This is a genomic window from Microcoleus sp. K5-D4 (assembly GCF_036704575.1).
Lineage (GTDB): Bacteria > Cyanobacteriota > Cyanobacteriia > Cyanobacteriales > Microcoleaceae > Microcoleus.
Window position 1 is genome coordinate 1 of record NZ_JAUBSD010000009.1, and the last position, 57,671, is coordinate 57,671.

Sequence of the window (57,671 nt, forward strand, 5' to 3'; positions counted from 1 at the left end):
TTTGACCCTTTATGTCCTAGTTTGATTCCGGCGATGCCTTTGGTTTTAAATTGTTTTTTCCAATAACCAATAAAAAATTTACTTACACCTAAAATCTTGCTGATTTCATGGTAGATATTACCTGAAAGCGCCATCCTTACAGCTATTGCTCGTTTTAGTTCCCTTGCATCGATATCGCTTTTAATGAAATCTTCTAATTGGGCTATTTCTTTTTCCATATCTTTTTCTGGGAGTTGTAAGTTATTCATCTTTTTATTCACGATCGAGTATTGCATATAATTGTATCATAGTCTTGATAATGATTTAGGATTGCTATAGGTTTCGATAAGTTCTTGGTTTTTTTTTAATGGTGACTGAATGTGAGTGTGCAAAGCATCTATGATTGTTTCGGTTTGTTCCCTGGCTTGATTCAATATTCCTAAGTCGTTAGGATATTTAATGTCGGCTGGCGCGCAGGTTGCGTCTAATATTAATTTTCCTTGATTTTTCGGCTCGCTGATGTCCGATGACTTTTTATCGACTACTTTGCCTGGTGCTTCGGTCTGCTCTTTGACCATTTTTTCATTGATTTTATTGACTAGGTTGACACCTATTCTCTGTCTAAAATGAACCAACATTGATGAGTCGAATGGTGCTTGACTGCTATAGCTGGTCATGCCTAGAAAGTATTGTAAGTATGGGTTTTCTCGGATTTTTTCTATTGTTTCGCGATCGCTGGTTCCTAACCTTTCTTTAATAATTAATGCTCCCAATGCCATCCGAAAAGATTTCGCTGGAGCTCCCATATCTACGGAAAAGTTTTGAGCATATTCTGCTTCAAATGCTGACCACGGAATTAGTTTCGCCATGATTACCCAACGATTATCTTCTAACAATTGCCCCTCAAAAGGCAAGTCAAAGTTGGATGGCGGGTTTGGGGTTGGGTCAACTTTTCGGTACATTACGAAAGTGATGTTGTACTAGGCTTTGGACAGATTTTAGCTCATAAGCTTGCACACGCGGAGCGTTAAAACCAGTCAAAGTCTTTCTCTGTAAAGGTTTTAGGCTTTTTCAGCAAACCCTATTTAATCAAAGGCAAAAATCCGTTTCAGGGTTCTTCTTTCCAGATGCTGCCGCTGTTGAATCAAAGAGTAGAAATTATCACTGACAATCCCAAACAATTGTATTTGAATGGCCAAACAGGCGAACTCACGCATATTGACCGTTATGAGGTGACTGTGAAACTAGATTCTGAAGAAGACGAGAGATTGATGTGGCCCTATGTCAATGTTTGGTGGCAGGATATCAAGGCTGCTAGCGCACATAAATCGCAGTAATTTATATCGTTTCCGGTTGCATAGAAATAATAAAATCGAGTTGACTGTTCACTGTCAACCGTCAACCGTCAACAATCATGAGGAGTGTAACCGGCATTTATCTCATTCACTCTTTAAAGCTGGTTCAGTTCCTTCTAGAGGTCGCACAATTGCGGGTTTATTGGTAGATTGTTGCTGAAAAAGTGCCTTGAGTGCCAAGTCAAGATTTTCTGCCATGACGATGCGGTTTTCGTAGGCAGCAATAACTCGGACTAAAGTTGGCAAACTATTGCGTTCTGCTTCTAAGTAAAGAGGTTCCACATACAGTAAAGATTGTTCAATGGGAATTACTAATAAGTTTCCTTGAAGTGCTTTGGAACCCTGGCGATTCCAGAGAGATATTTGTTCGGAAATCACTGGATCTTGGTTAATTAAAGCTTCTATTTGTTCCGGGCCGTAAACTAATCGCTGTTTGGGGAACAGATACAGCAGCAATTTTCCGTAATCCCCACCATCCGAGCGTCCTGCAATCCAAGCAATTAAATTGTTGCGACTTACTGGTGTAAACGGAAGCAGCAAAATAAATTCTTCGGCTTTTTCAGTTGGCAGTTTCATAATCAAATAATACGGTGCTACGGCCTGCTGTTCGCTGCCATAAATTTCATTGGGAACTCGCCACAAATCCTCCCGATTGTAAAATACTTGCGGGTCTTCCATATGATAAGTTAGCAAGCGTTCTGATTGAATGCTCAACAGATCTACTGGATATCTGATATGCTTGCGGAGAGCCGGAGGCATTTTGTCAAGGGGTTTGAAGAGTCCGGGAAAGATAGCCATCCAACTGTTAATAATCGGATCGGAGGGATAGCCAACGTAGAAGTCAACAGACCCGTTGTAAGCATCAATCACTACTTTAACGGAGTTGCGGATGTAGTTAAACTCATGATTTCCAGGGTCAGAATACGGATAGCGATCGCTCGCTGTATAGGCATCGATAATCCAGTAAAGATAGTTGGGAGATTTATCAGTGGCAGAGGGGGAAGGTTTAATCTCGTTGCCATTTTCATCTTTTTCTTTTTCTATATCATCATTGCTAAGATTGGCGTTCGCTACTACTAAATACGGGTCGGAATCGTAGCGCAAAAAAGGAGCGATCGCCCGGACTCTTTTGTTGATATTTCGGCGGTACATCAATTTAGTTTCGGGCGTAAAATTGCGCGTCAGCGCCATTTGCCAATTTTTGAGATAATTAGCAAACACCAAGCGCCGCCACCTAGAACCGATCGCAATTCCGCCCCTACCCCTATAAGTATTGTAAACATTGTCTTCGCCGCTGGGATAGTCGAATTCTTCGACTTTTGTGGGCGCCATCGCGTCTGTATCGGTTATTTCGCCGTAGTAAATTCGCGGGTAGCCGATCGGAATACTGGCCCGAATTCGATCGCTAGTTACTCCCAAAGCAGTCTCTCCTGTCTGGGCTGCAACTCCAATATCTTTGACAAAATAATCAGGTAAACCGCCGACACCGACTGTATTTACCGGAGAAAGAGTAAAGCCGTAACCGTGAGTGTAAACCAGGTGCTTGTTCACCCAAGTTTGAGCTTCGGGGGCAACTGCTGTATAATCTAATTCCCGCGCTGCCAGAAACACTTGTTGGCTTTCAGAATCTCCCTTTTTGGCTTTTTCATTTTTGATTGTGTAGCGCTCGATATCGGCATCAGGAAATGTATAATAGGGTCTGATTTGCTGTAACTGTCGGTTGGTTTGCAGCAGCGGCAGCTTGTCCCACAGCCGGATGTTGCTAATAGTAAGTTTATTTTTTTCTAAGTCGGCATAACTAAGTTTTCCGGCGGGATCGAAAGTTTTTATTTCTATATTGTTGAGGTCAAAGGCTTCTTGAGTAAAGGCAATACTGCGCTTAATGTATGGCTTTTCTCGTGCTAATTCGTTAGGTTTAACTAGGAGTTGCTGCACAAGTGTTGGCAGCAGCCAAGTTCCCAAAAAACTTAAAGTTAGCCACGCTAAAATAATCTTTTTTATGAGTTCATTTTTTATTTTGAATGAGTAAACCTGGCACAGCATCAAAAGTGCGATCGCCCCCGCCAAAATACTCAAAAATCCATAGCAGGGCAGTCGCACCGTCACGTCAGCATAATTCGCCCCGTAAGTAACGTCTCCCCGCGCATACAGCAAGGCGTAGCGCCCCAGCCAGTAGCGGAATGCAACGGCTAGCATTAAAGCTGCACCCAACCCGTACAAGTGCCGGTGCTGCGATCGAGAAAACCCCAAAAATCTCCCTTGACTCAGGCTATTTCCCGACAGCAAGTATGTTAAAGCACAAGATACTAAACTGTACAAAAATACAACTGTCAGCCACAAGTCTAGCAGTTCTAAGATTGGCAAAATAAATACATAAAAGCTAATATTTTGATGGAAAAGAGGGTCGGTTGTGTTAAAATTAGTAGGGTGAAAATATTGCAAAACATTTGTCCAGCGACTGGTGGCAATTAGCCCGATCGCCAAACTGAGAAAAAGGGCGATCGCCCGCAGCAAAAAATCAGGCTTAATTGCCACAGCTAACATTGCTCCCAGCAGCAAGCCCAACTGCCACCAGTGAGAAAATAGGTGCACCGCTATTTGCTGGATTGACTCAATTCCCAACTGCACGGGCGGTGCAGGCAAATTGCTAGCTATACCGAAATAGGTGAGGCTGTTTGCAGCTAACAGCCCGCAGTGAATTACTGTCAAAGTTGCGATCGAACTCAATCCGAATACCGTCAACAGCAGCCAGGAAAAAGTAATTTGGGATTTAGCAACAGATAACTCGTAATTCTTCCCAGTTTTGTTAGCCCTGAGTGAAGCGAATAGCGCCCCCGCAATCGGCGATTTCATTTCCTCTGCGGGATGTTGCAGGCGGCGGGCTAAAGCCAAATTTCCGAGCAAAAAGACAGAAGAAACAGCAATTGCGATCGTCCCCAGCAACCCTTGAGTTTTCAGCTTTAATAGAAAAACCTGAAGATATCCAACTTCCTGAAACCAGAGAATTTCTGCCGCAATGCGGGAGGCAAACTCCAAAACCAGCCACAACCCTACAATCGATAAAATTAATGGATAAATTCGCCTTCTTAAAGTCATAACAATCAGCTAGAAGTAGGGACATTGCATTGCCCATATCTGTCAACTTAACCCAAAACCTCACTCTTAGACGTAAGTCCAATGCTAATAGATCGAGTCCTCGGAATGAAGAGTAATTAACTAATCACTTCTTCAATCCTATGCAATAGGACTTGAGCTTTGAGCCAGCGCTTGAAACCCTGTCTGACTGATAGTTGAGTGCTAAGCTGATAGCAACGGACAAATGCGTAAGTCCCTACACATATAACGTGCAATTAACCGAATGTGAATCGAAAATTGAATCGACTAAACTCCAGCTAGCTATACTGCTGATTGACATCCACATCCAAATTAAACAGTGTTTGCAAAGTTTGCATCGCTTGCCGCCGCGCTTCAATATCCTGCTGAGCGCGCAACTGTACCATCGGATCGTGCAAAATCTTATTCACAATCCCCCTTGTTAAAGATTCAATCACGTCTTGATGTTTCTCCGAAAATTCCGAACCCAGACGCGATAAAGCTTTTTCTAACTCTTGTTCCCGAATCAATTCTATCTTATCCCGCAAACAGCTAATAGTAGGAACCGTTTCCAGACTGCGCCACCAGAGATCAAAAGCCTCTACTTCCTGTTCCAGCAAGCCCTGAGCTTCCATTGCCATTTTGCGGCGGCTTTCGTGATTTTGGGCTACCACTGCTTTCAAGTCGTCCACATTAAACGATCGCACATTAGCGAGTTCATTCGCATCTGAGTCAATGTTGCGTGGCACAGAAATATCCACCAACATCAAAGGGCGATTCGGGTCTAAAACCGATTCCAATTTAGCTTTATTTAACAGTGGCTCAGTAGCTGCCGTACTGGTAAAAACCAAGTCAGAATTGGCAATTATCTGCATCATTTCCGAGAGTTGATACAGGTGCAATTCAGCATCTTTAAACTGACCGGCTAACTCCAGGGCGCCCCGCACAGAGCGGTTAACGATCGAAATATGGCTAGCTCCTTTTGAGAGCAAATGCTGCACCAAAAGCCGCGACATTTTGCCAGCACCGATAATTGCAATTTTGCTGCTTGCTAAATGCTGACCCTTCATTTGAGCCAATTCTGCCGCCGCCGAACTAATCGAAACTGCACCGGTACCGATGCTAGTTTCCGTGCGAACTCGCTTCCCTGCTGTGAGAGCTTGCTTGAACAAGCGCTCTAAAATTCTGCCTACACCTTTGTACTGCTGGGCGAGTTTGTGAGTTTGTTTTACCTGAGCCAAAATTTGTCCTTCTCCGAGCACCAAACTGTCGAGACCAGAAGCCACTCGCATCAAGTGCATCACCGCATCTTCGTGCAGCAAAATAAACAGGTGAGGGCGCAAAGACGGCAAAGGAACTTTACTGCATTCCGAAAGGAACTGAATAACCTCTCGGACACCCGGTTCCGACTCGCTGGTAACAATATAAATCTCTAAGCGGTTGCAAGTGCTGAGGATGGCAACCTCTTGAATGTGCGGGTAGCCGCGCAATTGGGCGATCGCCGCTTCAACTTTGTGTTCTGGAATGCTTAGTTTTTCGCGAACTTCTACCGGCGCTGTTTTGTGGCTGAGACCTACGACTGCAATATTCATATCTGTGATTTGTCACTATTTCTTTCTTAGTTGTTAACAGTCACCTGTTATTAGTTCTTAGTTTATCGCTAATTGCTAATCATCGGTGACTGTTAACCGTTAACTGTTAATTGTTAACATTTAACTGTTAACCACTAACTAATCACTAATTCAATTGCAAAGATTTCGGCTGGTCAAACATATGGATTGTATCCACAAACCGAGCAGTTTTCGACTGAGAAGAAATTACCAAACTTTCAGTGCGAGCGCCACCGCCAAAGAAGCGAACTCCATCCATCAGCGTTCCGGGAGTAATCCCGCAAGCTGCAAACAGAACTGTTTCTCCAGATGCCAACTCTTCAGCATTGTAAATCTTGTCTGGGTCTGTGATGCCCATGTCTTTAAGTCGAGCGATATTGCTCTCTTTGCTTTCACCGATCAAACCAGTTTTTACAACAGCCGGATCGTAAATTAACTGTCCTTGGAAGTGACCGCCCAAGCAGCGCATTGCTGCTGCGGAAATCACACCTTCGGGTGCAGCGCCAATACCCATAAGTGCGTGGATGTTGGAACCAGAAAACGCGCAAGAAATCGCTGCCGAAACGTCGCCGTCGCTGATCAACCGAACTCTTGCACCCGCTTGCCGAATTTCATTAATTAAATCTTTGTGTCGGGGGCGATCCATGACCACCACCACCAAATCTTCAATACTGCGGCCGAGACAATCAGAGATAATTTTGAGGTTTTGAGTCGGCGTTTTGCGAATATCTACATGATTCTTAGCAGCCGCAGGAGCAGCCAATTTGTTCATGTAGAAATCCGGTGCCGCAAACAAACCACCTTTTTCAGAGATTGCCAAAACTGCCATCGAACCGTTTTGACCGTAAGCGACCAGGTTAGTACCTTCGCAGGGGTCAACAGCGATGTCAATTTCGATCAATTCATCTATGTTGCAGACATCTTTGGCATCTTCGCGGGTACAAATACCTACTTGTTCACCGATGTAAAGCATTGGTGCGTCATCGCGTTCGCCTTCGCCGATCACGATGCGGCCGCGCATATGAATTTTGTTCATGCGCTCCCGCATGGCTTCTACAGCCACTCTGTCGGCTTCATCTTTCTCGCCTTTGCCCATCAAGCGAGCGGAGGCGATGGCTGCCTGCTCAACTACTTCGATAATCTCTAAACCGATTACATTGTCCACGAACTAGATCCTCCCAACTGCTGATGCGTGCCTTGTGCTCTTTTGCACTCCCAGCCATCAAGTTTATCAGAGGCGGGGATCTGTGCGAGCGCAAGCAGTTGCTTAGTTTGTGTTAACTTTTGCTTCTTTGAGACTGGGGCTGGAAAATCTGATCCCAACAAGCTCAAAGATCTGATCCCCCCAATACTTGACTCTTGCTTGGAGGATCGCACGCTAGCCCCGTCTGAGCGCTAAATCGCGGAGTCCAGAGGTTCCGGGGAAGCGAGGGGCTGTTTCAGGCAACTTGTCATCCCGAGTGCCGTTAAAGGTTTTATGATTAGTTTGCGATCGCACGATTTCTCAGAAACCTGGTGGCTAGACCGGATTTATCGTTACTAAACCCAATCTTTTGGTAGAAACCGGGTTTCGGAGGGTAAGTCCTAATGATGATCACAAATCAAATGGACAGCCCCAAATCGGGACGCAGTAGACTTTATCAGCGGGAAACAATAAAAAATGATGATGAAAGCCCAAGATATTATGACAACAGAAGTTGTTACCATTCGCGGTTCAGCAACGGTAGCTGAAGCGGTGGCGATGATGAACGATTTGTGTTTGCGCGCTTTAATTGTCGAACGTCGCCACGAACAAGACGCATACGGCATTGTCACGGAAACGGATATTGTCTATAAAGTAGCAGCCTACGGAGTAGACCCCAAAAAAGTCCGCGTCTTCGAGATTATGACCAAACCGTGCATTACGGTGAATCCAGACTTGGGCGTGGAATACGTGGCTAGGTTGTTCGCGAATACCCGCATCCGCCGGGCGCCGGTGATTAAGGACGAGCTAGTGGGCATTATTTCGGTCACGGATATATTGACAAAAAGCGATTTTGTCGAGAAGCCGAAGAGTATTTTATTTGACGAAGAAATCGAACAGGCGATCGCGGATGCCAGAACTATCTGTGCCGAGAAAGGCGCTACTTCTAGAGAGTGCGCGGTAGCGTGGGATATTGTAGAGGAAATGCAGGCTGAGGCTTCTCACCAGCGATCGATGAAGCTTGAGAAAACGGCTTTTGACCAGTATTGCGAGGAAAATCCCGAGGCGGCTGAAGCGCGGATGTACGACAGTTAATTTAGTCATTAGTTATTAGTTATTAGTTATCAACTCTTATTTATGGATTGATAACTAATAGCTAATTATCGGAAAGAGCTTTTTTTCTGAGAGCCTCACGAAAAATAAAAATCTTAAGTGTTTGGCTCAGTCATACAAAACACGTTCAGCTTATTCCCATCAAGATCGCGAAAATATCCCGCATAAAACCCCGGCAACACGCCTCTTGGCCCCGCCGCTCCTTCATCCTTAGCCCCAAGTTCGATCGCTTTGTTATAAACTAAGTTAACTTTTTCGGGACTGTCAACTTGAAGAGCTATCATTACTCCATTCCCAACAGTTGCTCTGTTACCATCAAAGGGTTTTGTAATAGCAAGTGCTGGTTGCTCTGGAGAAACGCTCCATGCGATAAATCCGTCGAATTCCATGAATCGTCGAGCGCCAATTTCAGCAAGCAAAGCATCATAAAACTTTGCTGCCGTTTCAATATCGTTGGTACCGAGTGTAACGTATCCGATCATATTTTTGGTCTTCTAACTGATGTTAAGATTAAAAAAATGTTTGAGCAAATAACAACTGAGTTAAACTGATTCTTATAAAACCAAAGCTACAACTCAAACATCATTTTAGATCATAACTCAAACTATCTCGGTTTTCTCCGATCCAATAATTTATTGCCGATCGCTAATACATTCGGGAGTATCTCTACTTGGACTGTTGACGATCGCACTTACGGCCTTTGCTTTCATAGCTTCGGAAGCATAGGGCTTTAACAGGGGCAAAACTTCCTGAGCATTTTTAACAGCAGGATCTAGCCACTGTTCCCAATCGCTGTCGGGGAGAATCACCGGCATTCGATCGTGCATCGGCTGCACGGTTTCGTTAGCCTCGGTAGTAATTATACTGCAAGATACAATGTTTTCTTTTTCTGGAGATTCCCAATTTTCCCACAAACCGGCAAACGCAAAAGGTTCGCCGTCTGCCTTTTGAAAATAGTAAGGCTGTTTGTTCTTTCCCTGCTGTTGCCATTCGTAGAAGCCGTCAGCGACTATCAAACATCGCCTGTGCTTGATAGCGCTGCGAAAAGCAGGTTTTTCGGCTACTGTTTCCGATCGCGCATTGATCATCTTGCTGCCCGTTTTCATGTCTTTTGCCCAACTTGGAATCAAACCCCAGCGCATAAATTGAAACTGTCGCTGCATTTTTTCTTTTTCAACTGTTACTGTGGCAACTGATTGAGTTGGGGCGATATTGTATCGCGGTTTGATGTCGGGAACTTCCGACAGTTTGAAGAACTCGGCGATGATTTGACCTGAAGTAGTTAAAGTGTATCGTCCACACATAATTTATAATTGGTATTAACAAAAAGGTAGATTGCGATTTACCGTTGGGCGGGGCGGGTTTTCGAGATTATTGGTGTTAGGCAAAGATGGTTTCTAAAACCCGCCCCTACGAGACACTGCTAAATTGTGGAATATTCGCCGACAACCATTCGACGCGCAACTTTTCAATAGCTAATTCTTTGAATTTAGCTTCTACTTCAATCCAAGGAGCCTGATAATAACAATTAGGCATTTCTGTAATTACATCGCTGTGGCGCGGGTCGGCAAAAAATTCTCTGCCATTTGATATGTGTACTAATTGCCATTCAGGAACAGACCAAGTTGTGCGGGCTGCTGCGAGCATTTCGGCAACGCTGGGGTCGTCATAACTTTCTAAATGTTCGTGAATGACGTGGTGGTGGGCGTCAAAAACCATTGGTACGCCGGTATCGAGACAAACTTCTAAAATTTCCGAGGAACTGTAAGCGTATTCGTCGTTTTCAAAGGTTAAGCGCGATCGAATTGATTCGGGTAAATCGCGGATGACTGACTTGAGTTGTGAAGTGCGATCGCTCTTGCCGCCGTGAATGTTCATCAGTGCCTGGGGCGATCGGGGCTGTCCCAACATATCTAAAATTAAAGCATGAGTGGCGAGAATTTTAATGCTGTTTTCAACGACATCAGGCTTGTCGGAACTGAGCACGACAAATTGATCGGGGTGGAGTACCAAACGGATGTTGAGGGAAATTGCGCGATCGCCCGTATTCCGCAATTCCTCAGCCATCGAGTTTAGCACTGCTTCCCCCAAATCTGTATCTGCAAAAGGGAACAGTGCAGAAGTCATACGGTAGAGCTTAATCTGATTAACGGAACAGAAGTCGATCGCTTTGTCAAGTCGTTTTAAGTTGTCTGCATACAATTCGCGCAACACTTTTTCTTGTTCAGTTTCCGAAAGCTGTAAAAGTCGCTTCCGGGTGACAGTGCGAAAGCGCACTGCATCGGATGTTGTAATGCAGACCAATCCCAATTCCGGCAATTTTTCCTGTTCCACTACTTGGTTAATCCCGCTCATTTAGCAATAATCCCTAACTTTAATTTTATGTTAAATAGGTTTTTCGTAAGGACTTTAGTTTTTAGTCTTGAAGTTTTTAGGTACTACTGAACCTGCCTAAAGAGTCCGGCAGAGATTGAAATCGCTGGCGGACTCTGGAAGTGCAAGATGTAATTAGTACAACCCTAATTTTTATCAAACCTCTAATCAACCGCGTTGCAGATAGCATATCGATGCCAATTTAATCGATATAACTATTGCTGTTCTTGGCGAGAATCAGCCTCTTCGTCGGGCCGCGCGGTGGCAACAGGATTTTCCATTGCTTCGTTATGGAACGGATAACCGGATGTTTCTTGATTTAGCGGATCAGCGGGTTGGTCTTCAGGTGATGTAATTTGACCGTTAGTGTTGGTATTGGGTTTTGTGGAAGAGCCTTTATGGCTGGCGTGACCGCTGCTCATTTTTTTTTCCTCAATTAGGTTTATGGAACAATTTCTAGCTTAGACTTAGCTGCTGCGGGCGATCGCCTATCTTAAGTCAGAGATGTTGCTTAACAGTTGAGGATGCTATAGCCTTTCTTGGCAACAGTGCGGTAGATAGGGAAACCGCAGATTAAGGCAGATAAACACAGATTAACGCCGATAATTTCAAGATATCTCTGCGAATGGCAATCCGAGCGGGAATTGGTCGCCTGTGTACCTCACGAAAATTGAGAAAGGCTATATATCTCATGATTTTCCCCATTTCTCCTTGACAATTAACTCCGCAAACGGCCGGATCGCATAATGCTAATAACTAACCACAAGCCCAAAAAACTCGCTGCCCCAAACAAACCAGTGCTCAGAAAAGATAGCTGAGGAGTTTGTGCGTTAGAAGAAATAATTGCTGCCCCTACAATCAGCGAACCCACGACAATACTAAAAGAAAGTCGGTTCGCAGAATCCCCCAGAGTGCGACGCAGCGGGTCGAGTTCTTTTAGGGTCAAGTTCCACTTCAAAGTTTCCGAAGTAACTCGGTCTAAAAGCACTTCCACCTGTCGCGGAGATTGCAAAGATAAGCTTTTGAGATCCAGGGCAGTTCTCAGCAGAGCTTGGATCGGATCGTCTCCTAATAACTGACGCCGAAACATATCGGTCATCAGCGGTTTGACCTGCTCTACAATATTAAACCGGGGATTAAAAGAGCGCGCCAGTCCTTCCAAATTAGCTAGAGTTTTTGCATACAAACCGAGATTGCTGGGCAGTCGAATTTTATTTTTGCGGGTGATTTCCAGCACCTCATAAAAAATTTCCGACAAGTTCATTTGCGACAAGCTCACATTGTAATACTTGCGTAGCATTCGAGCCAAATCGTTTTCGAGATTTGCTAAACTTTTCGGCTGAGCAAATTCTGCCATTTCCAAAGTTAATTGAGCGCAGCGCTGAGCATCTAAATCCACAATTGCCAGCAACATTTCGGTCAAATTCTGCTGAGTGCGCGGGTCTAATCTGCCGACCATGCCGCAGTCTAGCAGGGCTATCCGGCCATCTTTGAGATAAAATAAATTGCCGGGATGCGGGTCGGCGTGAAAGAATCCGTCGATGTACAACTGCTGGAAGAAAACGCGGCAAAGCAGCGTTGTAATTTCTTCGCGTTCGGCATTTATATCTCCTTGGTGGCGAATTCCTTGCAAATCGCCTAACAAAATCGGGACTCCGTTCAGCCACTCCATTACTAAGAGTTTTTTTGTAGTTAACTCCCAGTTAATTTCTGGTAGGACAACTTGTGTGGGGTCAAACCATTTACTTTTAGATAAATTGCGGCGCAGTTCGTCTGTGTAGCTGGCTTCTTGAATGAAGTCTAATTCTGCACGCAGGGCGATCGCAAATTCTTCTGCTAAGGCGACAATATCGTATTGTTGACCGAAGTCTGTGAGCATGACAAGTTCTGCCAAACCTCGGAGCACGGCGATGTCTTGTTCGATGACAATCTCAATACCGGGGCGCTGAACTTTGAGGGCGACTTCGCGGCCGTCTTTTAAAGTAGCTTTGTGGGTTTGCGCGATCGAACCTGCGGCTACGGCTTCGGTGTTAAATTTGGCGAAGGTATTTTCGAGAGATTGTGTGAGTTCCTGGCGGACGATTGCTTCTACTTGTGACCACGGTACGGGCGGCACTTCCGCTTGTAGCGTGGAGAGGATTTCGATGTAGCTGGCCGGTAAAAGGTCGGGACGGGTGCTCAGCAATTGTCCCAATTTGACAAATACTGGGCCTAATTCGACGAGGATGTTGCGGAGAACTGCTGGAGTTGGGAGACTGGGTGCGTCGGTTTTGCGGCCGGTTAGGAGGCTTTTCATGTAGTCCCAACCGTTGCGGAAGACGACCTCTAGAATTTCTCCTTTGCGAGAAGTGTTTTGAACTAGGCTAAACAAGGGGCCTCCGGGTCGATCGGGTTTAAGGGCTATATAACTACTAGGATAGCGCTGTTGACCGGGCTGACCAGTGTCTTGGGGAATAACTTGGGGGAAAAAGTGCGATCGAATTTTGGGGTGTGGGGGCGATCGGTTTTTGGCTTCGGCATTACTCCTCATAGTAATATACATTTAAAGCATACATAATATTTTTATAATTAAAAAATTATACGTCAATAAATTTTATTATATAAGTAAAGTAAATATTCAGATTTAGGAAGGGTCAAAAATATGAGTGCAGTTGATGTAATATTTACAATTTTTGAGTCGAGTAATCAAGGTTTAAAATAGTGGGAAGTATCTACGAGTTGGCGGTGTGATGCGGGATGCACAGAAGCAGCCGCCTGAAATAGTTGCTATGTTGCGTGAAGTAAACTCTAATCTTTCTCCAGTATCAACCCTACTATCTCAGTGTGGTTAAGTGGTCAGTATTCTCACTTTTACTGTCTCATTTATAGCATTTATTGTCGTACTACAGCGGTTAGAAGAAATTGAACAACGCTTGAAGCGAATTGAGCCTAAAATAGACCTGAGTTTTTATGCTCCAATCAAGTGGGAACAATTGTGATATCCCATTTAGGCAGGATTTCGGAGCGATGCCAGAACCGGAGGTACTGTTCTAGTTCCTGAGATGAAGCCTTAATCCCCTTTTCATAGGTCGTTTCTAGCAAATGTACAATTGGTTTGAGTTTCTTCCACGTCATATTTGCAGCCGAGTTGACCGAGTAAGGCAAACGAGAACTGTCTGCCACTGAGTATCACAGTCATCTGCTGGGATTGGTTCTAAACTTCTAGCTTTGCCGCCTCTGGATAAATTACCAATCTTGACTTTGGCTTTACTATTTCCCAACCAGTCTATAAATTGAAGTGATTGATTTGATAAAAAAGAACATTTGCTCTTATGAGTGGAGCTTGACTAAAGTAAAGGCATCAAAGAAAAACGCCAGCGAACATTAAGCAGTCAGTTTCAACTAGACATTCACCCGTGAGGTTTGCCATGAAATCCACTTTATCCAACAGCGTTAACGCAAAAATGAAAACCCCCAGCCATCAAAGACCTTTACAGCTTACGCCTCAAAAACCAGAGGAAAAAACCTTAACTCGCGGACAGCAGTTAGCAGATACCCTAGCAGCGAAAGTGGGTTCGTGGCCCTTTTTGATTGGACAGACAGTAATCCTCGCCGGGTGGGTGGGCGCGAACCTGACACCGGGCATTCCTCACTGGGATCAGCAGCCCTTCATCCTCCTCAACTTAGTATTCTCCTTTGCCTCTGCTTACACTGCACCGATTGTGTTAATGAGTCAAAACCGCCAGTCGGATGCCGAACGCGAACAAAACCTCTACAATCATCAAGTTAATCTCAAAGCTGCTCACGATGTGGTACTGCTGCACGAAAAGCTCGATCGATTAAGCCACCACATTCCTGACTTAATGGAAAAGCTCAATCAGCAACAGCAATCTGTCAGTCCCATCAAAGAGATGGTGATGCCAGCCCCCGTTAAGGCAATTACCGAAGGTAATGAAGCAGCTAAGCCGTCTGTTTCGGATCAGAAGCAGAAGGCTGAGGTTCCCATACTACTTCCCCAAGTATTTAAATCGAACTTTTACTCATCAAAATATGCAGAAGTGATGCCAATTTCACTTCCAACTCAAAAGCCATCAACACATTCGGTATCCGCGTTAAGCTATTTCAAGCTGTGACAAGCGACGTTACTAACCAGTGAATGAGAGCATCAGTCTCGCCAATCTGTTAAGTAACAGTTTTAACCTAAAAAACCTATAAATCAATTAATCTCAGGCACTCTTCCAGCCATACTAGCATCACAATCTAGGCAGTTAGATATGAACCCCTTCATTACCGCTATTTCCACAGGTATTACAGCTTTCGTCGCCACAAATTTAGATGATATTGTCATCTTGCTGCTGTTTTTTTCCCAAGTCAATGCTGTTTTTCGACGGCAACACATTGTTACAGGACAATATCTTGGGTTCGCAGCACTGGTGCTGCTTAGTCTTCCTAGCTTCTTTGGCTGTATGATGGTGCCGCGCCCTTGGGTGGGGATGTTGGGGTTAGTACCAATTGCCATTGGAGTCAGCCGCCTGCTAAATAGAGATACAGAGGCTGATGATGAAAATACTGCTACAGATTCGCCTCAATTGACTATCTTTGCTAGTCTTTTATCGCCACAAACTTATAGCGTAGCTGCGGTGACATTTGCTAATGGAGGTGATAATGTGGGGATTTATGTCCCGTTGTTTGCCAACTGCACTTGGGATAGCCTGCTAGTGATTCTGAGCGTCTTTTTCTTGCTAGTGGGTGTCTGGTGTTATGTGGCGTATCAACTAACTCGCATGAGCGCGATCGCGACCCTACTTGTCCGCTACGGTAATTCCCTTGTTCCCTTCGTTTTAATGGGTCTGGGTACGCTGATCCTGCTCGATAGCCATACTCTAGAGAATCGCGGTTTAACGGTAGTTACTTTAGCTATCAGTTGCTTGTGGCTGCTGATATTGCTTAAAGACAGTTATCAATCGTTAGAGACTGCACCTAAAGTCGAAAAAATTTAGGCAAGCTAGAGTTCAAGTTTCCGCCACTTTGCTGAAGTTAAAAAATAATTTATAACTTCAGCAAAGTGGAGGGGTTTTCTAAGAACAAACTCTGATTTCTTACACAAAGGACAACAAAAATGAGCAAGTTTTTCAAACTAATTCTGGTGGCTTTAGTGCTTTTCGTAAACTTAGCTGTAGCTCAGCCTTCTTCGGCCGGCAAGGATTTCACAAAAGGAGCTGACTATGCGGAAGTGACACAGGAATTGAATCAACTTTTGTCAGCCCAGAGCGACCCTTCGACTGCGGGTTATACGCCTGAACAGTACCAACAGCGGTTGTCCGAATTGCAAATGCAGAAGTACGTGATTGAAACTGCTAAAAAGCGGGCTCAGTGCCGTAATGCAACCGGGCAAACGCTGGCAGTTTATGCTAATAAGCCGAAAAAATTGCCGACGCAACTTTATTTCCTGGCAGCCGGTGAGATTACAGATGATGATTGGGATTGCGATGGTATTTACGTGCCAGCAGGGACTCAAGCTACTTTAGGTCCGACGGCTCAGCCTGCTTCTTTGGCTGAACCGGTTGCTATTAAGGTTGTAGATGGTACGCAGCTAATTGCTACAACGAATGCAGCAACGGGTGGAATTCAATTGAATGTTGCCCCTGCGAAAGTTTTTAAGGCGGGTGAGACAACTTGGACTTTGCCCTCGTTTTCTCAGGCCCAGATTAATGCACAAGTTCCTACGCCGGAACTGATTGATTAATCTTTCTTGAGGAACGGTTAATAGTTGGGGACTTGGGAAAAAATAAAGTTCCAGGCAGAATAGAGGAGAGGCAATGCCACCATTGGCGATTGTCTCTCCTCTTTAGATCGCAAAAAAGCCAGAAGATTAGGAGGTTTTTTCAATGAAATGGCTAGTTTTACTAGAAGATGTTAAAAAGTCTGATTTTGACAATTTGTCGAACTTGCTGCGTTCATCTGATGAATTTAGCTTAATCACAGAGAAGAGTAAATATTACCTAACTTCTTCGCGCTGGGAATCACTAACGAATGAGTCTGATGTATATTGGGAAGCTACTAAACCTCTTCAACATATAAGTGCTGTTGCAAGGATTCAATTTACAGATTTTCCACTTCTTAAGCCTGATATGATCTACGAAGTTGACGAAGAAGGTAAGCGTCATGGGCGGCGTGCGCTTTCAGCCACAATTAACGTGGGTTCAAGTTGTTCTGTTTCTATCCAACTAGAAGGCGGTCAAGATATAATCCCTATTTCAGAGTTTGAATCCTGGATGAAGCTGGCAGAAGAAGACGAGATAGTTAAAAATGTTTTCAGACTAATTACGGAGTTTGAACCTAACTGGATTAATCTTTACAAAGTTTATGAAATTGTCAAGAAAGATGCTGGTAAAAAAAAGATTGAACAGTGGACTAAAAATAAGATTAGCCAATTCACGCATACTGCTAATAGTCAAAGCGCAATTGGTGATGATGCACGGCATGGTGTCGATCAGAACCAGAACGATCCACCCAAAGAACCTATGCCACTATCAGAAGCAAAGGCTTTAATTATGACTCTGCTACAAAAATGGCTTCTGTGGAAGTGCGAACAACAAAAGTAGAATAGTAAAGTACGACACAGATTAAAAAACGAAATTCTGGATCAAGAGTGATTAATCCTTTGTATTCGCCTGCCCAATCTGTGCCGTACTTAGATCACAACAAATCTTTCAACTTGTCATCTTCTCCCAACACCTTAATTACCTGTTTAATCTCCTGCGTCCTATCTTTTTTCACAATCAAAGTCACGTTGCCATCTCTGACAACTACCACATCTTCTAAACCAATGGTGACAATCACCTCGTTCTCATCGGCTGCATAGAAAATGCCGCCTTTGGTGTCAATCCCGACGTGTTTTGCTAACTCGACATTCGGTTTGTCTCCTTGCAGCAAACGGCCGATCGCATTCCAATCACCCAAATCATCCCAGCTAAAGCCTACGGGCAGAACACAGGCTTTTTGCGTCTTTTCCATCAGTGCGTAATCGATGCTTATTTTGGCTAATTCCGAGTAAGCCTGTGCGCCTTTTGCTTCCAAAGCAGCCATCATTTCCGGTACATGATTTCGCAATTCTGTCAAGACTGTTCCGGCGCGAAATACAAAAATGCCCCCGTTCCAACTAAACTTGCCGCTGGCGACAAATTCTTCAGCAGTGGTGCGATCGGGCTTTTCCGTAAACCTGGCCACCCGATAAGCCGGAAAACCCCCAAAACTGCCAATTTCCTCGCCTTGTTCGATGTAGCCGTAACCAGTCGAAGCATAACTCGGCTTGACTCCCAAAGTGGCGATCGCATCCTGATTTTTCGCCAACTCTGCAGCCGCCTCCAAAGTCTTGATAAACTCCTGTGGTTCCCCAATCCAGTGATCCGCCGGGAAAAAACCAACAACCGCATCCTCACCGTAACGCTTCGCAGTTTCTATAGCAGTCCAGGCCACCGCTGGCGCAGTATCGCGGCCCTCCGGTTCCGCCAGCAAATTCTCCGGTGGTAACAGTGGCAACTGTTCGCGAACCCCCGCCGCCAACATTTCCGACGTTACCACCCACAAATCCTCCCAACCGTTACCTAATTCCAAAAGTCTTTCCGCAGTAGCCTGCAGCAAACTCTTGCCGCTACCGTCGAGACTCAAAAACTGCTTGGGCCGCTGCTTGCGGCTCAGCGGCCAAAAACGTTCGCCTTTACCACCGGCCAGAATCACAGGAATTAAGGTTCTACTCATTGTTTAAAGTTTAAATAGTTCACGTCCATTTTGCCCTGATACCCGAGATGGTGTTTGTAAATAATTACTGAGGCACAATGATGATAGACTGTTGACTGTTGACTGTATCACCCTAAATGTAGGGCGCGCATTGCGTACCTTACCCAATATAAAACAACAAAACTCTCGTTAAGGAATCCTTGAAAATTGCTATAGCGACCAGCAATTACCATTACCTATTACTTCGACAATTCGATATTGAGTTCGTTCACGACACGGCGTTTGAGCGGGATAGATTTTTCTCTGGGCAGCAAGTCAAATACTTTCCGAAAAGCATCATCTACCTGTTCAAATGGTATTTGTCCTTTCTCATTAAAAACTACTTTCCCCGATTGGTCTAGGATGACAGTTTGAGGTACGAAACCTTCGTAATAATGGCTCGGTTCGGTGATTTCTGGTGACGGTTGCGGAGGCAAGGAGTCAATTGTTATGGGCATAAAATCGGCTTCGCGGCCGTAAAATTCCTGGAGTTGAGAGACGACGATCGCGTATTGCTTGGAGTCGCTGCTGTCATCAGTGTAAAAAACTAACAGTACGGGTTTATGGCGTTTGAAAGAATCTGCTATCTTGACTTTAGGAGGAACTAGGGAACCGTTGCCGGCGTAGAGGGCAAAGATTGTACCGTCAAAGCGATCGTCGGTAAGAGTTGCTAAAGCTGGCGCCGTGCCGCTTAGCAGTATGAAGCTAAGTGTGATCGCTACTGTTACAAGACTGGCTGACAAGATTCGCCTCAGCCAGCGGATGCCAGAAGCAGCAGTAACAATTGAATTTTTGTTCTCAGGAAATATCATAGGTTGTGGGCAGTTGCTGTAACGAAAGCGAAATCAGATGCAAAAACTTTCCTAAGTCTATCAGCAAAATGTAGGCAAATGTTGTTGAGTAGGTTAAAGTAGTTTCGGCTCGATGATCATAAATTGCTGATACTTGCGATCGACAAGGCGATTCTACAGGCCGAAGATCACTATTTGCGATCATCGACTTTTCAGGGGCGGACAGTTCCAGTCCGCGCCACAATAAAATTTATTTGTGGTGGGGTGGGCTTCTAGCTTCCCAGAACGCTGCATGATCTTAAATTAAACTGATTACTAGAAACCGACAACTGGGAATTCACAACTAATGATAGCTTTGCTTGACGCACTCCTCGCCCAAACGCCCGCTGCTGAGGTTTCCGGGCCTGCTAACATCAATCTGGTGCAGGCGATTGTTTTAGGAATTGTACAAGGATTAACAGAGTTTTTGCCCATCAGCAGCAGCGCTCATTTAAAGGTAGTGCCGATCGCCCTGGGATGGGGCGATCCGGGGGTTGCTTATACTGCTGTAATTCAGTTGGGCAGTATTGTCGCAGTGCTTTGGTATTTCTGGAAAGACTTGACAACTATAACTTTGGGTGCTGTAGATGCTGTGGTGCGGCGCGACTACAAATCGCAAGAGTTTCAACTGGCGCTGGGATTTGTTTTGGGAACAATACCTCTAGCCTTTTTTGGGCTGCTAATCAAGGCATTGGTTCCAGGTTTTGACAAGTCGCCGCTCAGGAGTTTGGCCAGCATCGCCATTGCTTCGATAGTCATGTCGCTACTTTTAGCAACAGCAGAAAAAATTGGCAAGCGCAATCGCACTTTTGAAAAGTTAACTGTTCAAGACGGTATTTTGATGGGATTAGCTCAAGCAATCGCATTGATTCCGGGGTGTTCGCGATCGGGTTCCACTCTAACAGCAGGATTGTTCATGGGATTAGAAAGACCTGCCGCCGCGCGGTTTTCTTTTTTATTGGGAATTCCCGCAATTACTCTGGCTGGATTAGTGGAATTAAAGGGTGATTTGGCACAAGGAATCGGCGATGCTGGAGTTGCAGCTTTGATAGTGGGAACGATTTCGGCATTGGTGTTTTCTTATTTGTCGATCGCCTGGCTAATGAAGTTCCTGCAAACTCAAAAGACGTGGATATTTGTATTGTATCGGCTAGCTTTTGGCGTAGCCATTTTAACGGCGCTCGCAGGTGGGGCAGTGCGAAATATATAAAATAGGACTGACTTGAACCTAATTATAGCCCTTCTCAAGGGCGGTGAGTTATGTCCGGTAATGGGTAAGAAAGCAATCGCTCGCCCTCGCACCTTACTCACACTTTTTTGCCCTATATATGCCGTAAGAGGTGCAACTTGACAAGCATGAGAGTTTAAGGCTTTGACAAAGGGATATTCGGCTCTCAACGCTGTATTGTGACGATACATATCTTTTTGTTCCACACCTCGGTTGCCCATCCAAAAACGGACACATTTGTTGCGGACAAACTGAGCGGTTTTAATCGCTTCGTCGGCAGCGTATTGAGTTGTTTTTGCCTTAGCCTTAAACTCTAAAAGTATCATTGACGTGGAAAAACTTTACGTAATTATTGTAGTATAGAAAAGCCGTCAAGCTAAGGATGGGGCTTGTATCCTATTAATTTCGGTAATGCTAAAAGGAGAGTGGCTGTGAAAAAAGTAGCAGTATTTGGCAACCCTGGAGGCGGTAAATCAACTCTCAGCAAGAGATTATCCGACATCACTGGGTTGCCGCTTTACGTCTTGGACAAGATTAAATATCGATCGGGCGGCGTTGAGGTGTCACAGGAAGACTAGAAGCGCGCCCATCAGGAAATTTGGCAGACTGACAGATGGATTATTGACGGGTTTGGTTGCATGGAAACCGTCTGGCTGCGACTTGATGAGGCGGATACTCTGGTTTATGTCGATCTAACGCTATACGTGCATTTCTGGTGGGTGACTAAACGAATGATCTCGGCTTACTTTAATCCGCCCGAAGGCTGGCGAGAAAATAGTCCAATATTCAAGGGTTCGATGATCGGTTACCGCGTGCTTTGGTTGTCTCACAAATATTTAATTCCAATGATATCGCGAATATATCGATCGGGCGCGAAGTAGCAAAATTGTTTATCACATCATATCTACTGAACAGATTTCGCAATTTTTTGAGTCTATTGAAAATAAGACCAAGATTAAAGATGGTGAACTGATATAATCAACTTAATGACTCAGTTACGGTTAAAATTAATAGGATTAATTTATGGAACCCACACTGGAAGCTAAGTTGTGATGCCGATCGAGAGATGGCTGCAACTACCCGCCAAGCCCTACTGGAAAAAATTGTAGGCGATCGCACGTTAATGTTTGCCTATCATTTTCTGTATGCGGGTATCGGACATTTGCGATCGCGCGATCGGGGTGGATTTGATTGGCAACCCGTCAATTGGCAATTTGAAAGTTAATTCTGCTTGCGGAAGTCATGCGTAGGTTATTGGCAACTACTAACCTTTGCCGTTAGACAGTTTCATTGTAATCTATAATCGAGCAGTAAATTCTTGCTAAGAAATGCTGTAGATCGACGATAAAAAATTATGCAGCAACAGAATTGGCAACCACCAGAATATATCCAACTCAAGGGTCAATTTGTCACGCTGAAGCCCCTCGTTCCAACAAGAGATGTAGGTGAACTCTATTCGCTCTCGCATGGCACTCCTGAAAAGCAAGCGGTGTGGAACTATCTGTTCTATGGTCCGTTTGAAAGTCCCTCTGCCATGCAATACTGGATGGAAACAGAAATGATTGGTAAGTCCGATCCTTTGACTTGGACAGTCTTTGAAAACTCCAGTAATACTCAAGTGGGGATTGTCGCATTACTAGCGATCGTTCCCAATCACAGTCGAGCAGAAATCGGTCATGTGTGGTTTAGCCCTGCTGTACATAAAAGTAAAGTTAATACAGAGTCACAGTTTTTATTACTTCAGCATCTTTTTGACGGCCATTCATACCGTAGAGTTGAGTGGAAATGCGATGCACTTAATCATGCTAGCCGAACTACGGCCGCCAGAATGGGATTTCTCTATGAAGGGCGTTTCCGACAACATATGATTGTGCGTGGCAGAAATAGGGATACTGATTGGTTTGCAATGACAGACAAGGAGTGGGGACGCTGTAAAGTGAATTTTGAAAAGTGGCTTTACTCAAACGAAAAACTCTCGTTGATGGAACTCAACAATGGCTGAGGTTAACTTGGAATTATGATGAGGAGTTCTGGCACTATAATATATAGCAGTTTTCAGCTATTGGTACAGAGAAACCGGGTTTCTGGGGTGTGCTTCATAAACTTGGAATCTGTTATATGCTACACCAACTATCACGATTCGGCTTTCGCCGACGCTAAGCGATGTCTACCGAAACATTAGTTAACTGGCTCGAATCGAGCACCGAATTAGGCATATTATCCCGCGAGATTTTACAGGCGATCGCGGGTGAAATGGAAATGGCAACTTTTCCCGCCGGATTTCGAGTGGTAATTGAGGATACGCCTGTCACTAATCTCTATATTTTAGAACGGGGACAAGCCGATCGCTACCGCAGCAAACAACCGGGATTAATGTGGGCGAGTAGTTTGTTGCCGGGGGCGATCGTCAATTTATCTGCCCTCCAGCGATCGCAACCTGCAGATAGCCGAATTATAACTCGGACAGAATGTCAATTTTGGGTAATTAGTGCCGATCGCTGGCGTGCTTTGTTAGAAAGATATCCACGGATCGCCGAAGCCTACGCTCAACGTTTGGCGACGAAATTAGAGCAGCTAGAAGCAGAAATTGCCTACGAACGAGAGCGTCAAAATGCCCTCCGCAGCTATCTAGTACCTAGGGCGAAACGGGGAGTCATTGGCAATAGTCGTTATGCAGTGAAATTGCGCCAACAAATTCGCACGGCATCGAGTGACAGCCGATCGGTATTAATCTCGGGCGAACCTGGTTTAGAAAAGGATAATTTAGCTGCTTTAATTCATTTCGGTTCCCATCGCCGCAACGAGCCAATTATTCAAATTAAAAGTGCTTTACTTCAGGCTAATGGAGCGGAATTATTCGGGCGGTTGGGCGGCAAACCGGGGCTGTTGGAATGGTTGGGGGAAGGGACGTTAATTTTAAATGACGTGCAAGAATTACCCGCTCAATTATGCCCCCAAATTCAGCAATTATTAACCGATGGAACCTACAGGCTAGTTGTCAAGGAAGGACAAATACCACCACCACCGCGTTCTAGTAATGCCCGGATAATTTTAATCTCAGAAATTGTGCAGCCCAAGCTAGATAAGCTGACTCAACATAAGATTAAAGTCCCATCCTTGCGGGTGCGAAAAACAGATTTAGAAGCACAGGTTAACTATTATCTCAATATCATTGGTCGCAAAAAGAAATTAGTCAAGCCCCAAGTTACACCGGAAGCAATTCGCCGCTTACAAGCCTACGATTTTCCAGGGAATTTGCAGGAATTGCAGGGAATGGTCGATCGCGCCTTAGTTCAAGCACAGGGGAGTCAGGTATTAACGGAAGAAGTGTTTTGGGCCCAGGCAGCGAAGAAACAAAAGTTTCGGCTGAATTTATTAAATATTTATCCAAAATTTCGGCAATTTTTACGGAGCGATTGGTATCCAGATCGCGTGAATTATTGGTTTACCACCTGGGTGTTTGCATTGGTGGTAATTATCCTGTTTGTTGCTCCCCAAGATCGACAACATAATTTTGCCCTAAATATCTTTTGGGCGTGGTGGTGGCCGTTAATTTTATTATTATTTCCCATCATCGGACGATTGTGGTGTGCTTTTTGCCCTTTTATGATTTATGGGGAAATCGTCCAAAAACTATCCCTGAAAATTTTCCCTCGAACTCTCAATAAATGGCCGCGCCAACAAGCCGAGAAATGGGGTGGCTGGCTTCTATTTGGACTATTTACTCTGATATTTCTGTGGGAAGAGTTGTGGAATTTAGAAAATACCGCCTATTTATCCAGTTGTTTGTTGTTGCTCATCACCGCCGGGGCGGTAATTTTTTCCCTAATCTTCGAGAGGCGATTTTGGTGTCGTTATTTATGCCCGATCGGGGGAATGAATGGATTATTTGCTAAACTCTCAATTATCGAACTTCGCGCCCAACAAGGAACCTGCGCGGCGGAATGCAGCACCTACCAATGTTACAAAGGCGGCCCCGGCTTGGGGGAAGGATTAACTACTAATGGCTGTCCGATTTATTCCCATCCCGCCCAATTAACCGATAATAAAGATTGCGTGTTGTGTATGACTTGCTTGAAAGCTTGTCCGCATCGATCGGTAGAATTAAATCTGCGCCCTCCTGGCATTGAATTATGGACTACCCACGTTCCTCACAGTTATGAAGTTGCCCTGTTATTTCTATTATTAGGCGGTATTTATCTGCATCGCTTGCCGGAGATAAATAGCTGGTTGGGGCTGGGCATCAATTTAGAGCAATTTTTACCTCATTTAGGACTGTCGATCGCAGTGTTAATTATCCCGCCGATGATTCCCCTAATTGCCTACGCAATCATGCAGGCAATTTATCGATTGGGACAAGCAGAAGCCATGCCATTTACAACCTACAAACCCCTCTCATTTGTCTCTAGCGCCTACGGTTATTTGCCCTTAGTCTGGGGCGGTAGTTTGGCTCACTATTGGCGATTGGGTTTGCAGGAAGGCGGTCGAGTGATTCCCGTAGCTTTTGCCACTTTCGGACAAATTAGAGACGATTTACCGAGTTTTATCGGCGATCCAGCGGTGATTAGTTTCTTGCAAGGTTTCACTTTGATTGTATCATTATTAGTTACAATATTTGTGACTCAAAAAATTGCCAAGCGCTCGATTAAATCTTTGATTCCACAACATTTAGCGAGTTTGTGCCTGATGCTGAGTTTGTGGTATGCGATCGTAGGAACCTGAGAGTGAGTATGCGCTATATCTTACTTTGAGTTTTAATTTTTTACTCGCTCTGACCAATTTCAGAGCAGGTTTCTTGCTGACAGGTACAGCAAAACACCATTACAAAGATTCCAGAGGAAATGAGTATCAGTTAAAAAGAAAGGGTCAATTGCCCGATCGAGAGTACGGAATGCAAGGGCTAATAGGAATAAACCTATTGCTGCTAATAGAATGAATGGTACGCGCTTTTGCTGTGGATAGTGATACAGTCCTAGTCCGAGCAAAACCAAAAATGCAGGAGCATACGAAATAGAACTATTGAGAAGATTTGTAAATTGCTTGCTAAAATCGCTAATAAAAAAGAATACTGCAAGTAATACTCCTGCATATCCTTAATTCATCCTAACTACCCGATGACTGTAAAGCCATATAAAACAAATCTGAAAGAGGCGAAGAGGAATCACATCTAGTAAATTTGCCCATCGCGTTGCAAATGTATGAAACAGGAAACTTCCGATATTAATACTGGTGTCTAAAGCAATCAGTATCCAAATACCAAGTGATATTTTGTGGTGTCGCTGAGCTAATTGCCAAATAGCTCATGCTGCAATAATGAAAGACACATTGGAAATAGCATTCAGTGGCTCGCTCGATAAACCAGGAATGAGCCGCTTACAGTAAAGGTCGATTTAATCATTCATAGCTCTACCATTGATTTTTTCAAGCTAACTTATAATTGTGTCGCAGATGCTGTACAATACATGATCTAATCTAGAAGACCGCAAGTCGCTGATGTATGTAAACCACTTCTTACTCTCCTTCAGCATTTTAAACTAAACTAAACCTGTATAATTGAAACAGGTGAATGGAAGATAGTACGAGGATTATATTTACACATGAAAGCCTCAAAAAGCTATGTAAAAACTCAATCTAACCCAAAAAATAATCCCGAAATTATGAGCGAATCATCTATTAAACCAGCCCTAATCACCAAAGTTATCCCCGACAGCATCTGCGCTGAAATGGGATTTGAACCCGGAGACTCAATCGTCGCCGTAAACGGTCAAAAACCCCGCGATTTAATTGACTATCAATTCCTGTGCGCCGATGAATTTCTCGAACTAGAAGTTTTAGATGCCAAAGGCAAAACTCACAAATTAGAAATAGAAAAAGAGTATGACGAAGACTTGGGAGTGGAATTTGAAACCGCCCTCTTCGATGGACTAATTCAGTGCAACAACCGCTGCCCTTTTTGCTTTATCGACCAGCAGCCTCCAGGAAAGCGCGAAACTTTGTATCTCAAAGATGATGACTACCGCCTCAGCTTTCTTTACGGCAGCTATCTCACTCTGACAAATCTGACTCAAAAAGAGTGGGACAGAATCGAACAAATGCGGCTTTCTCCTCTCTATGTTTCCGTACACGCTACTGAACCGGAAGTGCGAATTAGGCTGTTAAAAAATCTCCGCGCTGGGAAGATTCTCGAACAAATCAAATGGTTTCAAGAACGCCGCTTGCAAATTCACGCTCAAGTAGTTGTTTGTCCCGGTATTAATGATGGCGAACATTTAGAACGCACTTTGTTAGATTTGGCAAAATTCCATACCGGAAATATGCCGGCTGTAGCATCGGTGGCTGTCGTGCCGGTGGGTTTAACTCGCTTTCGCCCTCCAGAAGATGAACTAATCGCAGTAACTGCGGAAAAAGCGCGAGAAGTAATCGAACAAGTGCAGAAAATTCAAGTGATTTTGAGTCAAGGAAAAGGTAGCGGAAAAGCTAAAAAGCAGAATTCAAAATCGCGGTGCATTTGGCTGGCTGACGAGTGGTTTTTAATAGCTGGTTTAGATTTGCCGTCGGCTGCCGATTACGAAGATTATCCGCAAATCGGTAACGGTGTCGGTTCGATCCGCCAGTTTATCCAGCAGTTTGAAACGGCTTTTGAGAAGCTGCAACCGATGCAAGTCGAGCCAGAGCGCAAGTTAGTTTGGGTGGTGGGGAATGCTGTAGAAAAAGCTTTTGAACCGATCGTACAACAACTAAACCAAATTCCCGGCTTGTCCGTCAACATGGCAGCACTGTGCAGCCACTACTGGGGACAAACCATCACTGTTACGGGTTTGCTCACCGGGCAAGATTTACTCGAAGCTTTGCAGGGGCGAGACTTGGGAGATGGCATCCTGCTGCCGTCGGTGATGCTAAAACAGGGGGAACCGCGTTTTCTAGACGACATGACCCTGGAACAGCTCGCCAGCTCGCTGAAAACCCGGATTTTGCCGGTGAGCGGAGTAGAGGAACTAATCTCGGCGGCGATCTGTCTGGCAAATGCTGAAGTTAAATTCTAAATTTTGAATCGAACATTCAAAAGTTAAGATGAGTATGGTAATTGTGACTTGTAACCGTCGAGTTCAGGCTACAGACTAGAAACTTGAGACCTCAATCTTGCTCTAAAATTGTCTCTAGGATTGCAGAGTAATTAAAAAATTATGCGTGTTTTTCGTCAAATCATCGTAGTCGGAGTGGGCGCTGCAATTACTTTCAGCAACGCCGCACAGAGTGCTTCAGCACAGCCTCCGGCTCAATCTCAGGACAGTGTGGCCCTTAGCAATCAGCTCGAATTAGGGCAGAATGTTCGATCGACCTCGAACACAGCGGCAGAATCCGCATCAGAGGCCGAACAGTCGATCGCCCTTAATCCTCAAACCTCCGAGTCTCAGCAGCAAGGGGGAGCCAAGATCGCATCAACTACCCCAACCGGGCCCGAGCAAGCATCAAAGCCTCAACAGGCTGCTCCGGCTTCCCCATCAACTCTGTCTCAGGGCGGTTCGACACCTCTAAGAGGGTTGGAACCGAAAGACGCTCAGCAGCCTTCCCCGAACCCTCCCAACAATATTCCTGTGCCCAGTGCCCCGGTACCTATTCTCCGGGGCACTCCCAACGAAAGTTTCCCCCCTGTGCCTCCGAGGGGCATTCTAGACACCAAGCCTCCGGCTTCCCTGGAACCCAACCCGAATCCGCTACTGTTTCCGACAAACCCGGAGGATGTGAGGATCGAGCAAACTGAGTCAATTACCTTGCAGCAGGCGATCGACCTAGCCCGCCGCAACAGCCAAGTTTTGCAAATCGCCGGACAGCAAGTGGAACAAAGCAGAGCAGCATTGCGCGAACAGCAAGCTGCTCTTTATCCAGACCTGAATTTTCAAATGGACGCCAGCCGTTCTGTGAGTGCAGGCGGAGAACTCGGAATCCGGGCTGGGCAGCGCCGCCTCAACGCTGTGGCTAACCGAACCGGGCAGCCCGCCGAGCAAGCCGGCACAAATTTCGGCAGCAACAGTCTCAACAGCACTTTGCAGTTGAGCTATGACATCGATTTGTTCGGAAGGCGGCGGGCTAACATCCGCGCGGCAGAGGAACAGTTGCGCCTTCGGGAACTGGATGTGGAACGCCAAGCCGAGGAACTCCGCTTCGATACTGCTGAGGCTTACTACAACTTGCAAAACTCCGACGGACAAGTTGCTATCCGCCAAGCTTCGGTGAGAAATGCCCAGCAAAGTTTGCGGGATGCCGAAGCTTTGGAACGGGCAGGGGTGGGAACCCGGTTTGCTGTGTTGCAGGCTCAGGCAAATTTGGCTAACGAAGTGCAACAACTGTCAGTTGCTCGTCGCGATCAGCGAGTTGCCCAGCGGCGTCTGGCTGAGATTTTGAATATCAGCCAGTCGGCGAACTTGACAGCGGCTGATCCGGTAGAGCAAGCGGGCTCTTGGAGGCTGTCTTTGGAAGAGAGTATTGTGCAGGCTTTTAAGAATCGCCCCGAGTTGGAACAGCAGTTGGTGCAGAGGGATATCAGCAAGCAGCAGAGGCGATCGATTCAGGCGGGGCGTTTGCCTCAACTCAGTGTTGGGGGTAGTTACAACGTACTGGGACAAGACCCTGATAACCCCGATCCCTATACTTCTCGCGGCTGGGCCGATGGTTATTCGATCCGGGCGAGTTTGACTTGGAGTATCTTCGATGGGGGCGCGGCAAACGCCAGGGTGAAACAGCGGGATGCGGATATTACGATCGCCGAAAGTCGATTTGACCAACTCCGCAATCAGGTGCGCCGGGAAGTCGAACAAGCTTATTTTGGCTTAGAGTCGAGTTTTGAGAATATCGAAACTTCTGAGGCGGGGGTTTTGCAGTCGAGGGAAGCTTTGCGTTTGGCGAGACTGCGGTTTCAAGCTGGTGTGGGTACTCAGACGGATGTGATTCAGGCGGAAACTGATTTGACTAGGGCTGAGAGAAACCGATTGTCGGCAATTGTCACCTACAACCTGGGGCTTTCGTCTCTCCAGCGGGCTGTGAGCAATCTTCCGACTAATAACCTCTCGGATGCTCCTTGAGATTGGGTTGGGGCGATTCCCTACCGGATAGCTACGCACGCGCGTCCTTTAATCACAAAGGCAATTAGACATCGGGTATTAAACGTTGGACACATTAGTTAATATTTTGTAATAGAGTTCGATGTCAACTGCGTTAAGGAATCGGCAATGGCCAATATCAAGTTTGTGAAGGAAAATCAGGAAGTCATCGCAGCAGACGGAGCCAATTTGAGGCTCAAAGCTCTAGAGAACCGCATCGATTTGTACACATTTTCGGGAAAGATGATGAATTGCGGGGGCTACGGTCAATGCGGCACCTGCATTGTGGAAATTGTCGAGGGCAGTGAAAATCTGTCGCCCCGCACTGACTTTGAGAACCGCAAGCTCAAGAAAAAGCCCGAAAACTATCGGTTGGCTTGTCAAGCTATGGTCAATGGCCAGGTGAGCGTGAAGACTAAACCGTGAGTTTCAGAAGGCAGAAGGCTAGAGAGGCCAGAGATGGAGAAGGAAAGAAAAATGCAGAAGGCAAAAATTGTGTTTTTTTTCCTATTTCACTGTATAATCACGCCTTTTGCTCGCCTAGGAAAAGAAACTTGGTTTCTAGGACAAATAAGAGATTGGGCAGGAAGGCATCCAGGCAGAAAGCGGGTTTCGACGCTTGTCCGTCAGCTCTTCTTCTGTCTTCGAGTTTGCCTTTTGCCTTTGAGTGATATCCTAGTTGTGTGTGTTTTTCTATTTTCCGATAGAGGCGAGCGTCTTCATGGAAGTTAACGATTTAGGGTTTGTGGCAACCATTCTGTTTGTATTGGTTCCCAGTGTTTTTCTAATCATTCTGTACATTCAAACAGCTAGCCGTCAAGGTAGAAAAGATTAGCAACTGCTGCTATTTCTGTCAGGCGCAAGCTGCTTGCAAAAAAAAGCGCCAACAGCTTTTTGCTGAGGCGCTTTTTTTATTAACTGTTGAGTTTTAGCTGCTAACTCTTAACGATGAGATTCTAGCCTACTGTGCGGGCTAGCAAGACGGGACAGTTGGCATAAACTCGCACGTAGTCTGATAGCGAATTTCCCAGGAGTCGATCGATATCCACAAAGTTTTTGGCAACGCTGGGGCGCCGATCCGGGGAACCGATTACCAACAAGTCGGCATTCAAGTCGTCTGCAATCCGACAAATTTCTTCCCCTGGCTTGCCTGTAGCACTCACGCAGCGGTAGCTAACTCCCATTTGTTTGGTTAGCGCTACTGCCGGAGCTAATACGGGGTCTTTTTCAGCACTTGCTGTTAAATCTTCGCTGGCTTTTCCCGTCAAATCTTTGGTGACGTGTACTAAAATTATCTCTCCGCCACTGACTTCTTTGACCAAAGATAGCGCAAGCTGCAATGACTGTTTGGCAGCTTCTGATTTGTCTACCGCTACCATGACGCGCTTGATTTTTTTGACGTAAATGTCGTCTTTGACTAACAGCATCGGTCGAGATGTTAGCTGGAAAACGTACTGGCTGACGGAGTTTTCCAAAATCGATTGCAGCCGTCCGAGTCCCCGGGAACCCATAATTACTAAGTCGGATTGTTCTTCTTCTGCGACTTGGCAAACTGTGGTTTTCGGGTCTCCCTGTTTGAGCCGAGGATTGACTCTGCTGGGATCTATTTTCAAAGACTGGACTGCTTGTGCTAAAATCTTTCCTCCTTCTTCCAATTTCTCAGCCATGCCATCGGAGGTTACTTGGGGCGGCACGACGTGCAAGACGGTGACAGAGGTTTGTTGCAAGGAAGGGATGTCCATCAACATATTAAACATCTCTTCGCACAAGCCGCGACCGGCTACGGCTACTAAAATTTTTTCTATCATGGTTTTGGCGGTAAAAACAGTTGAGTTTTCTTGTGCGACGTTAAACTAGGGCGTTGGTACTCTAGTTTCTTACTGTCAAGCATAAGCCTGAAGTTTGTCTTATGATTTGTAGAAATGTAGCGTTTTGGAACGATTTGTAAAGTGTTAGAGAACGATCGAACTCAACCAGAACTCGCACCGGCTGGTGCTATTCAAAATCGGCGCGGGATGGACTCTGAGGGCTGGTTTGAATATTTGGTGCGAGTGTATCCTCACCATACTGACTACAGCGGTGTGGTTTGGCACGGGACTTATATTGCTTGGATGGAGGAAGCTAGGGTGGAAAGTTTGCGCTCTCTCGGCATCGAGTATGCAGACTGGGTGGCGCAGGGTTTAGAATTGCCCGTGGTGGAACTTTCGCTGCGCTACCACCGGGCTGTACAAATGGGTCAATCTGTAGCAGTCAGAACGCGGATCGCTGCTACCGAGGGTGTGCGGCTGCTTTGGGATTACGAAATTCGATCGGCTGATACTCAGGAGTTATATGTGACAGCACAGGTAACTTTGGTTGGTGTCGATCGCGACAAGAACAAGATTATCCGGCAATTGCCACCGGCACTAAAGGAGGCTTTGACAAGGCTTTCTGTTAAACCTTCAACCTAAGCTGCTGTTAACTATAAAAAATAGTTTTTGCAGCCCTAGTAAGTAGAGTGCGTGACTTTTGAGTTATTCCCTTCGCCACCAAAATATTCTTTGGTCACGCACCCTACACAAGTGCCTTTTGCCTTCATTGGAACTCTTAAGAATGTCAAAAAAACTGGAATTGCCAGAGCCAAATATTGAACTTCAGCACAATATTTTGGAAAAAACCGAGTTAAACTCTGCCTTAACAACTGAAGACCAAACTATTGTTTTGGGAAAGCCGGACAGTTTAAAAAACGGTGAATTAGCTGAAAGTCAAGGCAAAATTTGGGCGATCGTTTCGCTGTCAGCGGCGCTGCTAGCGGTGTCGCTGGCGGCGATTTTTATTAGGTTGAGCGAACGGGAAATCAGCCCGAATGCTACTGTTTTTAACCGTTTGTGGATAGCAACTGTAGTATTTGGACTATGGAATGGTGCGGGTGTTGCGCGTCGCCGAATGTCTGGGGCTGAAGTTGAAGAGCGATCGAACTACACTCTGCAGGATGTGATGCTGTTAACAGCGGTAGGGGTGGTTTCTTCTGCTTCTGTGGTTTTCTGGGCCTGGTCACTGAGTCAGACTAATGTCGCTAATTCTACTGTACTGCGAAACTTAACTCCTTTATTTACTACTTTGGGGGGATGGCTCCTGTTGGGGCGGCGCTTTGACAACAGGTTTTTGGTGGGACTGGCGGTAGCTTTGTGCGGCGCAATTGCGATCGGAATGGATGATTTACAAGCTGCGAGAGACAATTTTGCAGGCGACATTGCTGCTCTTTTATCGGCGATGTTTTATGCAGGAAATCTGCTAATTTCAGAACATTTGCGAACCAAGTTTCCGGCCACAAATATATTGATATGGCGATGTTTTATTGGCACTATATTGGTTTTGCCATTGGTTCTGCTTGCGGGCGATCGAGTTTTCCCTTATTCTTGGCAGGGATGGCTGACGGTAATTGCTTTGGCGGTGATTTGCCAAGCTTTCGGTCAGGGACTGCTTATCCACAGTCTGGGTCGTTTGTCCTCGGAATTTGTAGCTTTTTTCCTGCTGCTAGAACCCGTAATTACGGCTATTATGGCTTGGGTGCTGTTTTCAGAAAGTTTGAGCTTGTTTAATTGGTTTTCTTTTTCTGTGGTTTTGGCGGGAATATATTTGGGGAAATCTAGCGGTTCGGTCGCTAAAAAATGAAATACAAAGGAAAAAATACTTAAATGATTCCCACATCAATGGGCATGAAGAGCTGGCATTATGACTTTTGTTTGCTTCCTCAATATTTGGAGGTGCTGTTCGCTAAATTGCGGATTGCGGTGGTGTTCGGCGGCGACTGCGCTCGCCCCGGATCAGTGATTTACAAAACTCACAATCCCCGCGGTTGGAAGAGTTACGAAGTCGTCGCCCGCGAGATTGCTAAAGCATTAGCAGAAATTGGCTTTCAGCAAGTTTTTGTCATACCTGACGACATGAAGTTGCCGGAACAACTGAAACAACAAAACATTCATTTAGTCTGGCTGAATACTGGCGGAGTCCAGGGATACAATCCTGTTTGTCACACTCCCGCCTTGTTGGAAATGTTGGGAATGCCTTATGTCGGTCACAATCCTTTAAATAGTTCAACTTTAGATAACAAACACGCTTTTAAGCGGGAACTGCAATCAGTCGGAATTAAAACTGCTCCGTTTATGACTTGGCATCCTTCTCAAGGAATGTTGCATCCTAATTTGCATCAGCGTTTTGCCATTACTTTTGGTGACTATCAAGGGCCGTTTGTTGTCAAACCAGTATCCGGTCGCGCTTCACTGCACGTTCATTTTGTAGACAATATTGAGGGTTTGTCTCAGGCGGTTTCGGAAGTTCACCGAGACACTCACAATACTGCTTTAATTGAAAAGTATTTGCCGGGACGAGAATTTTGTGTAGCGGTCTGCGGCTATGTTACTTATGCTAAAGGCAGATTTTATAAAAATACCAAACCCTTTGCTTTTTCGACTGTAGAGCGGGTGCTGGAACCGGAAGAACGCATCTTTACTTCTATGGATCAAAAGGCGATTACGGCCGACCGAGGACGGTTGATGGGCGGTGACGAACCTGAACTAAAACAAGAGTTAATTGAGTTAGCTCGAAAAATTTATTGGGAGTTTAGTTTGAACAGTTTGGTGCGGATCGATGTCCGAAGTGATTCTGATGGCTCGCTTTATGTTTTGGAAGCAAATCCCAAACCGGATCTGAAACATCCAGGGGAAAATGTCACGAGTTTGGTAGCTTTAGGTTTGGCGGAATACGGGATGAGTTATAACGATTTAATTTTTAGTTTACTGGCGGATAGGTTGGATTATTTGTTGACTCAGCATATCGGAATTATTCCTCATATTGTGGATTTGCTTCATTAATTGGACTTGCAGGGTGCGCTGGGCGCACCTTACCTGTAAACAAAAGGAATTTGTAAAGAAATATAAATTGTTTAGCCAAGTGAACACAGGCTGGCAAGTTGTGATAGCTTTGAGTAATATCAATTCCGGTGGCACTCCTCATGATTCTTGACTGTTGACTGTTGACTGTTGAGTCGGAGTCGCAAAACTGAATGGTTGAGTGTTAACTCTTGGCTCGATTTTATTATTCCGATGGAACTGGAAACGATATAAGATAGGGATTTGTGGATGTCCATTTTTGGGTCAGCATCAAAATAACTCAATTTATTTTAATTAGATAAAACAAATGGAAGCATTACTTTTATTAATAGGATTTGGAGGCGGGGCATTAGTCTGCTGGCTAATTTTGAATAAGCGAAATTCACGCAATTTGGTGCGGATGCAGGGTTCGCAGGAAGCTATATCGAATTTGGCTGCTCAGTTGGATGCCAGAACTTCGGAATTGCGGCAAAAGGTGCAGAATGAAAATCAGCTAAATTCTGAATTGTCTCAGTTGCAAAGTCGGTTGGGAACTGTGACTCGCGAGCAAGAATTGTTAAAAAATCAAGTGTCGGAAATGGAAGATTTTTTGGCAGGAATTGCCCGCGATCGATCGCAAATTGATGCTCTGATTGCTGATTTGCAGTTTCAGCTAGAAAATGCTCAACAATCTGAGTCCCAGTTAGCAGAAGTGGCAGAACTGAAAGAGCAGTTAGAAGTTGCGGATCAGGAGCGATCGCAACTTAACGCTCAATTGCTGGAAATGCAAGCAGAGTTAGAGACGGTGGATGCAGAACGTTCTCAATTTCACGCTCTGCTGTCGGAATTTGAGAGTCAGTTGGAAACGGCTAGCCAAAGCAGATTGCAGGTACAGTACCAATTGTCGGAAATTCAAATTAAGTTCGATCGCTCCATTGAAGAGCGGCAGCAACTTCAGTCTCAACTGTCGGGTTTGCAAGCTCAACTGCAATTAGTCGAAGAAGAGCGATCGCAATTTACTTCGGAATTGTCAGAGCTACAAGCTCAACTGGAGAGTGCAGAGCAAGAACGCGAAATACTCAACTCTCAATTGCAAACTGCTCGCGAACAAGCACAGCAACCTCCATTTGAAGTATTAGAACTGCAAAGACAGTTAGAAGCTGCTAATCTGGATAAAAGGCAGTTAAACTCTCAAGTTCATGAACTACAACTTCAATCCGAAATGGTGGTTTTAGAGCGAGAAAGACTGCTGTCTGAGTTGTCAGAATTGGAGTCTCAGATACATCGCAAGGAGGGAGATAGCTCGCAACTCCAGTCTCAGTTATCAGAACTGCAAGCTCAATTAGAAACTGCTAACACAGAACGCTCGCACCTTTATTCTCAACTGTCGGAATTCCAAAGTCAAATCGAGACAGCCAACCAGAGTGAAACTCAACTTCAATCTCAAGTATCCGACTTAGAATCTCAGCTAGATAGTGTGCGTCAAACTCGCTCTCACTTAGAAGTTCAGCTAGAAAGTGCTAACACAGAACGCTCGCAACTTTATGCTCAACTCTCGGAACTTCAAAGTCAAGCCGAGACAGCCCACCAGAATCAAAATCAACTTCAATCTCAAATTTCGGACTTAGAACAACAGTTAGAAAGTGTGCGTCAGCATCGCTCTGAATTGGAATCTCAACTCACTTCTCAAATTTCGGAATTCCAAAGTCAAACCGAGACAGCCAACCAGAATCAAACTCAACTTCAATCTCAAGTATCGGACTTAGAACAACAGTTAGAAAGTGTGCGTCAAAGTGGCTTTGAATTGGAATCTCAGCTCACTTCTCAAATTTCGGAATTCCAAAGTCAAATCGAGACGGCTAATCAGAATAAAACTCAACTTCAATCTCAAGTATCGGACTTAGAAAATCAGCTAAATAGCCTGCGTCAAACTCGCTCTGAATTAGAAGTTCAGCTAGAAACAGCTAACACGGAACGCTCGCAACTTTATTCTCAACTCTCGGAAATTCAAAATCAAGCCGAGACAGCCAATCAGAATCAAACTCAACTTCAATCTCAAGTATCGGACTTAGAACATCAGTTAGAGAGAGTGCGTCAAACTCGCTCTGAATTGGAATCTCAGCACACTTCTCAAATCTCGGAATTCCAAAGTCAAATCGACACAGCCAATCAGAATCAAGCTCAACTTCAATCTCAAGTATCTGATTTAGAAGCTCAGCTAGAGAGTGTGCGTCAAACTCGCTCTGAATTGGAATCTCAGCTCACTTCTCAACTCTCGGAATTGCAAAGTCAAATCGAAACAGCTAATCAAAATCAAACTCAACTTCAATCTCAAGTATCCGACTTAGAAAGTCAGTTAGAAAGTGTGCGTCAAAGTCGCGATGAATTGGCATCTCAGCTAGAAACTGCTAACAGAGAACGATCGCACATTTATTCTCAACTCTCGGAAACTCAAAGTCAAATCGAGACAGCCAACCAGAATCAAGCTCAACTTCTATCTCAAGTATCCGAGTTAGAACATCAGCTAGAGACAGTTTATCAAGAACGCTTGCAGCTAACATCGCAACTTTCAGAAGCGGGCGATCAACAATCTGAGCATTTTGACTCGGAATCAGAGCAAATTGAAGCATCTACTTCAGATACCAAAGTTGGGAAGAGTCAAGGATTTGTTGTTTCTCAGCAGGGTCAAGGCGATTATACTACTATTAGCGAAGCGCTGAAAAATGCAGCAGCCGGCACGCGCATTGACGTGCATCCAGGCGTTTATCGTGAAAGTTTAATTCTCGACCAATCGGTAGAAATTATCGGCAGCGGAGAGGTCGATAGCATTGTGGTTGAAAGTATCAACTCAAACTGCATAAAAATGGCAACTGATACTGCTTTAGTGCGGGGTTTAACGCTGAGAGCCACTGGGAAATATTACGCTGTAGATATTCGCAAAGGCGAGTTAATCATAGAAGACAGCGATATCACTTCTGCGGACTATTCTGTGGTGGGAATTTGCGGCCCTGATACAAATTCTATCCTCCGCCGCAGTCAAATTCATAATGGGGTATGGAACGGAATTTTTATATCGGATAATGGGAAAGCAACGGTGGAAGATTGCAGTATTTTTGACAACGGCAGTTTGGGAATAGGTGTCGGATTGGGAGGAAAATTGCTCGTGCGCCGGTGTCGAATTAATGGTAATGAAGGTGAGGCGATCGCCGTTTACAGAGATGGCATTGCTACCGTGGAAGATAGCGATTTAACGGGCAATGCTGGGGGTGCTTGGCGCATTGCAGATAACGGATACTTGAACGGCAAAGGCAATCAAGAATAGAAGAAGGAAGTTCGGCAACGGATTATGTAACGGATGTAACGGATGTAACTGATGTCAGGAAGAAGGCATAAGGCATAAGGCAGAGGGAAGAGGGAAGAAGGAAGAAGGAAGAAGGAAGAAGGAAGAAGGAAGAGAAAAGAGGGAAGAGAATTCCCAATTAGCGATTCCCTATCCCCGATTGCCCATACCCCATTACCAATTCTAAATGCCTAACAATCGAGCGGGATTGTGTTTCATCATTAAATCTATTTCGTGCGGAGAAATGCCTTCATCCCTCAACTTTTTAACAAATAATTTGTAACCTTCCGCAGGTAAAGGATCGGCTTTTCTTCCCAAATCTGTACTCATAACAAAATGCTCCGCTCCGATTAGTTTAATCGCTGCTGCCATCTTCTTAATTGAAACTTGATGCCAGTTTTTGTGTCCGTCATCAGCGGCATTTTCTCCCATCAAATCGTTCACAAATGCGAGTTCTAAGAAAGCTCCGGCTGCGGCGGCTGTTTGCATATTTTCTAGGGATAAACCGGGTAGATCCGCCATTGCGTGGGTAATCAGGATGTTTTTAATGTTGAGCAGGTTGGCTTCACTGACAACCGCCATCACTTCTTCTGAGGAAATATGACCGGTTTCCAATACCAAATTCTCTTTTGCTACAATCTTCAACACCGCTGCTGTTTCCGGTAAAACCTTGCCATTTTCCGCAACTTTAATCCCCATTCCCGGCTTGTGAAAAACCTGCAAGTGATGCTCAGCATCAACCGTTGGCAACCACACTATTTTACCGTATTTGCCACCGATGCGGTGCATTGCATCTACAGCCTCGGGATTAATTCCCCCTACCGACTTATTGAGAACAACTCCCCCGAAAACTTTGATTTCTGGTACTATTTTATTAACCAGAACTGCCCGCGCTGCTGTGCTGGCATAATGATTTTTCAATACAACAGCTTTCATGTGCGATCGCGCGGCTGACTTAGCTACTTCAAAATCATCCAACCTGCGAGGAATCACATCAGGAGAAGAATGAATGTGAAAGTCGATCGCACTTTCAATAATACTCTCTTGTGAATTAGCAAACGGCGGCTTTCCCACAGCATACAGGGGCAAAGGAAAGGAAGAGAAAACCAGCCAAAATACCGCTGTTATTCTAATGATGTAAACCGCCCAATTAACCGCCGAATATAATTCGGGGCTACACAAACAAAGTCCGCCTGCGCGGACTGAAGAATTGGGTTTAAATAATTTATAGAAAAGATTGAAGCGCATTTGCTAAAGCTTCTGCATTTTCTTCGTGCATACCCAAAGAACCAGGAACAACTCGCGACTCAACACCGGGTAATTCCGTTAATGCTTCCATTTCAGCCTTTGATTTTGGCGGCGCATTTTCAGCAATTACAACCATCACCGGCACTGCTAATTGTTGAAATTTATCTGTAAATTCCGATCGCACTTTTGCCGGATCTAAACCACCAGTCACAAAGGCAGCGGAACCGTATCGAGCACCGGGTTTTTGCGTCACTTGCCATTTGCTTTGAATGAAATCTGGCGTGACTTTAGCTGCATCGACATAGACGTGGCGACGGTACATCAAACTGAGGAATGACGGCGCAGTGTTGAGTTTGTAGAGGAATTGTCCCAGTAAAGGCGATCGTACTAATTCTCTCACGATGCCGTGCCAGCCGCTTTGCTGTTTGCTCATCGTCGGCAAAGGCCCGCGCCAAGTCGGCGCAGCTAACACAATCTTTGACCAAACATTCGGCTTTGATTGCGCTAATTGCATTACATAACCCGCAGCGTGACCAGCAGCCACTACAGCAACCGGACTATTAAAAATAGCCTCAACAAAATCCTTGAGAAATTGATGGTATAATTGCGGTTGATAGTCAGTTCGCGGTCGATCCGATGCGCCAAAACCCGGCCAATCTAAGCTCACAACTTGAAATTTAGGAGCTAATAATTCTGCTAAAGGACGCATTTCTTCTCGCGTGGAAACCGTACTGAAAGCAGGAAGCAGCAATACAGGATTTCCCTGTCCTCGGGTTTCGTAAATAACTTTGATTTGCGTTTCTTGCCAATTCCAGAGATATTCTTGAACGGCGGCGGGATAGTTGCCCGAACGTGATTTTGTTAAATTTGTAGTTTGAGTCATGGCTGTTTATTCTTTTAATTTGCTTCGGCTTGCTTGCTCAATTCACAAGCAAGTGCCTTATTTTTCATCATTTGAAAAATGTTGTAAAATCCGTTAGCGCGGGAAGGTGTCAGACTCACATTCAATCCCGTGTCTTGAATAAAATCTGGGGTAATGGTGACAATTTCAGCAGGCGTTAATCCGCTCAAACCTTCCACCAGCAAGCCAACTAATCCTTTGACTAACTGAGCGTCTGAATCGCCTTGATACAAAACTTTTCCGTCTGTCAAATTTGCAGTAATATAAACTTGCGATACGCAGCCAGAAACTTTGTTTTCCGGCAGTTTATCGCTTTCGGGAAATGCTGGGAGTCTTTTGGCATACCACAGCAGTTGTTCGTAGCGCTGTTTTGGATCGGAATGTCGCTGAAAGCGCTGAACGATTTTAGCTAGGGCTGCGGGTAGCGCGGTGTTTGCGGACATGATTCACTCGTAGCGGTTTACTGCGTTAATATTATACATTTAATTTTGCCGAGGGGTGCGATCGATTTGCAACATCAGCGTTGATCTGGATTCATCTACTGTTACAAACCCAAAACTACAACTTTTGGCAGTCTCGTTCGTGTAGCTGCGAATAACCTTCGCCATTACAAACGGCCAAATTATAGACTGATGAAATATAAAAAAAACAACTGTTGAGCTGTGATGTAATTCAATATTATGCCTTTTGCCCCAAAGACATCGAAGGACATTTTATCGGTGAGAAATTATTGAAATTTGTGGACATCAAAAGGTCGATCGCTCTGAACAGCTCGCTCGCCGCTCTTAATAGGTGATGGTAGATGACAAGTGACAAGTGCGATCGTCCCGCAATTATCAAATTTCGCAACGATCGCGATTTGAGCAAAATTCAAACGTTAGCTCGAACACTATGGCGCGATCGCCCTTACACCGGTAACAGGGGAACACCGCGCAACTGGCGCAGGGAATTGATACAAGTCGGGCAGTCGCAGCCAAACATCGCCACGGCGGCGTCGCTTTCTTCTTCGGAAAAGTCCAGCATTGCCACCTGTTCGTCAGCAGGGCGCTGCCAACTAATTCTTACTTTAGAATTAGCAGCAGCAGCTTTTGCGGGGAGGCGCACGCAAGTCAGACGCTGAGTGTGGGGCGATCGCACGCATTGGGGCGACTCAGCCGATTGGCTTGGTGTTTCGCCAATTAGAGCGGGATTTGCGATCGCGCTCAAAGACATCACAGATCCAAACAGCGTTGGACTTACCAATAAAGTGAGGAGCAATCTATTCATTTGTCGTGTTTAAGAACTTTAACGTATACAGTAGCCGATTATCTGTTGCAATTCAAGAAGGTTTTCGTCCGATATCAGTACGATTTGCCGTTATTAAGGCTTAAAAGCCCAATATTTGTGGTCTAAATATCGAATAATTTTCCCGGTATTAGCAACCAGCATTTTCTGATAAGTATCACCTTGGCTCCCCAGTTTAAGATTTGTTGCAATTTGAGTAAGTTTAGCTTGCCAGTGATAACAAATTCATCCAAGGCGGGTAAACTGATTTCAGCAAGGACAACTCGAAGCAGCGAACAAGTTTACCTCAGAAACCAGGTGTGGCGTGATGAGTACAGTTTTAGTGGTGGAAGATTCCCGCAGCCAGCGGGAGTGCATTTCACATCAGTTGAGATGCAGCGGATTGAATGTAATTCAGGCATCTGACGGTGTGGAAGCGCTGGATAAAATTGAGAAAAATTGCCCTGATTTAGTATTATTAGATGTTATAATGCCCCGTCTAGACGGCTACGGGGTTTGTCGTTTAATTAAAGCTAATCCCGAAACTCGGAACATACCTGTGGTATTTTTAACAGGCAAGGGACAGCAGTTAGCTTTATTTGCGAGGTTCCAGGGCGATCGCGCCGAGGCTTATGTTAGCAAACCTTGGCAGCCGAGGGAACTTTTGGCAACGATCAAAAAAGTTTTGCTCAATGCCAATATTAAGTTCGATCGAGCTTCAGCCGACGCTTGGACAGAATACGGAATTTTAAACTTAAGTACAGTCGAACTGTATCAAAGCCATGCCGATGCTTGGACAAAATACAGCGCCCAAATTATTAAATTGTACGATTCCAGCTTAGCCGCTTTCGAGCAAGCTTTGGCCATTGAACCGAGTCACTCGAATGCAAACAAGTATCGCAACCGAGTCCAGACAATCCGGGCAATTTTGATGAAAAAGTTAGAGCAAACTAAACCTTGCAAAGTCTGCGATTATTATTACGGTAAGGATGGCATCAATTGTGCGGTGCATCCTGCTGGCCGCCCTCAAGAACTGTGTCGAGATTGGGAATTTAATTAAACAAAAATGAAAACAAATAACCGCGCTAACTTAGAAAAGCTGCTGCAAGAAAGAAACGAATATCCCGAAAAAATGGCTGAGATTGATGAAAAAATCAATGCTACTTTTCGCAAAAATTACGCAATTTTAGTAATGGATATGTCGGGATTTTCGCGCACGACAGTCCGCCACGGAATTATTCATTTTTTGGCAATGATTCACCGGATGCACGGAATTGTAAAACCGATAATTTCCGAATACGGTGGCACTGTAGTTAAGGAGGAAGCAGACAATATTTTTGCAGTTTTTCCCGATGTAAAATCGGCGGTGGAAGCTGCGAGCGACTCTTTGAAACACACAGCGGCTGTCAACACGACACTCCCGCCGGAGATGGATATTTACCTCTGTATTGGTATTGGCTGTGGCGATGTTTTGATGCTGGAAGGAGAGGATATGTACGGATCGGAATTTAATCTCGCATCCAAGTTGGGAGAGGATTTGGCGGAACGGGGAGAGATTTTGCTAACCTCAGCAGCCTTTGAAAAGTTGGAAGGTGACAAGCAAGATTGGCAAAAAGTGGAACTTTCGGTTTCAGGTTTGGAATTGGTGGCGTACAAGCGGCTGTAATCGGCTTAATTTCTCTGGTCTTCTCGTTCCCCTGCCCTGCTGGAAAATGAGAACATGACTTGCGCCAGCCTTGACTAGAAACCCGGTTTCTTCGCAGATACCGGGCGACTCAGCCATTTTGGTAGAAACCGTCTGGATGAGGCTATATTCTTAGAGAATATTGAATTTAAATAAAATTTAAAATCAGATGATTGAGGAACACAAAACTTGGCAATCTATTAATTTATCCGCTATTGGACAGCGGCTGGCTTGGCTGCAGCAACAGCCAGACAAAGTTATTTTTTGCAAAGAGTCTGGTGTTCACTATGTTGCAGTCACAAAAGAGCGATCGCACATTAAGCTATCTTTAGTAGAAAAAGTAAATCAGCAAACAGATTTACTGCAATCTGTTTTCGATTTCAACAATCCTTTGCATCTAGTATCTGAATATACTCAGGCGATGATGTTGGGTTTAGTGTGGCAAAGCCAACCTCAAAGAATCTATATGGCTGGATTTGGCGGCGGCAGAATTCCCTTAGTTTTGCACCACTATTTGCCGGAAACTGTTATAGAATGTACGGATGTCGATCCGATCGCGATCGAAGCAGCTACACAGTGCTTTGGAGTGCAGTTTGACGATCGGCTAACTGTAACAATTCAAGACGGCCGAGAGTATTTAGAGCAGCAAAAATCAGATACTCAGTACGATATCATCATGATCGACGTAGCTTTTGGCAACGGCTACTTTCCCCACCGCCTATCCACCAAAGAATTTTATCAAAGCTGCAAAAAACACTTGTCAAGCGAGGGAGTTGTGGTAGCAAATCTGCTGCAAAGAGATCAATTTTATGCCGAAAAAATCACGACTTTTCAAAGTGTGTTTTCTCAAGTGTGCGTGTGTGTTTGCCAGGAAAGTAATAGTATTTTGATTGGTAGCAACAGCCAGATTTTGGATAAAGATGAGATTGTTGCTAAGGCAAAATATTGGCAAGATAGCCATCAATTTTCATTTCCATTAACAGACAGGGCGCTTGAGGTAAAAGTAGGTAGGGAATTGGCGGAGGCTGTACCTACTTTAGACAAAGCTCAAATTTTTCATGACGATTCGCCGCCCGCTGGTTATTTTGATTGCTGGTTATTCTGATATCTATAATAAGTCCCGGTTTACTCTTTGTGGAACAGGCATCTTGTCTGTTGCTGATACGCAGTTGATCTCACCGAGGGATTGAAAGAGACTGTTGAATGAAATTACCCTCAGAGTGCGATCTCGGATATAACCATCGACAATAGGGAAACTGAGGAGACGGAATTGGCGTTTCCCTACCTCAACATAATCAATCTTCCTCGATAATAGATATAACCATCGCCCGATTAATTGTAGGGAAACCGCACGGCGTCCTCTCCTGATTGTAGGTAATATCAATTCCGATGCCACCGGATTTGATATAACTCCTATTTCATATATTCAACCATCTGCTGTTCCAGCTTAGCCAACAATGTATCAACATCTGTTGCGGCTTCCTCAAAACACACAGGAGGTTCAGGCTTAGGTTCAAAAAAAATTAACTTGATTTGACCTTCGCCGATCGCCAAAATCGCCACTTCTGTCTCAGGCTTGTGAGCGTTCAACACACCTACAACTTCCTGAATATGACTTCTCACTTGACGGTTCAACTCCTCAACCGCCTCTTTCTTACAATACACAAAACGCGCAGTTTCTGCAACATCAATTGCCAAAATCTCCTCGCTTTCCTCTCCCCTTTCCAGAAATAGCCCCCAAGCCAAAGCAGCCAATTCATTTTGATTAGCTTTCACGAATTTATCTAATTTGCGGCTCCAGCTATTTTCGTTGGGTTTGGACTCAGGGCTATCAAATAGAAACATTTTCTCTTCTTGTTTGTATAAACTAATATTTTACAGTCAGCAGTCAGTAGTCAGTTGGCAGTTGGCAGTTGGCAGTTGTCATTAGTTACCCATGCCCAATGCCCCATCCCTAATTACAAATTAGCAATTCCCAATTACCCAAAACCGCTGCGTTTCTATCTTATACCAGATTGCACGCGCCAGAGCGCCGCATAAATTCCGTCCTGTTCGATCAGTTGTTCGTGCTGCCCCGATTCTACCACTAGCCCCTCTTCCATGACACAAATGCAATCGGCATTGCGGACAGTAGAAAGACGGTGGGCGATCGCAATTGTAGTGCGATTCTTGGTAATTCGTTCGAGCGATCGCTGAATTGCCGCCTCCGTCTCGTTATCAACCGCTGAAGTAGCCTCATCCAGAATCAAAATCGGCGGATTCTTCAAAACAGCCCGCGCAATTGCAATTCGCTGCCGCTGCCCCCCCGACAATTTTTGACCGCGTTCCCCTACAATAGTGTTGTAACTGTCCGGCAATTGGGCGATAAACTCGTGCGCTTCTGCAATTTTAGCAGCATTTACTATCTCTAGATTAGTTGCCTCAAAACTGCCGTAAGCAATATTTTCTGCCACCGTACCGTGAAACAAAAACACATCTTGACTCACCAATCCGATCGCTCTCCGCAAATCTTTTAAATTCAGGTTATTTAATTCTATACCGTCGAGATAAATATTCCCGTACTGTACCTCGTACAGCCTCAAAATTAGCTTCACCAGCGTACTTTTTCCCGAACCAGTAGCGCCAACAATCGCAGTAGTTTTTCCAGCCGGCAGAGTCAAGGAAAAATACTGCAAAATCGGCTTTCTTTGATTGTAAGAAAATGTCACATTTTTAAATTCCAACTCCCCCTTAATCGAACTAACCGGCCGCCGAATATCACCCGTGCGAATTGCGATCGGAGTATCCAACAAATTCATCACCCGATTAGTAGAAGCCATTGCGCGCTGGTATTGATCCAGAGTATTTCCCAGGCGAGTCAGCGGCCACAGCAACCGCTGGGTCAAAAACACCAAAACGCTGTAAGTTCCCACCGACAACCTGCCCGCCACCACCTCCAAACCGCCCAGAAATAGCGTTGCAATAAACCCCAAGAAAATCACAACCCGAATCAGCGGAATAAAAGCAGCCGAAAGTACGATCGCCCGTCGGTTGCTTTCGCGGTAAGCTTGGCTTTGTGTTTCGATGCGCTGAATTTCATAATCTTCGGAAGTAAAACTTTTAATAGTAGTAATTCCCATCAAATTATTCGACAGTTGCCCATTTAGAAAACTGACCTTTTCCCGCACATCAGCATAGAGAGGAGCGAGGCGATTTTGAAAGGCGATCGAACCCCAAATAATAAAAGGTATCGGCAGCATTGACAGCCCAGCAACACCCGGAGATGCAGCAAAAAAAGCCGCGCCAATCACAACAACCGTTGTAATTACCTGAATCACCTCATTAGCGCCGTCGTCCAAAAAACGTTCGAGTTGATTGATATCATCATTGAGAATAGAAATCAAACCGCCCGTGCTGCGTTCTTCAAAATAAGCTAATTCTAATTCCTGCAAATGGCTGTAAGCTTCCAAACGCAAATCGTGTTCAATATCCTGAGCCAAATTGCGCCACAAATAATCATAGGCATATTCAAAAATAGATTCCAACGTCCAAACAACCGCGCTCAAAAGAGTGATAATTGCTAGTTGCCAAAAGACATCTTTTATGCCCCACTGAGCGAGGATAGAATCTTGCTGTTTCACCACCACATCAACGGCAATACCAATTAATGCTGGCGGTGCTAAATCGAAAAATTTATTCAGCAGCGAACAGATACTTGCCAGCCAAGCTTTCAGGCGGTAGCGACGCCCGTACTTCAGCAGCCGCTTTAGGGGATGGACAGGTTTTGATTGATTTGGTGATGCTTGAGAATCATTCATAGGGCATGGGGCATCGGAAATAGGGCCGAGAGTAAAAAATTAGTAGGGTGATCCGCGCGCACCTTACCCTTGTTTAATTTTTAATTCTCAAATGCCCTGTTCCTAGGCATTAAACGTTAACACTCGCTTTATTTTAGCGACTACACCAACTATTTGCGTCTCAACCTGAACGTCAATTACTGGTTGAATTGGCTTGTAAGCGGTTGGTACTTCTTCGATTCTGCGTTCTTCGCACCCGGCAATGGAATCTACGCCAGTTAATCCCAAAGCGGAGTCAGTTTTGTCAACACCTTTGCGACTTATATCGAAGCGCGATCGCGCCCGAACTACACGGTGAGAAGCCGATCGCAAAAATCGATCGTTCCCCCTTCCCAACCAGCAAATAAGACGGCGCGCCCATCGAACCCGGTACAATTACAGGCTGACCGGAATGTGCGGGACAAGCGCCTTTGCGCGTTACCCAGCCGGCACCTTCACCTAAAGTGATATTGTGAGGCAAATCGTATACTAACGGCGCTTCCACATCGCCGAAAACTTGCCGCAAACGCCAGCGCAGAAGTTCTGCTAGCAGCAAACGGTTGATAAAACCGTAGTTAGCGGCGGTTGCTTCCGCTTGCAGGTAGCTGTTCACAAGTTCGGGATTTGCTGCGACAGACAGCGGAAAAAGTCTGGATTCAGGATGTTTCAGAGTTTTCGGCCAGGCCTCGCAAGCTCGATCGGGCCACATTCGGCGAATTCGAGTAAATCATGAAGCCGAACCGGTGGCCACCGGAATCACCATTCCTGCTGTTTCGACGATGCAATCGCCACTCCCGCATCCCCTGGATAGAAGTCAGGAGTAGCGCCAGCGCGACAAACGCCACCACCTTGAGGGTGACGAAATTCGCCAAACTTGCTAACTGTTTGAACGCTTGGCTTCCACAGGAAAATCCTCTGGGAGCAAAACTTTTGCTGTTTGAGCATCGGCATCTTGCCAGTGTTGATTCAAAGAACTATTGAGTTCTCTTGTGGCACTGGCATCTTGCCAGTGTTCATTCAAAGAACTATTGAGAGAAATAGAGTAGACTTTGGTGCTGTAACTAACATCCAGACTTGGCCGAGACAAAGCTCGCAAAAGCCTGTTCAAGTTTTTTGGCTGCTGCATAAATAGTCTGTTGCGGGTTGCGTAGCAACCCCCAAAAGTTGAAGAGATTTTTTATGGAACAAAAGACTTGGGTTCAGCAGGCGCAATCTTTTTTAAGATAAGTTGAAAGGCAACTTTTCTAATGACTAAATTTATGACATATCATTTTTGATATGTCAACCCTTTGATTGAATTTTTAATAAATATATACGATTTACCAAGCGGTTTCAGAAACCCGGTTTTTGCCTAGCAAAATCGCATCCAAACCAAAAATTTTGCGAAGAAACTGGGTTTCTTGGGCCAGCGCGTCCGACCGCATTGCAGTCTTCATTGCGAGGAAGTAGGGGCAATCGCCGGCGGTTGCCCATCCCTACTTAAAGAAAATACCTAACCGTTGTTACAACCCGACTTTTTTTAGCGCGCAAAGCCGCTTTCAAAAAGAAAGCAGTTTGATTGTGCAGCAGTCCCTCCCACCAATTTCGCGTCACAAAAGCCGGAATGATCAGCGTTAAATATACTCCCGGTCGCTGCTCTTCAAACAAAGTCAAAAAGTGCGTCAAAGCCTCACCCACAGAGCGGTAAGGCGATTCCAGAATTTCCAAAGGAATGTCTGACTGCAAATCTTTCCAAGCTAATTGTAATTTTTCTCGATCGGTCAAACCAATATCCACGTGAACTGCCACAACTTCATCAGCAATTAAACGAGCGTAATCGAGGGCCTCGAAAGTTCCTCGGTGCAACTGCCCGACTAACACCACTGCCGGATGTGTCACCGTCTTAACTCTAGGTCTGCGAAGATAAGACCTCGGTTCTATTCCCTGAATGCTCAAGCGAGCTGCTACATACCGATAGTGCCGGTGAATAGCTAAAAATAGACTGACTACGATCGGAATAGTTACTACGACAACCCAAGCTCCCAAAAAGAATTTTGTAGCGAGAATTACACCCAAAACTCCCGTTGTTGCCAGTGCACCAATACCGTTCATCACAGCACTAACTTGCCAACCTTTACCTCGTTCCTTAAACCAGTGAATTACCATTCCCGATTGGGAGAGAGTAAAAGAAGTGAAAACTCCAACCGCATACAGGGGAAGCACCGCACTCGTATTGCCTCGAAAGATGATAATTAAAAGAGCAGCGCAGAAGCTTAGCAGATTAATCCCATTAGAATAAACCAGGCGATCGCCCAACAGCGACAACTGCCTGGGCAAGAACCCGTCCCGCGCCAAAAAATAACAAAGTCGCGGAAAATCAGCATAACTCGTATTCGCCGCCAACAGCAAAATTAACAGAGTAGCTGCCTGCAAATAGTAATAAAATATACCCACACCAAAAATCTGTTTTCCCAATACAGAAAGGAGCGTTTCATGTTCGCTAGGAATCACCTGATAAATATGAGCCAAGTAACTAATCCCCAAAAACATCGCTCCCAGAATTCCCCCCATATAGCTCAAAGTCAGGCGCGCATTTTTCCATTCAGGAGGCTTAAAAGCCAACACCCCGTCTGATATGGCTTCAACTCCCGTCAGGGCAGTACAGCCGGCCGCAAAAGCGCGCGCGAGTAGAAATAATCCCAAAGGTTCCTTAGCTGGAATATTTTGTAATGTCGGAAAAACATGACCTGTTGCCTGTTGGAATAAACCGCAGCCAATCAAAACAAAAATCCCAACGAGAAACCCATAGGTGGGAACCATAAATATATTGCCAGATTCCCGCAATCCCCTGAGATTGGCAAACATGATGAGGACAATAAAAAATAAGCACACTTCGACTGTATACGGTTGCAGCGAGGGAACTGCTGAAGTCAAGGCCGCAACGCCAGCCGAAATACTCACTGTTACGGTGAGGATGTAATCAATCATCAGGGAAGCTGCTGCGATCAAACCTGGATAAATACCCAAGTTTTCTCGCGCTACAATGTAAGCGCCACCGCCGTTGGGGTACGCTTTAATTGTCTGTCGGTAAGACAGGGCCACGATCGCCAACAGTAAAATAATAATTCCAGAAATAGGCAGCGATAAACTCAAACTGCTACTCCCCGCTAGTAATAGCACCAGCAGAGTTTCTTGAGTAGCGTAGGCAACAGACGAAAGTGCATCGGAAGCCAGAACAGCTAGTCCAGTAGCGTTGCTCAGGCGTTCATGAATAGATGCGCTAGTGGGAAGAGATTCACCCAGTAAAAATCGCTTGAGTCGAGAATAAGCGTACATGGAAACTCAATATATAGGCGTCCACAAATCATAATCTAGACGGGAACCGTTTTAAGTAATTTTTGGATCACAATTTGTACTTCTGTCTCGCTTGTTGAGTCAGCTTCAGCTTGTGTTCGAGAGCTTGCCAATTTTCCGCTTCGATATCGCTGATGAACTCGTCGAGACTGTCGCGGTAAATAGAGAGCGATCGCAACAATTCCTCTCGATTGTACTTTGCCACCATCACTCCCAGCTCGGGATTGCCGCCGCCCACGCGGCTCGTGTCCCGAAAACCAGAACTCGCCAAATGTTGGGCTAAATTAACAATATCCCGATCGCCCTCTCGATCGCAGGCAGCAACCAGCGTCGCGCTCGCCATTAGTGGCAAATGAGAAATCCAAGCCACAGCTCGATCGTGCTCGATCGGCTCACATCGGTAAACTTTAGCACCCAGTAACCGCGCAATTTCCTCAACCTTATCCACCGCAAGCGCCGGCGTCTGGGGAGTCGGCGTCACCACGTAAGGCCGCCCCACAAACAAATCCGGCACCGCCGCCTCAATCCCGCTTTCAGCAGTCCCCGCCATCGGGTGTCCCCCCACAAAATTCGGCCACAGAGGAGACACAGCCTGCACTATGGGTGTTTTTACGGAACCGACATCGGTTACAATAGTATCAGGGGAAAGATAGGGCACCAACTCTCGGACGATCGGCTCGATCGACCCCAGCGGCGTACAAATAAAAACCACATCGGCTGCTGCCATTAGAGACAGGTGTATGCTGGCTTCATTGACAACACCGCGAGCTTGCGCCCGATCGCAAGTCTGCTGCCGACTCGAAACCCCAAAAACCTCAAACCCGCGCGATCGCAAATCCAGCCCGATCGAGCCACCAATTAAACCCAGTCCTACAATACCGATATTCATAGCAATAAAATGGGGATATTTGATACGGTGCCGCCCCCATGACAGTCGAGGAACTCCTGAAAAAATATGCCGCCGGAGAAAGAAACTTTGCCGGAATCAACCTGACTGAGGCCAACCTCAGCGGCGTCAACTTGAGCGGAGCCAACCTCAAGGGTGCGAATCTGAGTGTAGCAAACCTGAGCGGAGCCAACCTCAGCAAAACCAACCTCATCGGTGCCAAACTCAACATTGCCAGACTCAGTGGCGCCCATCTAGGCGGCGCCGATCTCACCGACGCCGACCTCAACGTCGCTTACCTAGTGCGAGTTGACCTCAAAAAAGCCATACTCATAGGAGCAAAACTGATCAGAGCCGAGCTGATTCGAGCCGAACTCAGTGGCGCAAACCTCAGCGGCGCAAACCTCAGCGGCGCCACCCTTACCGAAGCCACCCTTCGAGGAGCCAACCTCGCTCAAGCCAACCTTCGAGGCGCTCACCTCAGCGGCGCGTGCTTGACAGAAGCCAACCTCGAACAAGCCAACCTGCAAGGAGCCGACCTCAGCCGCGCCGACCTCAGCGGCGCCGACTTGCGAGGCACAGAACTGAGACAAGCCAACCTTACTCAAGCCGTACTCAGCGGCGCCGACCTCAGCGGCGTCAATTTGCGTTGGGCTATTCTCAGCGGCTGCAATCTCCGCTGGGCCGACCTGAGCGAAGCCAAATTGAGCGGTGCCGACCTCAGCCGAGCCGACCTCTGCCACGCCAACTTGCTGAATGCCAGCTTAGTTCACGCCGACCTGACAAATGCCTATTTGATCCGCGCCGACTGGATTGGAGCCGACTTAACCGGAGCCACCTTAACCGGAGCCAAACTTCACGCAGTTTCGCGGCTCGGCATCAAAACCGAAGGCATGACCTGCAAGTGGGTTGATCTCAGCCCCAACGGCGACCACAGCCAAATTTACTGGTTGAACTCGGGAGGAACCCACGAATTTTTTCACGAAACCTTGCCCACAGTTCGGATTGTGATTGACTCGCCCTTAGATCAAGGCGCTCATTTTGCGCTAGCTGCAACTTATTACCAAATTGCCCAACAATACCCGAGTTTAAGTCAGCCTCCCACGATCGAAGTCAGCTCCAGGCGCACCGTACTCGCATTTAAAATGGACAGCGACGATAAATTATTTGCCACCGCTTACGTTGCCATCATTCCTTTTAACGACGCTGCCACAACTCAAAAAAACCTAATAGCTTTGATGAAAATGATTCAATCCCACGATGCAGGCAAACTAAACGTCAAAGAATCTAAACACGTCCAGTTATGCAGCAAAGCTCTCAACCAAGCTATCAGCAAAGTAGACCAGATAAAAATTTCCAGTTCTTTTCCAAAAATCGGTGAAAGCATCAATTTCTTTCAAATTCCCACACAGATGATCTTAATTAATTCCCGCGATCAAAGACTCAGCGTATATCACCACCCCGCCTTCGGTAAGCGCCTGATTAAAAAATACGAGCCAAGTAACTCAACATCGGGTAAGTTAGCCGAAAGCACAAAATTGGCTCAAGCTAATATCACTAGCATTTTGGATTTTATAAAAGGCTTCCACAATATAGATGTCTAAGCATATTGCATCAAGTTACAAAAAATGCTTATTCTAGTTTAAAGGTTGGCACAACAAAGCTTTGTTCTAGCTAACACATCAGGGAAATCGAAAAGCATGGATGCCGAAGAACTCATCACCAAATATGCAGCAGGAGAAAGAGACTTTACTGCTATCCTCCTTTGCGAGGCAAATCTCAGCAGGATCGATCTCAGCGGGGCTAATTTCAGTGAGGCAATTTTGAGCCTTACCAACATGAGCGGCACGAATTTGTCAAACGCCAACATGAGAAAAGCCAAACTCAATGTTGCCAGACTCAGCGGTGCCAATCTGTACAAAGCCAACCTCAGCGGCGCTATCCTCAACGTGGCTAACTTGATTCGAGCCGACCTCCGCGAAGCCCAACTCGTCGAAGCTACAATGATCAGATCCGAACTGATCCGAGCCGACCTCAGCAATGCAAACTTGAGCGGTGCAAACCTCAGCGAAGCAGATTTGAGAGAAGCAACCCTCAGAGAAGCAAATCTAGAGCAAGCCGACCTCAGCGGGGCTCACCTGAGAGGCGCTTTTCTAACAGCGGCAAATTTGGAACGGGCTAATTTGCACAGAGCCGACCTCAGCAGGGCAGACTTGCGAGGAGTCAACCTCTGCAATGCCGAACTCAGACAAGCTAATCTATCTCAGGCAAACCTCAGTGGCGCTGACTTGCGAGGCGCTAATCTCCGGTGGGCTGACCTCAGCGGGGCGAACCTGACTGGCGCTGACCTTGATGAAGCGAGATTGAGCGGGGCCAACTTGTACGGAGCAAATTTGAGCAATGTCAATCTATTGAACGCTACTTTGGTACACGCGGATTTGACCCAAGCGAATTTGATTCACGCTGATTGGGTGGGCGCAGATTTGACGGGGGCGGCCCTGACGGGGGCAAAAATTTACGCGGTTTCTAGGTTTGATGTGAAAGCAGATGACATTACCTGCGATTGGGTTGACCTCAGTCCTAACGGTGATCGCAGCCACATTCAGCGCTTTACCCCAGAAGAATCTCAAAGGTTTTTCAATGCTACACCGCCGACAGTTCAAATTATTGTCGATCGACCCCTCGACCCGGATGCTAACTTTGTCCTGGCAGCTACCTACCGCCAAATTGCCCGTCAATACCCTGCTTTGAGCCATCCTCCCAGTATCGAAGTTAATTCCAGACGCACAATCATATCATTTAAAATAGAGCAGGACGAGCAACTATTTCCCACAGCTTTCGTTGCCATTATTCCCTTTAGTGATGCAGCATTTACTCAGAAAAATTTGATTACTTTGATCAAGATGATTCAACCCCAAAGTGGTAATAACCTCGGCGTCCGAGTCTCAAATATGGTAGTGCAATTAAACGTCGCCCTGACCAAAACAATGAGAAAAATAGGGGAAATGAAAATTCAGCCGATTCGCCTCGATCGCGAACCGATGTCAAGTTTTTTCCAATCGCCTACCCAAACTGTACTGGCTAACTCCAGCGCCGAAACTTTGATGATTCACTATCACCCAGATTTTGGCAGAAACTTGACAAATTTGCCGGGAGTCAACAAAACCTCTATCAGTCCTGCAATTAAAGCGCAAAGATTTACCACCCCGCCACTAAATACGGTCATTGAGTTTGTCAAAAGTTTTTATCAGCTCGGTGAGTAAATACTATAAATTAATTTGATATTATTTCTATTTATGCCATATAAAAGTTAGCCTATCGCCATTTTATTCAGGTAAACAAATGGAAGCTGAAGAACTGCTCAAACGATTTGCAATCGTCAAAAGATACACTGAAGGCGACAGAGATTTCACAGGAATCAACCTGAATGAAGCTAATCTCAGCCGCATCAACCTCAGCCAATCAAATTTAAGGGGGGCTAGCTTATTTGTCACCAACATGAGCGGCGCTAACTTGAGCGAAGCTAACTTGAGCGAAGCTAACTTGAATGTGGCTAGACTCAGCAGTACCAACCTGTCGCGGGCAATCTTAAACGGGGCGACTCTCAACGTAGCAAACTTAGTGAGAGCCGATTTAAGTGCAGCTCAATTAATCCGAGCATCCCTGATTAGAAGCGAATTAGTCCGCTGCGAACTCAGCAAAACTAACTTCAGCGGCGCAAACCTGACTGAAGCAGATTTAAGAGAGGTAAAACTGACGGAAGCTAACCTGTGCGGTGCTAATCTTTCCGGTGCAAATCTCAGAGGTGCTTCGGCTGCTTCAGCTAACTTTCAAGAAGCTAACTTACACGGCGCAGATTTGACGAAAGCAGAACTTAGCGGCGTCAATTTGAGCAATGCCGATATGAGACAAGCTTCTTTGCAACAGGTGAATCTCAGCAGTGCCAATTTGAGCGGAGCTAACCTCAAATGGGCTGATTTGACGGGAGCTAACCTCAACGGCGCGGATCTGAGCTTTGCTAAATTGAGCGGAGCTAACCTTAACGGAGCAGATTTAAGAAATACTAATTTAGGAAGTGCTAGTTTCGTTCACGCTGATTTGACAGAAACAAATTTGATTAATGCAGATTGGGTGGGCGCTGATTTGAGGGGAGCAACTTTAACAGGAGCAAAACTATATTTGGTTCCTCGATGTGGCATCATTGCAGATGATATTACTTGCGAATGGGTTGACCTCAGCCCCGCAGGCGATCGCACTCAGATTCAACAATTTAATTCGCCGTCAGAATCGATAAAATTTTTAAATCACACGCCTGGGTTAGTGCAAATTGTGGTTGACGCACTTTTAGACTACTCAGCCAACAGCACTTTAGCAACAGTTTACAGCGAAATAGCTCGGCATTACCGGGCCATGAATTTTCCTCCTAATATTGAAGTCGGCTACCGCCGCACAACTCTAACTTTTAGATTTGAGAGTGATGAGCATTTATTGCCAGCAGCTTTTTTAGCGATTCTTCCTTTTAAGGATGCTGTACAAACGCAGAAAAATATTATGGTAATCGGCAAAAACATTGAAAATCAAAATTTAGATGAGAAACGAATATTGCAGTTGCGTAAAGCATTAAGTACAGCTACAAATAAGTTAAATGAGTTGATAAAATTGCTCTCTAATATATCAGGGGTTAGTCAACCAACAAAGTTTTTTGAGTCACCTACCCAAACTATTTTAATTAGTTCGGGACAGGAGAGTTTGATGGTGAATTCTCACGGGAATTTTGGGAAGGGAGGTGCAAGTCATCAGCCGAGTAAATTCAGTTTGCCTCTCGGTCAAAAAGTAGTTGATTTTCTGGCCAGTTTTGATTATGTTGAGTGAGAAATGTCAATTTTAAAACCGATTGATTGAGGTAGAAGTCCACAACTCGTTGCTCCGCTTCCTGCGATCGCACTCCGAGCCGCACTGGCCTCACCATTTAACGATGGCGCGGCTCGTGGCGCGGGCTTTGCGCTTGGGGCGCAGCGCTCTGATCCAAACGGGGCTTCCTGCTGGAGCTTACCGACAGCGGTATCGAGTCAGCTATTTGATGCCGATTTTGATGTGGCCAGAGCCTGTAATTTTAGTGGCGCCGACACCGCTGATTGAGCATTTGAGAGCTGTGGAAATTCCGCGTTTGCAAGAGTGGCTGCAAACAGATGGGTCGATCGAGACTTATTCGGATCGGGCCACTGGGCAAGGATTGATGCTAGCCGATCCAGAGTCTTGGCTCGCGGCTCGCTTGGCGGGGAATTCGGAACTACACAGGAATATTCCGACAATTATTGACGGTGTGGATGACTTGGAAGTTTGGACTCGCCAGCAATTGACAGCGTGTTTGCAACCGGCTGATTGGAATGATTTAATGCAATCTCAGCCTTTGGAAGCCGATGCAATCCTCCAAGGGCGGGTAATGCTAACGCGGGCTTTCTTTAAGCATCCGGCGAAACCAGAGGAGTGCTATTTGCTGGAAACTGCAGAGCAAAATATTTTGCAGGGGCTGTTTGAAAGGATCGAGCCAAACCCCCTAATTCCGGCTGCTTGGAGCAATTTTTGGCAGCGGTGGGAAGCAAACGGAAAACTGCGGTGGGCGGAAATTAATCGGGAGGCTGGGTCATTTTCTCTGTTCTGCGCGCCGGTGCAGGTGGCTGAGGTTTTGAGCAAAATTTGGGACGATCAGCCCGTGGTGTTGATTGGGGGGGCGGTGGATGTGGAACCGAAGGCTCCGATCTTCCGGGAAATGCTGGGGCTTCCAGAATTGACGAGCGTTAAGTTTTCGCCCGATCGACAAAATGAATTAATTCAACTGTACATTCCCAACTGGCTGCCGCTGCCAAATACGCCGGAATTTCAGGGAGTTTTAATTGAAGAAATTCGGACTTTGCTGTTGATGAGCGCGTCGGTGGCCGGTTTAACGGTGCTGATTGTTGGTGATGTACCGCTGAAGGCAAGGCTGGCGGCGATTTTGGCTTCTGAGTTCGGTTCTCGGGTGCAGGTAGAAAAAACAGATGTGGGCGAGAATGCGATTTTGGTGACGGGGTGGGAGTTTTGGCGGGAACATCAGGGGGAATTGAGGGCGCCTCACTTGCTGGCGATCGCAACTTTGCCGCTACCTTCTTTGGAAAATCCTTTGGTGACGGCGCGTGTGGCTTATTATAAGGAACGGCGCAAGGATTGGTTTCGGTTGTATTTGCTGCCGGCCGCGTTGAATGAATTGCAGCGGGCGATCGCGCCGGTGCGAGAACGTCAAGGGGTGGTGGCGATTTTCGACAGCAGGGTGATTCACCGCAGTTATGGACAGCAGGTTTTAGCGGCGCTGAGTCCTTTTGCGAGGATTGATTATTTGGATACGACTTGGCTGACCCAGGCTTGAGATGACCTGTTGACTTATAATTTGGTTAGGTATCCAGTTGAAATCTAATTTAGTAGACAAAGATTATGGGTGAAGCTAAGCGTCGCAAAGAGTCGATCGGCGACGAATACGGTAAAGAAGAACGCATCGTTCCCTGGCTGCCAATCACGAAAACCCAAAGCGAAGATTTTGTCAAGTGGACAAGTCGCGGAAGCTGGATCGGGATTAGTCTTTTGGTTGCTTGGTGGATTGTAGTGCGGTTTGTCGGCCCCTCGGCGGGTTGGTGGGAGGTTAACTGATGCCAGACTCGACAAATGCCTTTATTCTTGGCATTGTGTCGAGTTTAACT

General features: G+C 45.6%; 53 protein-coding genes and 1 pseudogene. 28 read left to right on the plus strand and 26 right to left on the minus strand.

The annotated features are described in order from the left end of the window. Both QUA77_RS04660 and QUA77_RS04665 read right to left on the minus strand, forming a co-directional pair. Window positions 1-248, minus strand: a 248-nt coding sequence (locus QUA77_RS04660) for a helix-turn-helix domain-containing protein (RefSeq protein ID WP_333449400.1), incomplete at its 3' end; no start/stop codon positions are given. A gap of 67 nt (window positions 249-315) precedes the next feature. Further along, window positions 316-941 (minus strand): annotated as a pseudogene (locus QUA77_RS04665) (transposase); the annotation flags it as partial. A 165-nt stretch (window positions 942-1,106) separates the two neighbouring features. Between QUA77_RS04665 and QUA77_RS04670 the strand changes: the two are divergent. Continuing rightward, window positions 1,107-1,316 carry a hypothetical protein gene (locus tag QUA77_RS04670; protein WP_333449401.1) on the plus strand — a complete coding sequence of 70 codons (210 nt, stop codon included), beginning with the start codon at window positions 1,107-1,109 and terminating at the stop codon, window positions 1,314-1,316. 102 nt (window positions 1,317-1,418) lie between these two features. Here QUA77_RS04670 and QUA77_RS04675 read toward each other — a convergent pair whose 3' ends face one another. The 3 genes from QUA77_RS04675 to glpX form a co-directional block, all read right to left on the minus strand. Next, complete coding sequence (locus QUA77_RS04675; RefSeq protein WP_333449402.1) at window positions 1,419-4,430, minus strand: UPF0182 family protein; 3,012 nt, start codon at window positions 4,428-4,430, stop codon at window positions 1,419-1,421. Window positions 4,431-4,726: 296 nt separating this feature from the next. Next, window positions 4,727-6,019, minus strand: a complete 1,293-nt coding sequence (locus tag QUA77_RS04680) for a glutamyl-tRNA reductase (RefSeq protein WP_333449403.1) — start codon at window positions 6,017-6,019, stop codon at window positions 4,727-4,729. Window positions 6,020-6,164: 145 nt separating this feature from the next. Further along, on the minus strand, window positions 6,165-7,202 hold the full coding sequence (glpX, locus tag QUA77_RS04685; protein ID WP_333038520.1) for a class II fructose-bisphosphatase: 1,038 nt from the start codon (window positions 7,200-7,202) through the stop codon (window positions 6,165-6,167). A gap of 495 nt (window positions 7,203-7,697) precedes the next feature. On the opposite strand from glpX, the gene QUA77_RS04690 reads away from it, so the two are divergent. Next, window positions 7,698-8,315 (plus strand): CP12 domain-containing protein, encoded by a 618-nt coding sequence (locus QUA77_RS04690; protein ID WP_333038521.1) that lies wholly within the window; start codon window positions 7,698-7,700, stop codon window positions 8,313-8,315. Window positions 8,316-8,428: 113 nt separating this feature from the next. Here QUA77_RS04690 and QUA77_RS04695 read toward each other — a convergent pair whose 3' ends face one another. The 6 genes from QUA77_RS04695 to QUA77_RS04720 all read right to left on the minus strand — a co-directional run bounded on the left by QUA77_RS04695 (window position 8,429) and on the right by QUA77_RS04720 (window position 13,868). Continuing rightward, entirely contained in the window at window positions 8,429-8,815 is a 387-nt protein-coding gene (locus QUA77_RS04695; RefSeq protein ID WP_333038523.1) for a VOC family protein, read from the minus strand. A 150-nt stretch (window positions 8,816-8,965) separates the two neighbouring features. Continuing rightward, window positions 8,966-9,637: an SOS response-associated peptidase gene (locus tag QUA77_RS04700; RefSeq protein WP_333449404.1), complete on the minus strand. Its 672-nt coding sequence runs from the start codon at window positions 9,635-9,637 to the stop codon at window positions 8,966-8,968. 106 nt (window positions 9,638-9,743) lie between these two features. Continuing rightward, window positions 9,744-10,688 carry a UV DNA damage repair endonuclease UvsE gene (gene uvsE / locus QUA77_RS04705; RefSeq protein ID WP_333449405.1) on the minus strand — a complete coding sequence of 315 codons (945 nt, stop codon included), beginning with the start codon at window positions 10,686-10,688 and terminating at the stop codon, window positions 9,744-9,746. 233 nt (window positions 10,689-10,921) lie between these two features. Beyond that, the gene (locus tag QUA77_RS04710; RefSeq protein WP_333060751.1) at window positions 10,922-11,128 is read right to left on the minus strand and encodes a hypothetical protein; all 207 of its coding nucleotides are present in this window, start codon (window positions 11,126-11,128) and stop codon (window positions 10,922-10,924) included. 296 nt (window positions 11,129-11,424) lie between these two features. Then, on the minus strand, window positions 11,425-13,077 hold the full coding sequence (locus QUA77_RS04715; protein WP_333038641.1) for an AarF/ABC1/UbiB kinase family protein: 1,653 nt from the start codon (window positions 13,075-13,077) through the stop codon (window positions 11,425-11,427). A 587-nt stretch (window positions 13,078-13,664) separates the two neighbouring features. Continuing rightward, window positions 13,665-13,868 (minus strand): hypothetical protein, encoded by a 204-nt coding sequence (locus QUA77_RS04720; protein WP_333449406.1) that lies wholly within the window; start codon window positions 13,866-13,868, stop codon window positions 13,665-13,667. 245 nt (window positions 13,869-14,113) lie between these two features. Here QUA77_RS04720 and QUA77_RS04725 point away from each other — a divergent pair, with 245 nt between their 5' ends. From QUA77_RS04725 to QUA77_RS04740, 4 genes are all read left to right on the plus strand, one after another. Then, the gene (locus QUA77_RS04725; RefSeq protein WP_333449407.1) at window positions 14,114-14,818 is read left to right on the plus strand and encodes a DUF1003 domain-containing protein; all 705 of its coding nucleotides are present in this window, start codon (window positions 14,114-14,116) and stop codon (window positions 14,816-14,818) included. Window positions 14,819-14,959: 141 nt separating this feature from the next. Next, window positions 14,960-15,685 (plus strand): cadmium resistance transporter, encoded by a 726-nt coding sequence (locus tag QUA77_RS04730; RefSeq protein WP_333449408.1) that lies wholly within the window; start codon window positions 14,960-14,962, stop codon window positions 15,683-15,685. 119 nt (window positions 15,686-15,804) lie between these two features. Beyond that, window positions 15,805-16,431 carry a hypothetical protein gene (locus QUA77_RS04735; RefSeq protein ID WP_333449409.1) on the plus strand — a complete coding sequence of 209 codons (627 nt, stop codon included), beginning with the start codon at window positions 15,805-15,807 and terminating at the stop codon, window positions 16,429-16,431. Window positions 16,432-16,573: 142 nt separating this feature from the next. Next, on the plus strand, window positions 16,574-17,290 hold the full coding sequence (locus QUA77_RS04740) for a hypothetical protein (protein ID WP_333449410.1): 717 nt from the start codon (window positions 16,574-16,576) through the stop codon (window positions 17,288-17,290). 94 nt (window positions 17,291-17,384) lie between these two features. Here QUA77_RS04740 and QUA77_RS04745 read toward each other — a convergent pair whose 3' ends face one another. Then, complete coding sequence (locus QUA77_RS04745; protein WP_333449411.1) at window positions 17,385-18,446, minus strand: mannose-1-phosphate guanylyltransferase; 1,062 nt, start codon at window positions 18,444-18,446, stop codon at window positions 17,385-17,387. Between the two features lie 218 nt (window positions 18,447-18,664). Next, window positions 18,665-19,276: a thylakoid membrane photosystem I accumulation factor gene (locus tag QUA77_RS04750; RefSeq protein ID WP_333038545.1), complete on the minus strand. Its 612-nt coding sequence runs from the start codon at window positions 19,274-19,276 to the stop codon at window positions 18,665-18,667. A gap of 325 nt (window positions 19,277-19,601) precedes the next feature. Between QUA77_RS04750 and QUA77_RS04755 the strand changes: the two genes are divergently transcribed. The 10 genes from QUA77_RS04755 to psbM all read left to right on the plus strand — a co-directional run bounded on the left by QUA77_RS04755 (window position 19,602) and on the right by psbM (window position 30,455). Further along, window positions 19,602-20,504 carry an undecaprenyl-diphosphate phosphatase gene (locus tag QUA77_RS04755; protein WP_333449413.1) on the plus strand — a complete coding sequence of 301 codons (903 nt, stop codon included), beginning with the start codon at window positions 19,602-19,604 and terminating at the stop codon, window positions 20,502-20,504. A gap of 449 nt (window positions 20,505-20,953) precedes the next feature. Continuing rightward, the gene (locus QUA77_RS04760; protein ID WP_333449414.1) at window positions 20,954-21,100 is read left to right on the plus strand and encodes a hypothetical protein; all 147 of its coding nucleotides are present in this window, start codon (window positions 20,954-20,956) and stop codon (window positions 21,098-21,100) included. A 60-nt stretch (window positions 21,101-21,160) separates the two neighbouring features. Then, entirely contained in the window at window positions 21,161-21,403 is a 243-nt protein-coding gene (locus QUA77_RS04765; protein WP_333449415.1) for a hypothetical protein, read from the plus strand. Window positions 21,404-21,588: 185 nt separating this feature from the next. Then, window positions 21,589-21,747: a hypothetical protein gene (locus QUA77_RS04770; protein WP_333449416.1), complete on the plus strand. Its 159-nt coding sequence runs from the start codon at window positions 21,589-21,591 to the stop codon at window positions 21,745-21,747. 129 nt (window positions 21,748-21,876) lie between these two features. Then, on the plus strand, window positions 21,877-22,524 hold the full coding sequence (locus QUA77_RS04775; RefSeq protein WP_333449417.1) for a GNAT family protein: 648 nt from the start codon (window positions 21,877-21,879) through the stop codon (window positions 22,522-22,524). A gap of 161 nt (window positions 22,525-22,685) precedes the next feature. Continuing rightward, window positions 22,686-25,244: a sigma 54-interacting transcriptional regulator gene (locus tag QUA77_RS04780; protein WP_333449418.1), complete on the plus strand. Its 2,559-nt coding sequence runs from the start codon at window positions 22,686-22,688 to the stop codon at window positions 25,242-25,244. A 935-nt stretch (window positions 25,245-26,179) separates the two neighbouring features. Further along, the gene (locus QUA77_RS04785) at window positions 26,180-27,565 is read left to right on the plus strand and encodes a TIGR03279 family radical SAM protein (protein ID WP_333449454.1); all 1,386 of its coding nucleotides are present in this window, start codon (window positions 26,180-26,182) and stop codon (window positions 27,563-27,565) included. Window positions 27,566-27,706: 141 nt separating this feature from the next. Further along, window positions 27,707-29,602 carry a TolC family protein gene (locus QUA77_RS04790; protein WP_333449419.1) on the plus strand — a complete coding sequence of 632 codons (1,896 nt, stop codon included), beginning with the start codon at window positions 27,707-27,709 and terminating at the stop codon, window positions 29,600-29,602. Window positions 29,603-29,749: 147 nt separating this feature from the next. Then, window positions 29,750-30,046, plus strand: coding sequence for a 2Fe-2S iron-sulfur cluster-binding protein (locus QUA77_RS04795; protein ID WP_333038569.1), 297 nt, complete (start codon window positions 29,750-29,752; stop codon window positions 30,044-30,046). A gap of 295 nt (window positions 30,047-30,341) precedes the next feature. After that, window positions 30,342-30,455 carry a photosystem II reaction center protein PsbM gene (gene psbM, locus QUA77_RS04800; RefSeq protein WP_015177760.1) on the plus strand — a complete coding sequence of 38 codons (114 nt, stop codon included), beginning with the start codon at window positions 30,342-30,344 and terminating at the stop codon, window positions 30,453-30,455. A gap of 121 nt (window positions 30,456-30,576) precedes the next feature. Here psbM and QUA77_RS04805 read toward each other — a convergent pair whose 3' ends face one another. Beyond that, window positions 30,577-31,428, minus strand: coding sequence for a universal stress protein (locus tag QUA77_RS04805; protein ID WP_333064215.1), 852 nt, complete (start codon window positions 31,426-31,428; stop codon window positions 30,577-30,579). Between the two features lie 141 nt (window positions 31,429-31,569). Here QUA77_RS04805 and QUA77_RS04810 point away from each other — a divergent pair, with 141 nt between their 5' ends. From QUA77_RS04810 to QUA77_RS04825, 4 genes are all read left to right on the plus strand, one after another. After that, on the plus strand, window positions 31,570-32,070 hold the full coding sequence (locus QUA77_RS04810) for a thioesterase family protein (protein ID WP_333065959.1): 501 nt from the start codon (window positions 31,570-31,572) through the stop codon (window positions 32,068-32,070). Between the two features lie 142 nt (window positions 32,071-32,212). Next, the gene (locus tag QUA77_RS04815; protein ID WP_333449420.1) at window positions 32,213-33,274 is read left to right on the plus strand and encodes a DMT family transporter; all 1,062 of its coding nucleotides are present in this window, start codon (window positions 32,213-32,215) and stop codon (window positions 33,272-33,274) included. A 23-nt stretch (window positions 33,275-33,297) separates the two neighbouring features. Continuing rightward, window positions 33,298-34,473: an ATP-grasp domain-containing protein gene (locus QUA77_RS04820; RefSeq protein ID WP_333038576.1), complete on the plus strand. Its 1,176-nt coding sequence runs from the start codon at window positions 33,298-33,300 to the stop codon at window positions 34,471-34,473. A gap of 325 nt (window positions 34,474-34,798) precedes the next feature. Continuing rightward, window positions 34,799-37,792 (plus strand): right-handed parallel beta-helix repeat-containing protein, encoded by a 2,994-nt coding sequence (locus QUA77_RS04825; protein WP_333449421.1) that lies wholly within the window; start codon window positions 34,799-34,801, stop codon window positions 37,790-37,792. A gap of 201 nt (window positions 37,793-37,993) precedes the next feature. On the opposite strand, the gene QUA77_RS04830 is transcribed toward QUA77_RS04825, so the two are convergent. The 5 genes from QUA77_RS04830 to QUA77_RS04850 all read right to left on the minus strand — a co-directional run bounded on the left by QUA77_RS04830 (window position 37,994) and on the right by QUA77_RS04850 (window position 41,225). Then, the gene (locus QUA77_RS04830) at window positions 37,994-39,058 is read right to left on the minus strand and encodes a DUF6282 family protein (protein ID WP_333449422.1); all 1,065 of its coding nucleotides are present in this window, start codon (window positions 39,056-39,058) and stop codon (window positions 37,994-37,996) included. After that, on the minus strand, window positions 39,036-39,941 hold the full coding sequence (locus QUA77_RS04835) for an alpha/beta hydrolase (RefSeq protein ID WP_333038583.1): 906 nt from the start codon (window positions 39,939-39,941) through the stop codon (window positions 39,036-39,038). Before QUA77_RS04835 ends, QUA77_RS04830 begins: the two co-directional genes overlap by 23 nt. A 14-nt stretch (window positions 39,942-39,955) precedes the next feature. Next, window positions 39,956-40,402 carry a SufE family protein gene (locus tag QUA77_RS04840; RefSeq protein ID WP_333038585.1) on the minus strand — a complete coding sequence of 149 codons (447 nt, stop codon included), beginning with the start codon at window positions 40,400-40,402 and terminating at the stop codon, window positions 39,956-39,958. A gap of 284 nt (window positions 40,403-40,686) precedes the next feature. Continuing rightward, on the minus strand, window positions 40,687-40,833 hold the full coding sequence (locus QUA77_RS04845) for a hypothetical protein (protein WP_333449423.1): 147 nt from the start codon (window positions 40,831-40,833) through the stop codon (window positions 40,687-40,689). 32 nt (window positions 40,834-40,865) lie between these two features. Then, a complete protein-coding gene (locus tag QUA77_RS04850; protein ID WP_333449424.1) occupies window positions 40,866-41,225 on the minus strand; it encodes a hypothetical protein in 360 nt (119 codons plus the stop codon). A 325-nt stretch (window positions 41,226-41,550) separates the two neighbouring features. On the opposite strand from QUA77_RS04850, the gene QUA77_RS04855 reads away from it, so the two are divergent. From QUA77_RS04855 to QUA77_RS04865, 3 genes are all read left to right on the plus strand, one after another. Beyond that, window positions 41,551-42,282 carry a response regulator gene (locus QUA77_RS04855; protein ID WP_333449425.1) on the plus strand — a complete coding sequence of 244 codons (732 nt, stop codon included), beginning with the start codon at window positions 41,551-41,553 and terminating at the stop codon, window positions 42,280-42,282. 6 nt (window positions 42,283-42,288) lie between these two features. Then, entirely contained in the window at window positions 42,289-42,888 is a 600-nt protein-coding gene (locus QUA77_RS04860; protein ID WP_333449426.1) for an adenylate/guanylate cyclase domain-containing protein, read from the plus strand. Window positions 42,889-43,075: 187 nt separating this feature from the next. Then, window positions 43,076-44,011 (plus strand): fused MFS/spermidine synthase, encoded by a 936-nt coding sequence (locus QUA77_RS04865; protein WP_333449427.1) that lies wholly within the window; start codon window positions 43,076-43,078, stop codon window positions 44,009-44,011. 308 nt (window positions 44,012-44,319) lie between these two features. Here QUA77_RS04865 and ccmS read toward each other — a convergent pair whose 3' ends face one another. The 7 genes from ccmS to QUA77_RS04900 all read right to left on the minus strand — a co-directional run bounded on the left by ccmS (window position 44,320) and on the right by QUA77_RS04900 (window position 50,943). After that, on the minus strand, window positions 44,320-44,751 hold the full coding sequence (ccmS, locus tag QUA77_RS04870) for a beta-carboxysome assembly chaperone CcmS (protein WP_333038598.1): 432 nt from the start codon (window positions 44,749-44,751) through the stop codon (window positions 44,320-44,322). A 155-nt stretch (window positions 44,752-44,906) separates the two neighbouring features. Beyond that, window positions 44,907-46,703 (minus strand): ABC transporter ATP-binding protein, encoded by a 1,797-nt coding sequence (locus QUA77_RS04875; RefSeq protein WP_333449428.1) that lies wholly within the window; start codon window positions 46,701-46,703, stop codon window positions 44,907-44,909. 102 nt (window positions 46,704-46,805) lie between these two features. Next, entirely contained in the window at window positions 46,806-47,054 is a 249-nt protein-coding gene (locus QUA77_RS04880) for an RtcB family protein (RefSeq protein WP_333449429.1), read from the minus strand. Next, a complete protein-coding gene (locus tag QUA77_RS04885; protein WP_333449430.1) occupies window positions 46,987-47,430 on the minus strand; it encodes an RtcB family protein in 444 nt (147 codons plus the stop codon). The genes QUA77_RS04880 and QUA77_RS04885 overlap by 68 nt, the downstream gene beginning before the upstream one ends. A 168-nt stretch (window positions 47,431-47,598) precedes the next feature. Beyond that, the gene (locus QUA77_RS04890; protein ID WP_333449431.1) at window positions 47,599-47,847 is read right to left on the minus strand and encodes a hypothetical protein; all 249 of its coding nucleotides are present in this window, start codon (window positions 47,845-47,847) and stop codon (window positions 47,599-47,601) included. Window positions 47,848-48,200: 353 nt separating this feature from the next. After that, window positions 48,201-50,036 carry an APC family permease gene (locus QUA77_RS04895; RefSeq protein WP_333449432.1) on the minus strand — a complete coding sequence of 612 codons (1,836 nt, stop codon included), beginning with the start codon at window positions 50,034-50,036 and terminating at the stop codon, window positions 48,201-48,203. Window positions 50,037-50,103: 67 nt separating this feature from the next. Then, on the minus strand, window positions 50,104-50,943 hold the full coding sequence (locus tag QUA77_RS04900) for a prephenate/arogenate dehydrogenase (RefSeq protein ID WP_333449433.1): 840 nt from the start codon (window positions 50,941-50,943) through the stop codon (window positions 50,104-50,106). A 38-nt stretch (window positions 50,944-50,981) separates the two neighbouring features. Between QUA77_RS04900 and QUA77_RS04905 the strand changes: the two genes are divergently transcribed. The 5 genes from QUA77_RS04905 (at window position 50,982) to QUA77_RS04925 (ending at window position 57,621) form a co-directional block, all read left to right on the plus strand. Continuing rightward, window positions 50,982-52,544 (plus strand): pentapeptide repeat-containing protein, encoded by a 1,563-nt coding sequence (locus QUA77_RS04905; RefSeq protein WP_333038609.1) that lies wholly within the window; start codon window positions 50,982-50,984, stop codon window positions 52,542-52,544. Window positions 52,545-52,640: 96 nt separating this feature from the next. Then, window positions 52,641-54,203, plus strand: coding sequence for a pentapeptide repeat-containing protein (locus QUA77_RS04910; protein ID WP_333038611.1), 1,563 nt, complete (start codon window positions 52,641-52,643; stop codon window positions 54,201-54,203). A 79-nt stretch (window positions 54,204-54,282) separates the two neighbouring features. Further along, window positions 54,283-55,812, plus strand: coding sequence for a pentapeptide repeat-containing protein (locus QUA77_RS04915; protein ID WP_333449434.1), 1,530 nt, complete (start codon window positions 54,283-54,285; stop codon window positions 55,810-55,812). A gap of 22 nt (window positions 55,813-55,834) precedes the next feature. After that, window positions 55,835-57,343 (plus strand): helicase C-terminal domain-containing protein, encoded by a 1,509-nt coding sequence (locus QUA77_RS04920; protein ID WP_333449435.1) that lies wholly within the window; start codon window positions 55,835-55,837, stop codon window positions 57,341-57,343. A gap of 65 nt (window positions 57,344-57,408) precedes the next feature. Beyond that, entirely contained in the window at window positions 57,409-57,621 is a 213-nt protein-coding gene (locus tag QUA77_RS04925) for a DUF2839 domain-containing protein (RefSeq protein WP_333320768.1), read from the plus strand. Window positions 57,622-57,671 lie beyond the last annotated feature (50 nt).

What these genes read in the sequence shown, in the direction of transcription:
- QUA77_RS04670 (WP_333449401.1), top strand. Translation starts at nt 1,107, where the DNA reads ATGCTGCCGCTGTTGAATCAAAGAGTAGAAATTATCACTGACAATCCC.
- QUA77_RS04675 (WP_333449402.1), bottom strand. Translation starts at nt 4,430, where the DNA reads ATGACTTTAAGAAGGCGAATTTATCCATTAATTTTATCGATTGTAGGG.
- QUA77_RS04680 (WP_333449403.1), bottom strand. Translation starts at nt 6,019, where the DNA reads ATGAATATTGCAGTCGTAGGTCTCAGCCACAAAACAGCGCCGGTAGAA.
- QUA77_RS04690 (WP_333038521.1), top strand. Translation starts at nt 7,698, where the DNA reads ATGATGATGAAAGCCCAAGATATTATGACAACAGAAGTTGTTACCATT.
- QUA77_RS04695 (WP_333038523.1), bottom strand. Translation starts at nt 8,815, where the DNA reads ATGATCGGATACGTTACACTCGGTACCAACGATATTGAAACGGCAGCA.
- QUA77_RS04700 (WP_333449404.1), bottom strand. Translation starts at nt 9,637, where the DNA reads ATGTGTGGACGATACACTTTAACTACTTCAGGTCAAATCATCGCCGAG.
- uvsE (WP_333449405.1), bottom strand. Translation starts at nt 10,688, where the DNA reads ATGAGCGGGATTAACCAAGTAGTGGAACAGGAAAAATTGCCGGAATTG.
- QUA77_RS04710 (WP_333060751.1), bottom strand. Translation starts at nt 11,128, where the DNA reads ATGAGCAGCGGTCACGCCAGCCATAAAGGCTCTTCCACAAAACCCAAT.
- QUA77_RS04725 (WP_333449407.1), top strand. Translation starts at nt 14,114, where the DNA reads ATGAAATCCACTTTATCCAACAGCGTTAACGCAAAAATGAAAACCCCC.
- QUA77_RS04730 (WP_333449408.1), top strand. Translation starts at nt 14,960, where the DNA reads ATGAACCCCTTCATTACCGCTATTTCCACAGGTATTACAGCTTTCGTC.
- QUA77_RS04735 (WP_333449409.1), top strand. Translation starts at nt 15,805, where the DNA reads ATGAGCAAGTTTTTCAAACTAATTCTGGTGGCTTTAGTGCTTTTCGTA.
- QUA77_RS04740 (WP_333449410.1), top strand. Translation starts at nt 16,574, where the DNA reads ATGAAATGGCTAGTTTTACTAGAAGATGTTAAAAAGTCTGATTTTGAC.
- QUA77_RS04745 (WP_333449411.1), bottom strand. Translation starts at nt 18,446, where the DNA reads ATGAGTAGAACCTTAATTCCTGTGATTCTGGCCGGTGGTAAAGGCGAA.
- QUA77_RS04750 (WP_333038545.1), bottom strand. Translation starts at nt 19,276, where the DNA reads ATGATATTTCCTGAGAACAAAAATTCAATTGTTACTGCTGCTTCTGGC.
- QUA77_RS04755 (WP_333449413.1), top strand. Translation starts at nt 19,602, where the DNA reads ATGATAGCTTTGCTTGACGCACTCCTCGCCCAAACGCCCGCTGCTGAG.
- QUA77_RS04765 (WP_333449415.1), top strand. Translation starts at nt 21,161, where the DNA reads ATGGAAACCGTCTGGCTGCGACTTGATGAGGCGGATACTCTGGTTTAT.
- QUA77_RS04770 (WP_333449416.1), top strand. Translation starts at nt 21,589, where the DNA reads ATGGCTGCAACTACCCGCCAAGCCCTACTGGAAAAAATTGTAGGCGAT.
- QUA77_RS04775 (WP_333449417.1), top strand. Translation starts at nt 21,877, where the DNA reads ATGCAGCAACAGAATTGGCAACCACCAGAATATATCCAACTCAAGGGT.
- QUA77_RS04780 (WP_333449418.1), top strand. Translation starts at nt 22,686, where the DNA reads ATGTCTACCGAAACATTAGTTAACTGGCTCGAATCGAGCACCGAATTA.
- QUA77_RS04785 (WP_333449454.1), top strand. Translation starts at nt 26,180, where the DNA reads ATGAGCGAATCATCTATTAAACCAGCCCTAATCACCAAAGTTATCCCC.
- QUA77_RS04790 (WP_333449419.1), top strand. Translation starts at nt 27,707, where the DNA reads ATGCGTGTTTTTCGTCAAATCATCGTAGTCGGAGTGGGCGCTGCAATT.
- QUA77_RS04795 (WP_333038569.1), top strand. Translation starts at nt 29,750, where the DNA reads ATGGCCAATATCAAGTTTGTGAAGGAAAATCAGGAAGTCATCGCAGCA.
- psbM (WP_015177760.1), top strand. Translation starts at nt 30,342, where the DNA reads ATGGAAGTTAACGATTTAGGGTTTGTGGCAACCATTCTGTTTGTATTG.
- QUA77_RS04805 (WP_333064215.1), bottom strand. Translation starts at nt 31,428, where the DNA reads ATGATAGAAAAAATTTTAGTAGCCGTAGCCGGTCGCGGCTTGTGCGAA.
- QUA77_RS04815 (WP_333449420.1), top strand. Translation starts at nt 32,213, where the DNA reads ATGTCAAAAAAACTGGAATTGCCAGAGCCAAATATTGAACTTCAGCAC.
- QUA77_RS04820 (WP_333038576.1), top strand. Translation starts at nt 33,298, where the DNA reads ATGATTCCCACATCAATGGGCATGAAGAGCTGGCATTATGACTTTTGT.
- QUA77_RS04825 (WP_333449421.1), top strand. Translation starts at nt 34,799, where the DNA reads ATGGAAGCATTACTTTTATTAATAGGATTTGGAGGCGGGGCATTAGTC.
- QUA77_RS04830 (WP_333449422.1), bottom strand. Translation starts at nt 39,058, where the DNA reads ATGCGCTTCAATCTTTTCTATAAATTATTTAAACCCAATTCTTCAGTC.
- QUA77_RS04835 (WP_333038583.1), bottom strand. Translation starts at nt 39,941, where the DNA reads ATGACTCAAACTACAAATTTAACAAAATCACGTTCGGGCAACTATCCC.
- QUA77_RS04840 (WP_333038585.1), bottom strand. Translation starts at nt 40,402, where the DNA reads ATGTCCGCAAACACCGCGCTACCCGCAGCCCTAGCTAAAATCGTTCAG.
- QUA77_RS04850 (WP_333449424.1), bottom strand. Translation starts at nt 41,225, where the DNA reads ATGAATAGATTGCTCCTCACTTTATTGGTAAGTCCAACGCTGTTTGGA.
- QUA77_RS04855 (WP_333449425.1), top strand. Translation starts at nt 41,551, where the DNA reads ATGAGTACAGTTTTAGTGGTGGAAGATTCCCGCAGCCAGCGGGAGTGC.
- QUA77_RS04860 (WP_333449426.1), top strand. Translation starts at nt 42,289, where the DNA reads ATGAAAACAAATAACCGCGCTAACTTAGAAAAGCTGCTGCAAGAAAGA.
- QUA77_RS04865 (WP_333449427.1), top strand. Translation starts at nt 43,076, where the DNA reads ATGATTGAGGAACACAAAACTTGGCAATCTATTAATTTATCCGCTATT.
- ccmS (WP_333038598.1), bottom strand. Translation starts at nt 44,751, where the DNA reads ATGTTTCTATTTGATAGCCCTGAGTCCAAACCCAACGAAAATAGCTGG.
- QUA77_RS04875 (WP_333449428.1), bottom strand. Translation starts at nt 46,703, where the DNA reads ATGAATGATTCTCAAGCATCACCAAATCAATCAAAACCTGTCCATCCC.
- QUA77_RS04885 (WP_333449430.1), bottom strand. Translation starts at nt 47,430, where the DNA reads ATGTGGCCCGATCGAGCTTGCGAGGCCTGGCCGAAAACTCTGAAACAT.
- QUA77_RS04890 (WP_333449431.1), bottom strand. Translation starts at nt 47,847, where the DNA reads ATGCAGCAGCCAAAAAACTTGAACAGGCTTTTGCGAGCTTTGTCTCGG.
- QUA77_RS04895 (WP_333449432.1), bottom strand. Translation starts at nt 50,036, where the DNA reads ATGTACGCTTATTCTCGACTCAAGCGATTTTTACTGGGTGAATCTCTT.
- QUA77_RS04900 (WP_333449433.1), bottom strand. Translation starts at nt 50,943, where the DNA reads ATGAATATCGGTATTGTAGGACTGGGTTTAATTGGTGGCTCGATCGGG.
- QUA77_RS04905 (WP_333038609.1), top strand. Translation starts at nt 50,982, where the DNA reads ATGACAGTCGAGGAACTCCTGAAAAAATATGCCGCCGGAGAAAGAAAC.
- QUA77_RS04910 (WP_333038611.1), top strand. Translation starts at nt 52,641, where the DNA reads ATGGATGCCGAAGAACTCATCACCAAATATGCAGCAGGAGAAAGAGAC.
- QUA77_RS04915 (WP_333449434.1), top strand. Translation starts at nt 54,283, where the DNA reads ATGGAAGCTGAAGAACTGCTCAAACGATTTGCAATCGTCAAAAGATAC.
- QUA77_RS04925 (WP_333320768.1), top strand. Translation starts at nt 57,409, where the DNA reads ATGGGTGAAGCTAAGCGTCGCAAAGAGTCGATCGGCGACGAATACGGT.